Here is a 57,671-nt window from a genome sequence, read left to right on the forward strand (position 1 = left end):
GCCGCCGTCGACCTCGCGGGTGACATTGACCTTGCCATCACCGAGCTCGACCTTGGAGGCGAAGGTGCCCTGGGCCCAGCCGAGCAGCGCCGACAGCATCTGGCCGGTCTGATTGCTGTCATCGTCGATCGCCTGCTTGCCGACGATGATCAGCCCCGGCTGTTCGGCTTCGGCAACGCCCTTGACGATCTTGGCGACAGTGAGCGGCTCGACCTGGTCCTCGGTCTCGACGAGGATTGCCCGGTCGGCACCCATGGCGAGCGCGGTCCGTAGCGTCTCCTCGGCCTTGGCCGGGCCGATCGACACGACGACAACTTCACTCGCCTTGCCGGCTTCCTTCAAGCGCAAAGCTTCTTCGACCGAGATCTCGTCGAACGGGTTCATCGACATCTTCACATTGGCAAGCTCGACGCCCGAACCGTCCGCCTTCACACGGATCTTGACGTTAAAGTCGACGACCCGCTTAACAGTGACCAAGATTTTCATGCTGGTTTTCCTAGTTCATTGAGATGCTCTAGCTGAGGACTTGCTAAGCCGGCCCGTTCGCCAGCAGCACCCAGAAGGCAAAGAGCGGTGTGCCGACCGAGCGCATGGCGTGCCGGATTCCCGGCTCGTTGTAGAAGGAGCCGCCGACGCCCGGCGAGAACCAGGCGCCCTGCCCCTGCCGGAATTCTCCCTCCGACAGGACGAGGTAGACTTCCTCGGGCGCGTGGTCATGGTCGGGATAGCGGACGTCGGGCGCCATGAGGGTGACGCCGAACCACAGGTCCCGCCGCTCCTCTAGCCCCCCGGGACCGATGATCATCGCATTGGCGTGGCCCTCGAAGAAATTCTCGCTCTCGGAGCCGTCATAATTTGTCCGGCGCCGCCAACCGAGCAGCGGTTCGATCGCCTTGAACCGATCGACCAGGCGGCGGAGCGGCTGGTGTTGCGTCTCGATGGCGAGCGCCGCGTCGAGGTGGAAGCACACCGGCAGCCTGCTTCCGGGGCCGGGTCTTTGCGCACCCGGCACTTCAAGCGCAGAAAAGATCTGCGCGATCGACCGGCGCGATGCGGGAGCCTGCGCGAACTGGTCGAATGCCGCGGAGGCGGCGTCGACGAATAACTGAAGGGCTTCGCTCCGAGCTGTCATTGCGGTTCCCTCGTAGGACCAGCAGGCCGCTCCCGGCGACCCCCGGCCCGGTTTCAGATGTCCTTGAGAAGGCGAAGCGCGTCGTAGATCGCGGCGTGCGTGTTGCGCGCCGAGACCGCATCGCCGATTCGGAAGAGCTGGAACTTGCCGTCGGCATTGCGCCAGACGGTTTGCGGTCTGCCGTCGATCAGCTGGTCGTGGGAAATCTCGCCGAGATTGCTCGAGGCGGGCTTCAGCTCAAAATAGAGCTCGTCGAGCGGAATGGTGCCGTGGTTGATGACGACCTGGTCAAATGTCCGCTGCTTATTGACGCCGCCGTAATCGCTGCCGACATGGGCAACAAGCTGATTGCCGTTCTTCTCGACCGATTCCAGACGGTAGGTGACGGTGAAGGTCACATCGAGCTTCTGCAGCGAGCGCATGTAGGGAACGAGGTTCATGGCCATGACTTCCGGTGCGAAGGAGCGGTCGGGCGTCATGATCTCGACCTTGGCGCCGGCATTGGCGAGAAATTCGGCGGCCTGCAGGCCGGAATGGTCGCCGGCGTCGTCGAAGATCAGCACATTGCTGCCCGGCTTGACGTCGCCGGAGATAATGTCCCAGGCGGAAACCACCAGCTCATTGCCCTTTGACAGAATTTCAGTGTGGGGCATGCCGCCGGTCGCGATGATGACAACATCCGGGTTTTCCGCCTGAACGGTTTCCGTTTCCGCCCAGGTGTTGAAGTGGAAGGTGACGCCGAGCTTCTCGCATTGGCTCATGCGCCAGTCGATGATGCTGATCATCTCACGGCGACGTTCGCTTTGGGCCGTCAGCCGGATCTGTCCGCCGGGATCATTCGCCGCCTCGAAGACGACGACGTCATGGCCGCGCTCGCCGGCGACACGCGCTGCCTCCAGGCCGGCCGGCCCGGCACCGACGATAACCACCTTCTTGCGACGGTCCGCCTTGGCGATCGTGTGCGGCATCGTCAGCTCGCGCCCCGTCGCCGCATTGTGGATGCAATAGGCGGCGCCGCCCTGATAGATGCGATCGAGACAGTAGTTCGCGCCGACGCAGGGGCGAATGTCGTCCTCCCGCTTCTCGATGATCTTCCGGACGATATGCGGGTCGGTCATGTGGGCGCGGGTCATCCCCACCATGTCCACCTTGCCGGAGGCGATCGCATGGCGGGCAGTCGCCACATCCGGGATCTTCGCCGCATGGAAGGTCGGAAACTTGGTCGCGGCACGGATCTCGCCGGCGAAATCGAGATGCGGCGAATTGGCCATGCCCTGGATCGGGATCACGTCGGTGAGGCCGGCGTCGGTATCGATATGGCCGCGGATGACATTCAGGTAATCGATGAGGCCGCTTTCCTTGAGGCGCTTCGAGATTTCCAGACCTTCCTCCCTGCCCGTCCCGCCGGGAAGACATTCGTCGGCCGTGTAGCGCACGCCGAGGATGAAATCGTCCCCGACTCGGGTGCGGATCGCCTTCAGGACGTCGAAACAGAAGCGCATGCGGTTGTCGAGCGAGCCGCCGTAAGGACCATCGAGATCGTTCGTCAGCGGCGAATTGAACTGATCGATGAGGTGACCGTAGGCCTCGAGTTCGACGCCGTCCATGCCGCCCGCCTTCATGCGCTCGGCTGCATCGGCGAAATCCTTGATGATCCGCTCGATGTCCCAGTCCTCGATCTTCTTCGGAAAGGCGCGGTGCGAGGCTTCGCGGTGATGCGATGGGGCGACGACCGGCAGCCACTCACCCTTGTCCCACCGTGTACGGCGACCGAGATGGGTGAGCTGGATCATGATCGCCGCGCCTTCCTCGTGCACGGCGTCGGTCATCTCCCTGATCCAAGGGACAATCTCGTCCTTGTAGGCGAGCAGGTTGTTGAACACCGGCGGACTGTCCTTCGAGACGGCCGCGGATCCGGCGGTCATCGTCATCGCCACTCCACCCTTCGCGCGCTCCACGGTGTAGGCGCGATAGCGCTCCTTCGGCATGCCATCTTCCGGATAGGCGGGCTCGTGCGCGGTCACGATGATGCGGTTGCGTAGCGTCAGGTGCTTGAGCTGATAGGGCTGAAGGAGGGGATCGTTCGACATCTGCCGGGCTCCGGTCTAGAAAATTCACCTCGAACGCTACGCGAGAATGTACATAGGTGTCAACATGGAAAACAATCAAGTCATCGATGTTGACATACATGTACATTTTTCTTGTACATCCTCTCACAATTTGCTAGGAGTTACCCATGGAGCAGGTCTCAAACGATAGCGGCTGGCGCGGATCGCAGGAGGGGTGGCTGGAAGCGGCCTACGAATCCCTGCTGGAAGCGGGGGTAGATTCGGTAAAGATCCTGCCATTGGCGAAGAGGCTCAATCTCTCGAGGACAAGCTTCTATTGGTTCTTCAAGGATCGGGAAGAACTGCTGGCCGCGCTCATCGGTCGGTGGCGGGACAGGAACACCGGCAACATCCTCAAGCAATCAGAGGCCTATGCGGAATCTCTCGCCGAAGCGATGCTCAACGTCTTCGATTGCTGGCTGAACAAGGAGCTGTTCGACTCCAAGTTCGAGTTTGCCGTGCGCAGCTGGGCACTCCAGTCGGACGAGATCCTGGCCGAGGTTCAGAAAGCCGACCAGGTCCGGCTGGAAGCCCTCAAACGGATGTTCATGCGTTTCGGTCATTCGGAGATCACCGCCGACGTTCGCGCCCGCACCACCTACCTGGTTCAGATCGGCTACATCTCGATGCAGACGCAAGAAGATGTCGCGCTTCGTATGAAGCGCATCCCCGAGTATATTGCGATCTATACGGGCCAGGTGCCGGAGCAACGGGAGCTCGACCGCTTCTTTTCGCGGCACGGCTACAAGCCAACTTAAGAGGACAACCGGCGATGGGCGACCCGTTGAAGATTGGCATAATCGGCGGAGGCGGTTGGCTCGGCGGCGCCATTGCCGCTTCGATCCTCGATGCTGGTCTGGTGCAGCCGCGCGATCTTTCCCTCTCCTATCGCCGCGAGCAACCGCACCGCTTTGCCGGTTCCTTCTGGACCACCGATAGTCAGCGGCTGGCCGATCGCTCGGACGTTATCATTGTTTCGGTCCGACCCGCTGACTGGCAGCCACTCGCGGTTAATGCCGGGGGCAAGCTTGTGATCTCCGTCATGGCGGGAATTCGTTTGCGCGAGCTGGCCAAACACCACAATACGGACCGAGTTGTCCGCAGCTTGCCCAACGCGGCGGCTGAGGTCGGCAAGTCCTATACACCGTGGATCGGCTCGGAAGGCGTGAACGATCAAGACCGCGCCATCGTCCGCGCAACCTTCGACGCCTGCGGTGCGCAGGACGAGGTCGCGAGCGAAAACGACATCGACTACCTGACGGGCCTTTCCGGGTCCGGGCCGGCCTTCCCGGCTCTTTTGGCCGACGCCATGATGCGCGACGCGGTGTCGCGCGGCATCACACCGGATGTCGCCCGACGGGCGGTAACCGCCGTGCTGGTCGGATCCGGGCGTCTCTTCGAGAAGAGCGGCGAGTGTCCTGCCTATACGGTCGAAGCCTTTGTCGGCTACCGCGGCACGACCGCCGCAGCCATCGAAGCGATGCGCGACGCCGGCTTCGACGCTGCAGTGCGCGACGGACTCGCGGCCGCATTTCAGAAATCGGTCGACATGGGGAATTCCTCCTGAACCGATCGAAGCTGGCGATCGCGGCAGGTCAGCTCCACTAACATATGCCGCCAAAACAAGGGGAACGACAATGAAGTACTTACTTGCATCAACATGCCTCATGCTTGGCGCACTGGGAGGCGCGTCCGTCGCGAGCGCCGCGGAATGCGGATCGCTGACCATCGCGAGCATGAACTGGCAAAGCGCGGAAGTGCTTTCCAACCTCGACAAGATCATTTTGAACGAGGGTTATGGCTGCGAAGCCGAAATCACCATTGGCGACACCGTCCCGACGATCACCTCCATGGCGGAAAAGGGCGAGCCCGATATCGCGCCGGAGGCGTGGATCGATCTGCTGCCGGACGTCGTCAAGAAAGGAACGGAAGAAGGCCGCATCATCAAGGTCGGTTCTCCCCTGCCCGATGGCGGCGTGCAAGGCTGGTGGATCCCCAAATATTTCGCTGATGCCCATCCGGACATCAAGACGATTCCGGACATGTTGAAGCACCCGGAACTGTTTCCCGATCCGGAAGACCCCAGCAAGGGCGCGATCTTCAATGGGCCTCAGGGCTGGGGCGGCACCGTCGTCACCTCGCAGCTCTATAAGGCGTTCGATGCCGAGAAAGCCGGCTTCAAGCTCGTCGACACCGGCTCTGCCGCCGGCCTGGACGGCTCCATCGCCAAGGCATACGAGGGCAAGAAAGCCTGGGTCGGCTATTATTGGGCGCCAACAGCGCTCATCGGCAAATATCCGATGGTCAAGCTCGAATACGGCGTTGCGGAAGACGCGGCGGAGTGGAAGCGGTGCATTACCGTGGCCGATTGCCCGGACCCGAAGCCGAGTGCCTGGCCGGTCGACACCATTGTGACGCTGGTGGCCAAGCCCTTCTCCGAGAAGGCCGGCCCCGAGGTCATGGACTACCTGAACAAGCGCTCCTGGAGCAATGACACCGTCAGCAAGCTTATGGCCTGGATGACGGACAACCAGGCGAGCGGCGAAGAAGGTGCCAAGCACTTCCTCGAAGAAAACGAGGACGTCTGGACGAAGTGGGTGACGCCGGAAGCCGCCGAAAAGATCAAGGCGGCGCTTTAAGTCAACTGACTGGTGGGCGCGCCAAGGCGCGCCCATTCCACAGCCGAAAAATAGAAAAAGACTTAAGCACCGGCTTCTTTGAAAAGGGGAACGGAATGGACTGGTTTTTCAAATTTCCGCACATGAACGACGACTCCCTGCGCAACCTGAAGAAGGTCATCGACGAGGGTTTCCGGGCGTTCACACGCGCCTATGGCGATGCCATCGAGGGTCTCTTCGCGCCCTTGCAGCACTTCCTCATCGCCGCCGAACGCTTCATGACGAAGACGCCCTGGCCCATAATTATGCTGATCATCCTGGCGATTGCCTGGGGTGCGAGCCGGAGCTGGAAGGTGGTCGCCGGCTGTCTCGTCACGCTGCTGGCCATCGGCTATTTCGACATGTGGGACGACACGATGCGGACGGTCTCGATGATCTTCGTCTGCACCGTGCTGTCGATCGCCATCGGCATCCCGACTGGCATCCTGATGTCCCGTTCCGACCGCATGCAGCGGGTCGTGAACCCGGTGCTCGACGTCATGCAGACGATGCCGAGCTTCGTCTATCTGATCCCCGTCGTGATGCTGCTCGGCATCGGCAAGGTGCCCGGCCTGATCGCCGTGGTCATCTACGCCATCCCACCGATGATCCGGCTCACCGATCTCGGCATCCGCCTCGTCGACAAGGACGTCCTCGAGGCGGCCGACGCCTTCGGCTCGTCGAGTTGGCAGAAGCTGAAGAACGTGCAGCTGCCGCTGGCACTGCCGACGATCATGGCCGGCATCAACCAGACGATCATGATGGCGCTGGCGATGGTGGTCATCGCCTCGATGATCGGCGTCCAGGGTCTCGGCCAGCCGGTGCTGAAGGCGATCGCCAACCAGTATTTCACGCTCGGCATCTTCAATGGCCTTGCCATCGTCGGCATCGCCATCATCTTCGATCGAGTCAGCCAGGCCTATGGCAAGCGGCTGCAGAAGCACCGGGAGGTCGTCCATGGCTGATCATCATTTCGACGGCATCAGGATCCGCAATCTCTACAAGATCTTCGGACCGAATGCCGCATCCCATGTCGAGGCCGTCCGCAACGGCCTCTCGAAAACCGAGTTGAACGCGCAGTTCGGCCATGTCCTCGGACTCAAGGACATCAATATCGAGATGCCCTCCGGCTGCATTCAGGTCATCATGGGCCTGTCCGGTTCGGGGAAGTCGACGCTGATCCGGCACATCAACCGGCTGATCGATCCGACCGCCGGCGAGGTGTTGGTAAACGGCGTCGACGTCGTGAAGATGAACGAGATGGAACTGCGCGAGTTTCGCCGGCACCAGACGGCGATGGTGTTCCAGAAGTTCGCGCTGCTGCCGCATCGCAACGTTCTCGACAACACGCTCTACGGGCTCGAGGTCCAGGGTGTCGAACGCGCCAAGGCGGTGGATACCGCCATGCGCTGGATCGAGCGCGTCGGATTGAAGGGCTTCGAGAGCAAGTATCCGAACCAGCTATCGGGCGGCATGCAGCAGCGCGTCGGTCTGGCCCGGGCGCTTTCCAACGACGCGCCGGTGCTCCTGATGGACGAGGCCTATTCGGCCCTCGACCCGCTGATCCGCATGGACATGCAGACGGTGCTTCTCGACCTGCAGAAGGAGATCAAGAAGACCGTCGTGTTCATCACCCACGACCTCGACGAGGCGCTGCGGCTCGGCGACCAGATCGCCATCCTGCGCGACGGCGAGGTCATCCAGCAGGGCACCAGCCAGGACATCGTCCTCAGGCCCGCCGACGCGTACATCGCCAACTTCGTCAAGGAGGTGAACCGCGGTCGCGTCATCCATGTCGAAGCCGTCATGGCGCCGGTTGCGCCAGATCATCCGGTCAATGGCGCGACTCTGCTGGCAGGAAGCTCGATCGAGGACGCTATCAAGGTCCTCGCCCATGGCGATGCCAAGGACCTGATCGTTGTGAACCCTGCTGGCATGCCGCTGGGGGTCGTTGACCTCAAGACATTGGCTTCGGCCGCAGTGACAAACAACTGACCCAGAAGACCACGATGGTCGCGCATGACGCTCGCCGCGTCGAGTTGCATGCGCGGCCTTCGCTTTCCTTCAACGACGGGACCGGTGTGCCGCAGGGACAGCGCGGCACACCGGCAGGCCCCCTCCGCGTTTTTACGACGGAAGAAAACTGGATGGAGATGCAGGATGTCGGATGACGTCACCCTCGGCTTGGCGGAAGCAGAAGAACTCGCGAAACGCGCTTGCCTGGCCGCCGGCGCCACGGAACCCACCGCCCGCTCGCTCGTCGACGCAACCCTGTCGGCGGCGCTCTACGGCCCTCCCGCGCTCGGATTTCCGCACCTGGTGGATTATCTGAACAGCTTCCGCGAGGGGCGTATCAACTGCGATCCTGCACCGACGCTGCAACGCCCGTTTCCGGCATTCTTTGTTTCCGATGCGGACCGCGGTATCGCACAGCTCGGCTTCGATCGCGCTTTCAAGGATCTTGTCCGGGCGGTGCAAGAATTCGGGGTGGCCGTCTTCACGCAGACGAACAGCTACACCGCCGGTGAACTGGGCTACTTCGTGCGAAGACTCGCGGCGGAGGGGATTGTCGGAATCGCCGGGACGAACGCCAATGCAATGGTCGTCGCAAAGCCGGGCGGACCCGCCGTCTACAGCACCAATCCCCTGGCATTCGGCTTTCCGCTTGGAGATGGCTCGTTGCCGTTGATCATCGATCAGGCGTCGAGCGCGACCGCCTATGTCAACATCGTGGCAGCCGCCACCGAAGGCCGCTCCATCCCCGAGGGCTGGGCCGTCGACGAAAATGGGGTGGACACCCAGGATGCCACGAAAGCACTCGCCGGTGCGCTCCTGCCCTTCGGTGGCCGCAAGGGAGCGAATGTCGCCTTGATGGTGGAAATGCTATCGGCGGGGCTCTCCGGCGGGCCGTGGTCACTGGACACGGCCGATTTCATGTCGGGGACGACGTCTCCAGCGGTCGGCTTGACAGTCGTCGCAATGATGCCGGGTCCCGCTGGCGACGATCGTGTCCGACGTGCGCGCGAACAAGCTGCACGGCTCGAAGGGCACGGCGTGTTCGTGCCGGGAGTAAGCGGCATCGAATATCCGCGGCATCCGTCAGAGGGCCTTCGCATGCCGCGCAGCGTCCATGAAAATATCGTGAAGATCGCGGGCGCATGATCCCCCGGTTTAGCAGTCGGCCTTTTCAGTTTCATGCGACAAGGAATCAGGAAATGAAAAACACGACGCGCTCCGGGAGCGGTAGTGAAGAAGGCTCGGATGAGCTGCTGCGGAACTACAGGCCGGTGGCCATAAAGGCCGTCCTGGCCGGGTGCGCCGTAAAGCGGGAGCCCCCGAACCCAGCGCCGCGCATTCCGAAGCCGTTCGGCCCTCTGCCGGACGGCTTCCATATGCCTCAGGAACTCGACGACTAAAACGCGTCGACTCAAACGTTTCTTGCGCTGGCTTTGCGCATGGTGTTGTTCCGGTGCTTAGCACGTCCCGAAATTGCTACTTCGCTATGAAAAGCGTGCGGGGCCCGGGAGCGCCCGCACGCAAACATTTACAGCGCGGCTTTAACCTTCTCGGCCACTTCCGCCGGAACCCACTTGGTCCAGATGTCCTTGCTTTCCTCGAGGAAGTGCTTGGCGCCCTCCTCGCCCGTTGCCTGGTTCTCGGTTTCCCAAGCCATCAGCTTGCCGACCGTCTCGTTGCTCCAGCCGCGCTTGTTGAGGTATTCCATGACCTCCGGGGTGGTACGGTCAGCGAATTCTTTCGTCACGACCGTATAGACCTTGTCGACAGGCCAAGCGTTCACCTTGGGATCGGGGCACGCCAGATTGGTGATGCAGCGCTTCCATTCCGCGGCGTCGTGCGGCACGGATGCACCGAGCATGACCATCTCGTACTTGCCGAGCAGCGACGTGGGAGCCCAGTAATAGGTGATGAAGCCTTCCTTCCGCTCGTATGCCTTGGCGATTGCGCCGTCGAGACCGGCCGCTGACCCCGGGTCGAGAAGCCTGAAGCCCTTTTCCTCAGCCTGATAGGCCTTGTAAAGCTGAGCCGTAACGACCGTCGCACCCCAGCCTGCTGCACCGTTGAAGATGACGCCCTTGCTCGAATCCTCGGGGTCGGGGAAAAGCTCCGGGTGCTTGAGCGCGTCGTCGACCGTCTTGATGTCGGGATGGGCGTCGGCCACGTATTTCGGAATCCACCAGCCCTGCACGCCGCCGTCCGGCAAGGCAGGAGCTGCGAACACGATCTTGCCTTCCTTGATGCCGCGCGGAACGACTTCCGGCAAGAGATCAACCCAGGTTTCCGGAGAGACGTCGGGGTCACCCTTCTCGACCATGGACGTGGTCGTCGGCACGGTGTCGCCAGGTACCGTTTCGACGTTGCAGCCGTATCCTTCCGTCAGAATGAACTTGTCCACATAGGCGAGAACCTCGGCGCTTTGGACGTTATGAATAACGATGCTGACGTCGCCGCATTCAGCGGCGTTGGCAGATACTGCTCCACCGGCCAGACCGACCAGTAGACATGTGGACGCAAGCATTCCTCTCATTTTCGTTCCCTTTATGTGCGGCGTGAAAAAGAGGGACGGGATGCCGCATGAACCCGCCCCGATAGACGTCAGCCCTGCTCCTGCGCCGTGTCGCGGACGCCGGAACATCGTCGCCGACAGCGACAATCCCGTTGACAGGAGTTCGATATCGGATAAGAGATATCGTATACTATATCTGAACGGGCTTGAAAACCCCGATGAAGCTCCCGATCGCAGCGCCTGATTTTGCTCAGGGGCAAATAGCGATCGAGACGCTGGGCACCTGTGCGAGCGAGATGCGCATCGAGCGCAATTGCTTGACGCCAATTCGAAGTGCAACTTTAGGAGGAAGGAAGTCATGGCGTTTAAAAGAACGATCCACGCAGTTGATACCCATGCAGGCACGCCGATGCGCGTGGTTACAGGAGGAATTCCGCACATCCCCGGAAACTCCGTCTACGACAAGATGAAATGGCTGGAGAGCAATGACGATCAGTTGCGCAAGCTTCTGCTTCGCGAGCCGCGTGGATACCCGGCGCACTGCTGCAACATCATCGTGCCGCCCACGCATCCCGAGGCGGATGCCGGCTACATCATCTTGGAGCAAATCGAATATCCGGTGATGTCGGGAGGCAATACAATCTCGGTGGTGACGGTGCTGCTGGAAATGGGCATGCTCCCCATGAAGGAGCCCGTTACCGAGCTTGTCCTCGAGGCACCCGCCGGTTTGATCCGGGTCAAGGCGCAGTGCGAGAACGGCAAGGTCAAGAGCGTCACGTTCAAGAACGTGCCCGCCTTTGCGGCCCATCTGGACGCGGTGATCGACGTGCCGCAGCTTGGCAAGGTGACCGTGGATGTCGGCTGGGGCGGCATGTTCTACGTCATCGCCGATGTGCGGCAGTTCCGCGGCCTCGAACTGATCCCCGAGCACGGCAGGGAAATCGCCCGCATTTCGTCAATGATCCGGCAAGCAGCCATCGAGCAACTGCCTGTCGCCCACCCGGATTATCCAGGCGTTGGTATCACGATCTCCCAGCTGTCGGGGCCAACGGAGGATCCGAACGCCGACTGGAAGAATACGGTGACGATGGCATCGGGTGATTTCTCCTGGGACAATCCCGCCACCTGGACGGGGGCGCTGGATCGCTGCCCTTGCGGCACAGGTACCTGCGCAAAAATGGCCGTCCTGCATGCAAAGGGTGAGCTGCCGCTTCACCAGGATTTCCGGCACCAGGGAATTCTGGGCAACGTGTACACCGGTCGGCTCGTCGACGAAGCAAGGATCGGGAACAAACCAGCTGTTGTGCCGACTCTCACCGGCACCAGCTGGATATACGGCTTGAACACCATCGTACTCGACAACGACGATCCCTTCATCGAGGGTTTCACGGTGGGAGATACCTGGGCCTGATTGGATCCGCCGTTATCGGACGACGACCGAAGGCAAACCGGTAAGGAGGATCACCTACTTACCGGTTGTCACTTCAGTTGAGCGTGGGCGCTGAAAGGCTCGCCGGCGACAAGCCAATCCAAGGGCGATATCTCGGTGAAGATGACCGTCGTAGCGGTCGGCTTGATGCCGGCGACCGCCTCGAGCACTTTGGTGATCTCGAGACCGATCTCGGCTTTCGTCTCAGCACTGCGGCCGGGAAACAATTCGATTCTGACAATCGGCATGGAGGTTCCTCCTCAAGAATCCGTCGGCCAGGTGTCGGAGAGCCGGTACCCTGCCTGGAAGGGATCGGCGGGATCGATCATGAGTTGCTTCGTTCCGACCACCCACGCACGGCCGGAGATGATCGGGCTGATGCCGGCGGTGCCGTTGATGTCGACCGCACTGTCGATGCTGCAGTGGAATTCGGTATCGATCAGCGAGACGCCTACGAAGCGGTCGCCAACCTTCATCTGGCCCTTGGCATGGAGCACGGCCATGCGCGCCGAGCATCCGGTACCGGTCGGCGAGCGGTCGATCTTGCCGGGGCGGATGGCGACCGCATTCTTGCCCGTCAAAACACCGTCCTTTATCTCCACCGGATTGGTGAACTGGCAGAAGGAGATGTGATGCCAGTCGTTTGCCGGGTGCTTGAAGCCAAGCTGCTCGTTGGCGGCCCTGGTGATCTTCATGCCGGTCGTGGCCAGGTCGCGCGCCTGGTCGGGCTCAAGGCTGAGACCGACCGAGGCCGCATCGACGATGACGAAACTGTCGCCGCCATAGGCGGTATCGACGGTGAGCGTGCCTATGCCCTCCACCTCGAGCTTCGCATCCAGCTTGTCTGCAAAGGAGGGAACGTTGCGGACGCGGATGCGCTCGGCCTTGCCGTTGCGGCATTCGGCCTCGACTTCGATCAGGCCTCCCGGCGGCTCAAGCACGATCCGGGTGATCGGCTCCTGCATTGGGATGATCCCCGTATCGAGAAGCACCGTCGCAACGCAGATCGAGTTGGAGCCGGACATCGGCGGCGTGTCGGCGGGCTCCATGATGATCCAGCCCATCTGCGCCCTCGGGTTCTTCGGCGGCACGAGCAGGTTGACATGGCGGAAGACGCCGCCGCGCGGCTCGTTCAGCACGAAGTTGCGGAGCGTTTCGTCCTCGGCGATCCAGCGGGACTGTTCCCATACGGTCTCGCCGGGAGGCGGCGCGACGCCGCCGACGATGACGTCGCCGACCTCGCCCTCGGCGTGGCAACTCACCACATGCACGATCTTCGATGTACGCATATTCGCTCGACCCCCGGTTAAAGCCTCATAATCGTATACGATATACATAAAACCTCAAGCTTTACCTGAAGCGCTATAAGGAATTTTGTTGGAACTGAGGGAAGAAGCCCGGCAATCACCACGGCGGCACAGCCATCTTGTGGCGCGAGATGGTCTACGATATCCCAAGACGACCTTCGTCCTGGACGAAACAAGGAGCTTGGAATGCCCTTCAACACCGCGCAGGCGACTGATCTGGGGAAAGCGCCCACAGCCTCGGATGTGATCTTAAAGTTCATCCGTGATTCGATTGCTGACGGCTCCCTGGATGAGGGTGAGCCGATCCGCCAGGACGACGTCGCTCGCCTGTTCAACGTCAGCAAAATTCCCGTCCGGGAGGCGCTCAAACGGCTCGAGGCGGAGGGTCTGGTGGAGTTCCACCGGAACAAGGGCGCCATCGTCACGAGTGTGTCCGAACCTGAGATCGCCCAGATTTTCGAGGTGCGCGCGATCCTGGAATCGAACGCGATCAAGCTCTCGGTCCCTCATATGACGGTAGAGACCTTTGAAAAGGCCCTCGCCTACTGCGACGCCTTCGCTAAGGAGACCGACGTCGCTCGATGGTCGGAACTGAATTGGCGGTTCCACAGCTGTCTCTACGAGGACGCTCAGCGGCCGTTCCTCGTCAACACGATCCGCTCCGTGAACGATCGGCTGGAACGATACCTGAGAGTTCAACTGACGCTGTCGCAAGGCCAGCAGACAGCCGACCGGGAACATCGGCAAATTCTTGATGCCTGCAGAGACAGGGACGAAGAAAAGGCAGCGGACCTACTGTATGCCCACATCATGAACGCTTGCAAATCCCTCCTGAAGCATCTTCCTGCAAAGAAGGTCGCTGACCGATAGCCGCCCCTTTGTTGTTGTTCTCTTTCGGCGCCGGCCGACCCCTTGGCTACGCTTCCACGGTCACGTGGCCCAGGGGTTTGGAGCAACAGGCGAGGATATAGCCCTCCTCGACATCCTCCTCCGTGATGCCGCCATTGTGCACCATGTGGACCTGGCCTTCCGTCTTGCGCACCTTGCAGGTGCCGCAGATCCCCATCGAACAGCCCGAGGGGATCACCAGTCCCGCCGCCTTTGCTGCCACCAGGATCGTATCCGTCTCGTTGCACCGGGCGCTGATGCCGGAGAGGGAGAAGGCGATCTCGGCCCGATTCTGCTCATCGGGGACCACATCCTCGGGAACATCTTCGGCGTGCTCGGGCTCTGCCGTGAAGCTCTCCTGATGGTAGCGGCTCATGTCGTAGCCGAGACCGGCAAGCGCCTCGCGCACGGCCCGCATGAAAGGCTCGGGGCCGCAGCAGAACACCTCGCGTTCGAGATAGTCCTGGGCCATCAGGCCCAGCATGATCTGGTTGAACATTCCCCGATAGCCGGTCCAGGGCCGGAAGGGATCGGGCTCTTCGACCACCCATTTCAGGTCGATGCCGACGATGCGCGAGGCCATGAGTTCCATCCGGTCGCGCAGGATGATCTCGGAGGGGCGGCGGGCGCAGTTGATGAACACGATATCCGGCTCACGGCCGGAATCGTATAGCCAGGTGGTCATCGCCACCATCGGCGTGATGCCGGAACCGGCGGAAATGAAGAGGTATTTCTCCGCCGGGTGATGCACGATCGAGAACTTTCCCGCAGGGCCGATGGCCCTGATGCGCATGCCCTTATGCAGCTTGTCGAGCATCCAGCGCGTGCCGATGGACCGATCCTGCGCCTTGACCGTGATCGTCAGGGCCGTTGGCCGCGATGGTGAGGACGAGATCGTATAGGTGCGGTAGAGCGGCCCTTCCGGCGTGGGCAGTTCCAGCGTGACGAACTGCCCCGGATCATGGTTGAACAGCGCCCCGGACGGGCTTTGAAAACTGAAGGTCACTACGTTCGGCGCCTCCGGCGTGCGGGTGACGCATTCGAGCGGTTCGGCATCGCTCCAGAAGCTGAGTGTCTTGAACTGGCTCATCGCTCACTCCGCCGCCGCCTGAAGCGGCGCAACGGCGCGCTCGAGCCAGGCCGCATACCAGTCGACGAACTGCGTCACGCCACTTTCCTGGCCCGGCGAATAGGGACCGGGAACATAGGCCGGAGAGAATATCCCCTGCTGGTTGGTCTCGACGATCTCGCGATCTTCGTCATTGGTGGCGATCCAGACCTCCGTCAGGCGCTTGAGGTCATAGTCGACCCCTTCGACGGCATCCTTGTGCACGAGCCAGGTGGTCGTGACCTCGGTTTCCGTCGGGCTGATCGGCACGACCCTGAAGGTAAGCGAATGATCCGGCAGGAAGTGATTCCATGTCGACGGATAATGGAACATCAGGAGGGTACCGGCGTCCGGCGGGGCAACCCGGCCGAGGTTCTTGGCGATGGCGGCCTTGCCGTCCATCGTATAGCTCAGCGCCTTTTCCTGGAGCGGCATGCGTGCCAAGCGGTATTGACCGTCGCGGGCAAGGACGAATTGCGCCGGCGCGCCGGCGGCAGCGCAGCGGTCGAAATGCGCCTGCAGCCTTTGTGATACCCCGCCATCGGCCTGAACGCCGGCAACTTCCGGATCGAGCGGAAAGGAGCGGCAGAGCGCCGGATGGTTGCTGCTGCAGTGGTAGCACTCGCGGTTGTTCTCCCAAACCAGCTTCCAGTTGCCCTTCTCGACGATCGTAGAGGTGAACGCGACCTTGGCATCCGTGAGATCGTGGACCTCCAGATAGGGGCGAGCCAGTTGCGCAAAAGGTTCGAAATCCGGTGGTGTATCGGACAGGCAGATATAGATCAGACCTTCGAGATTGCGCAGGCTGACCGGCTTCAGCCCATATTGCGAGGCGTCGAAACCGGGTCCCATGTCGTTTGCCCAGATCAGTTTGCCGTCGAGTTCATAGGTCCACTGGTGATAGGGACAGACGAGCTTCGCCACCTGACCCTCGCGCGCCTTGCAGACCAAGGACCCGCGATGACGACAGGAATTGTGGAAGGCACGAATCTCGCCGTCGCGGCCACGCACGATGATCACTTCATAGGCGCCGACACGCAACGTGACGTAGCTCCCCGTCTTGGCGAGTTGGCAGGCCGGAACGGCATAGAGCCACTCTTTGTAGAAGATGTGCTGAAGGTCGAGTTCATAGATCTCGGGCGAGGTATAGAAGGGCTGCTCCAGGCTGAAGCCCGCGGCGCGGCGAGCAAGCAGTTCATGAACGGATGGCAAATTGGCTGTCATGGGCTGATTCCATATGCGGTAGCTTCAAACTGAGCTAAATTATTCTCGCCCGTGAACCCGTTTGACAACGGCATAAAATTTCATCTTGATTTAGGTGAGCTAACTTCAACCGTCTGCACACCGACAAGTACGATCCATTAGAGGTCCGGATGCCAAGCCCCTATGACTTCTCTTCGATGACCGCCCTTATCTGCTTCGAAGCGGCGGCGCGAAACGCGAGTTTCAAGAAAGCCGCACAGGAAATGAATGTGACGCCGGCTGCCGTCAGCCACCAGATCAAGGCGCTGGAGATGGACCTCGGATGCAGCCTATTCCTCCGCCACCACCGCGGCGTCGAACTCACGGAGAAAGGAGCGTTTCTGTTCATCGCGATCCAGCGGGGGTTCGAGTCGATTTCCGAAGCCGTCACCCAGATGCGCGAGCGCCCGGAAACGGTCGACGTCACGGTCGGGACCACGACGGCCATCAGTTCGCTGTGGCTCACACCAAAGATCTCGGCCTTCTGGAAGATCCATCCCACCGTTTCCGTTTCGCAGCTCGTCAGCGACGTGCCGGGAATGACCGGCCGCTGCGATCTCAGCATCCATTACGGCAATCCGCTGGAGAACGGCGTCGAATACCGCAAACTCTTTCAGGACCACATCGTGGCTATGGGAACATCCGGTTTCGCCGCCGAGCATGGCATTTCCAGGCTTGAGGATCTGATCAAGGCACCGTTGATTCACTCGAGCAGCAAGGAGACAGGCTGGACAACCTGGGACGACTGGTTTGCCGCGCTTGGACGCCCGGCACCCAAAGGTCGTAGCTTTTATGTGAACAATTACATGATAGCCCTTCAGGCTGCGCAGGACGATGTCGGGGCGGTGCTTGGCTGGGACGGGTTGGTCGGAAGCCTGATCGAGGAAAGACGGCTGGTGAGGCTTGTTCCGGAGAGCATCCCCTCGCCCGTGGCCTTTCACCTGAAGATCCACCCGCGTGCTTCGTCAAAGGCTCGCCTTTTCGCGGATTGGCTCGTTGCAAGCGATTGAGGTCGAACTGCGTCGCCCTTACCGGGATTTCGCAATCACTGATTTTCTAAGGAGAAATGGTACGGTTGGGTGGTCTCGAACCACCGACCTCAGGTTCCGTCGTTGCGACATGGACACTCCAGCAGTGCGCCGATGCCATGACCGATGCAGCAAGAAACCGGCTCAGTCCCTCTTCGCCCGGCGTCTGTCCAGAAAACCGAAACGCGCAAAGGCAGCCTATTCGACATTGGGCCTGGCGTGCATCCTAGGCATGGGCATTCTCTTCACGCCCGTCAACCCGATCCAAGCGCTCTATTGGAGCGCCGTGATAAACGGTGTCGTGGCCGTGCCGGTAATGACCGGTGATGAGAGCGGGAACTTTACCGAAAAGTGCGGTCGTGCTCCGTTGCATCGGACTTCTCGCCCCTGACGATTAACCCAGGCAGTTCTGCTAGAGCGCCCCAGACATGTAGAGACCCACGATCAGGAGATCGAGTGCAAGCACCATGTACAGGGCCATAAGCGGAGATAGTCTCCTTTTTTCTCTGCTTCTCATGTCAAGACTCCCTGCGACAGTCGCCATGGGACTGTTGCCACAGTAAGCCTCGGCCCGCCGAACCTTAACAGCCGTGCCCTTAGGCGGCCCGCTCTGTTCATGTGCAATAGCTTCTGCAGCCAACCCTCCTTGATTATCTCAGGGATGAGAACGGTCACCTTGCGTTCGGGCGAGTCCAGATCGAGCTTCTCGACGAGCCGCAGAAGAGGCTCGTGAAGCTGGCGATAGGGAGCGGGAATCAGCATCAACCTCGGCGGCTGCAAACCTTTGGCGGCAACCGGCTCCTCCACTTCGGCTCGCCATTTTTCTCGAAGAAGCTTCTCGTCGTCGTCCATCTCTGGCCCGCCGAGCCGAATGAGATGGACAGCAACCACGTCCGGCGAGATGGTCAGGGCGTACTTGATCGCCCTTTCGCTCAACCTGTTCCATTCTTCCGTAACGACAAGGACCGTCGGCGGCTCGACATCCTCGATGGTAATCGGGCCAGGTTCGCGCAGTTCCTGTTCCAGCGACGTGTAATAGCTCTTGATCGTCTTCAACAGCACGATGGTCATCGGGACCGCAACGAGGGTTATCCAGGCGCCTTCGGCGAATTTGGCAACCAGGATGACAATGAGAGCCAAACCTGTGGCAACCGTGCCGACTGCATTCATGGCCAGCTTGAACGGAACGTTCCTGGACTGGCGGCGCCAGTGCACGACCATGCCCGCCTGCGAGACGGTAAAAGTCAGAAAGGCTCCAATGGCGAAAAGCGGGATGAGCTTCTCGGTAATGCCGCCGAAAGCGGCCAGGAGCAAACCAGCAGAACCGGAGAGAAAGACTATTCCAGCAGTGAACACCAGTCGGCGGCCCGGCTGGGCAAACGCCTTTGGAAGGTAGCCATCGGCTGCCACCATACGGCAAACCCGAGGAAATCCTACAAAGCTGGTGTTCGCAGAAAGGCACAGGATGCACAGCAGGCTGGTCATCGCCACATAGTAGAACGCGTTGTAGCCGGACACCGCGCCGATCACCTGTGAGAGCACGCTTTGGTAGCCTTCTTTCATCTGATCCATCGCGCCAATGTCGAAAGAGGTGGCGATGGTCGCGATCCCTCCGAGTAGCAGGCCGAGAACAACGACGATGATGGTGAGGGTGGCATAGGCGTTTCGCACGACCGGCTGACGGAAGGATCCAACGCCGTTCGAAACCGCCTCGACTCCCGTCATGGCCGTGCAGCCGCTGGCAAAGGCATGCATGAGAAGCCACAGGCTGACCGCGGCGGTCGGGGGCTCGAGGGGCGGCGGCGAAACGACTGGCAAGGGGTCAGCTTCCATGGCTATCCTTAATACGCCGTAGCCGATCACGCCCAGGAAGCAGGCGATAAACAGATAGGTCGGCAGGGCGAAGAGCCATCCGGCTTCGCCTGTTCCCCTCAGGTTGGCGACCATCACGATCAAGACGATGCCGAGGCACAGCGGCAGAATGTATGGATGAAGGCTCGGGATAGCCGAGACGAGTGCGCCAACGCCGGCTGAAACCCCGACGGCGACATTCAGGACGTAGTCGATCATCAACGCTGCCGCAGCGACAAGGCTTGGATGTTCTCCAAGGTTCTCCTTGGCGACGACATAGGCGCCGCCGCTGGTTGGATAGGCAGCGAGTGTCTGGCGGTATGAGAAATAGAGGATAGCCAACAGTGCGACGATGCAGGCCATGATCGGGCCGAGATAGAACAGGCCGGCGGCACCGAGCGGTATAAGGATGGTGAGCGCGGCCTCGGGTCCGTAAGAGGACGATCCCAGGCCGTCCAATCCCATTGCCGGCACCGCTTCTATCCAACCAATCTTCTTGTCTTCGTGCTCGCGGTTGGCGAGACGGCGGCCGAAGATAAGGCTACTAAAGCTCAAACTCTGTTCCTCCCAGCACGCCCTCGGAAGCACACCGAACCTCTTGCAGGGCTTCCGGTTCCGCGAGCCGAAAAATATCGATAGCGGTCGAAAGCTGAACAAATACGCGGGAGACCGAATGACCTGCGGAAGCAGGCACGAAGCGGCCAGTTTACCGCTGCTGTGCTGCATGCGAGCACCTGAAACGCCGTGGTCAGGGCTTAAGACTATGACGATGCGGCGCCCCCGGCGTCCAAGGGACGCAGCGCAGTGCACTGGCTTGACGGGAACGCCGGCTGGCGCTTTGCTGTCCGTCTGAAGCGGGCGCTCCGCAGCGGCCCCGAACTTCTGCTCTACACCCAAAACGGAAGACTGGGTCGCGTACCAGGCGCCAGTATGTGGTTAAGGATGACATGGCCCCTTCTCACCATCCCGGGAACGTGAGCCAGGGGCCGGAATGCAGGGAAAGGGTTTCGCCCTGTGCAATATAGGCAGGCAACGTTTCTCAACATGCCGGCAATTATTTCCGGCAGTGACGGGAGGTTCGCCATATCTGGTTGATCTCCGTTACTGTATGCAAACGATGTTCCGTCCGCCGGCGGCATGGAACAAGTGCTGCACAGCTCGAGATATTCGAGGGGCAAATCGCAGTCTCGGCATGGCCATTCGGTGTTGGTGAAAGCGGCTATACTGGAGGAGGAAACTACCCGTTGTCGGCGTGCGAACAGCTTCGCGTTCCCGAGTTGCAATGAGAGACCCTGATAGTAACAGCCGTGCCAGTGTCGACGGAACGCCCACTGCAAGCGCGAATGCGCGCAACCAGATCGCCGCGCGCCGCATTTTCCAAGGAGAAATGGTACGGTTGGGTGGTCTCGAACCACCGACCTCAGGTGCCACAAACCTGCGCTCTAACCAACTGAGCTACAACCGCACTCGGGGCGCGCGATCCAAATCGCTTGGGTCGTCGCGTTGGCGGCTCACATACGGTCACTTCAGCCGATTTGCAAGCCTTAACTTCAGATTATCAAGCAAAAAGACCGGATGGCAAGCACCCGGCCCCTTGAGCAAATTTTGAATGGCCGTACAGCGCCGCGCGTCTTACCAGACGCGCAAAGGTCGCTGTAGCACTTTGAATTGCTGCATGTCTTTGTCGTTAAATCGAGGTCGATTGAAGGAGACATGCAGTAGGGACCGATCAGGCCTTGAAGGTGGAGACGACCTTTTCGGCGGCTTCCTTGCCAGGCTTGGCAACGTTCTCGGCGACCTTGCGGGTGGCTTCCTGCATCGACTTGGCCTGCTCGACGGCGACTTCGGCCTGCTTGCGGATGAAGGCGGTCTGCAGTTCGACCAGTTCAGAGAGCGACTTCACGCCGAGCAGCGCTTCCATGTGCGAGAGCGAGTTCTCGGCATTGGTGCGCAGCGCGTTGATCGCCTTGAGACCGAGCTCGACGGAGCCGGACTGGGCGCTTTCGAGCGTCGCTTCGACGGTCTTGGTTGCCTCTTCGGCGGCGGTCTTCATCTTGGCATAGGCGTCCTTCGACTGTGCGGCGCCCTTTTCGGCGAACTCGCGGAAGCTGTCGGCGAATTTCGTCGGGTCGAAGGAAAGGGCAAATGCGTCGTCGGTCTTCTTGGTAGCCATTGGTATGCGCTCCTTGGTGTGGCCCTCTTAAGAGGCGCCTCGGTGGGTGATGGCGATCTTATAATCGATCTCTTTGTGCATTGCAACAAAATTGTGCACCGCACAAAAGCCGCTGCTATTAACCTTGCGGGGCGAAAGGTACGCGGAGAGCGGGGCCTTCGCTGGACCCCCGCAGATGCGGCAGGTATTAATAGAGTGTTAACACGCAAGCGCCCCGTCAATAGGCCTGCCCATGCCCGCGAGACAGTATCCATTCATCGACATTGCCGTGCATGCACGGGTGCGGGAGCATTTTTCCCGCGGCGATGCGTCGGTTCTCTTCTCGAAGGACCTGGCGCGCGTCCTGTGGGCAAACGATCAGGGCGCCAAGCTGTTCGGCGTCGCTTCTGTCTACGACTTCATTGATAGTCCGATCAATCCGAACGACCTGTCGCTGCGCCAGTTGCGCGCCGCCGCGGCGCAGCTTGCCGCCGTCGGCGACCGGCGCCAATTGTTGATCCGGATCGCAGCCGGCTTCCGCAGGCTGCCGCTCAATGCAACCGTGGAGATGATCCGCATCCGGCCCGGCGAGGACGCCGTTCTCTTCACCGCTCCGCACAACGGCAAGGCGCTTTCGCCGGAAGACCGCGCCGCCGCCATGATCGCCGGGTTGGACGGACCGGACACACACATGGCCGTGCTCGACGACGACGGCGGCGTCGTCGCCCGGTCGCCAGGATTCGAGCATTTGGGGTTGTCGGACGACGTCCGGCGGACGCTCGTCTCGGCAGTGGCGCGCGAGAAGGATCGGCTGGTCAAGCGCCTCGTCGCGACCGAGAAGGGGCAATTGCCTGCGGCCATCGGCAGGATTTCCGATCACCCAGCCCTCCATCTTCTCTTCGCCGTTGAGGCCACACTGGAAGCGCCGGATAGCGGAGAGACCACCGCCACGGTCGAGCCAGATGCAATCGCCGCGGCGGCGGAGGTCGAGACCGAGCAAGATGCCGCTTCGCAGGCCGCGCCGGACGAGCCTGCCGAACCTCCGGTGCAGGAAGATGCCTCCGAGACCGTGTCGACGACGGAGCTCGCCAAAACCGAAGAGCAGCCGGCCGATACGGCGCCGATCGAGGAAGAGCAGAGCGAACCGGCACTCCAGTCCAACGAGGCGGCAAAGCCGATAGCGAGCGCAGAGACCCTCGAGTACGCGCCGCAAGCGGCGACATCGAACGCCGCCAGCGGCACGACCGCGGTGTCGGACTTCACCTTCACGCCGGGCAGCCGGGCAGTCCGCTTCGTCTGGAAGATCGACGCGGAGGGCCGCTTCAGCGAGATCTCCGAGGAATTCGCAGCCGCCGTCGGTCCGAAATCGGCCGGTGTGGTAGGCCTGACCTTCGCCGAGCTTGCAGAGCGCTACGATCTCGATCCCGACCACAAGATCAACGCGCTCCTGCATCGCCGCGATACCTGGTCCGGCAAGACTATCCTGTGGCCGGTCGAGGGGACGAGCCTCAAGGTACCGGTCGACCTCGCCGCGCTGCCGACCTATTCCCGTTCGCGTGAGTTCGACGGTTTCCGCGGCTTCGGTATCGTGCGGATTGCCGATGCGGTTGAGGACGAAAAGGCCAGCGGCTTGGCGCTCGCCCGTGTCGACACCCCCCGGGAAGAGGGGATGCCGGCCGAAGCTCCGGCCGAGGACACTCCCGTCTCCGCTGAAGATCAGACGGAAGCAGAGTTCCAGGCATCCGGCGCGGCCAATGCGCCGATGGGCGAACCTGCGACGGGAGACACGCCGACAGAGGACCCCTTCGCCGGCGAACGGCCAGCCCTTCGCATCGTCGATGCTCCGGCGCGCGCGCCCTCCGACAAGATCATCGATCTCGATGAGCATCGGCCGGCGGGCTCCGGGGTGCTGACTCGCGGCGAGCAGGCAGCCTTCCGCGAGATCGCACGGCAGCTCGGCGCGCATTTCGTTGAGCCGGCGCCACCGCCGAGTGCGGTGAGCAGCGATGATGCGCACTCGGCGGGCGTCGTGCCATCGGCAGAAGCCGCCGCCACCGAAAGCACGTCGGCGGATGATGCGACCGCTTCCCGTCAGAAGGAGACGGTTCCGACAGCCGGCGACGAGGCACCCCCTGCCCCGCGCGGCTGCGTCGGCATGAGCAGCGAAATCCTTGACCGCCTGCCGGTCGCGCTCCTCATTCATCACGGCGACGCGCTGCTCTACGCCAATCCGGAATTTCTGCGGCTGACCAGCTACCCGACGCTCGAGGCGTTCGATCAGGAGGGAGGCCTTGAAGCTCTCTTCGCCTATGGCCGCGAATCCGGGCAATCGGAGCCGGACGGGACGATGACCCTGGTGCGCGCCAATGGTCAGCTCGCTCCGGTCAGCGCCCATCTCCACTCGATCCAGTGGGAGGGGAGAAGCGCGCTGATGTTGGCGCTAAGCCCCGCTGCCGCCCGTGCCGTCGAGACGGCCACGCCGGAGGCACAGCGCTCGCCGGGGGCCGAGGCGCGGCTCAGGATGGAAATCGACGAACTCCGCTCGATTCTCGAGACGGCCACCGACGGCGTCGTGGTCCTTGGCCAGGAAGGCGACATTCGCACGATGAACCGCTCGGCAAGCGCGCTCTTCAACTATGATGAAGACGAGATGCGCGGAAAGCCGTTCGCCGCCCTCTTCGCGCATGAGAGCCAGAAGGCGGTGATCGACTACCTGCACGGCCTTTCCGGCCATGGCGTCGCAAGCGTGCTCAACGATGGCCGGGAAGTGATCGGCCGGGAGGCGGGCGGCGGCTTCATTCCGCTGTTCATGACCATCGGCCGGCTTTCCTCCTCCAACGGCTATTGCGCCGTCATCCGCGACATCACCCAATGGAAGCGGACCGAGGAGGAATTGCGCAACGCCAAGCGTGCCGCCGAGACCGCCAACGCTCACAAGACCGAGTTCCTCGCACGGGTCAGCCACGAGATCCGCACGCCGCTCAACGCCATAATCGGTTTTTCCGACATGATGGCGAGCGAGCATTTCGGACCGGTCGGCCATCCACGCTATATCGAATATGCCGGCGACATCGGCCGGTCGGGTCGGCATGTGCTCGACATCGTCAACGACCTGCTCGACATCTCGAAGATCGAGGCCGGCGAGATGGAGCTCGATTTCAGCGCCGTCGACCTCAACGAGGCCGTCTCCGAAGCCGTCTCGCTGGTGCAGCCGCAGGCCAACAGCCAGCGGGTGATCATCCGCACCTCGCTGTCCGGCTCGGTGCCGGAGGTCGTGGCCGACGGCCGCTCGATCAAGCAGATCGCGCTCAACATCCTGGCGAACGCCATCCGGTTTACGCCCTCCGGCGGGCAGATCGTCGTATCGACTTCATACGAGACGAATGGCAGCGTCATCCTCCGGATCCGCGACACCGGCATCGGCATGACCCGCAACGAGCTCGACCAGGCGATGAAGCCGTTCCGGCAGGTGACGACCGGCGGGCGCAAGCGCGGCGAAGGCACCGGCCTCGGCCTGCCGCTGACCAAGGCGATGGCCGAGGCAAACCGCGCCCAGTTCGCCATCAGCTCCGCGCCCAACGAGGGCACGCTGGTTGAGGTATCCTTCCCGTCGCAACGCGTCTTGGCGAACTGAGGGCCGATGCTGTAAGGAAATGTTGACCTGCGGCAGCCAGTTTGGCTGCCGCGCAGCACCTTGCCCCGGAACGCATCGTTTGCACTTCACCGCCAAAAACCTCAAGCGACGCTATGCCAGGTCGGGCACCGGCCTGACGCATCGGCTGCTCGCAAGCTGGTCCGGCCTCGCCTCGGCAATCGTGCTGATGCCGATCGTCGCTATCGCGTGGCTTGCGCTGACCGGCGGCGGCGCGGACTGGCCGCATCTCATCGAGAACGTCATTCCGCGCGCCACCGTCAGAACGCTGATGCTCGTCGGTCTGACGGGTGCTGCGACCGCCGTCGTCGGCATCGTGACGGCGTGGCTGGTGGCAACCTGCGAATTTCCGCTGCGCCGGCTCCTTTCCGCCATGCTCGTGCTGCCGCTTGCAATCCCGGCCTATCTCGCGGCCTACGCCTTCGGCGAGCTCCTGACCTTCACTGGACCGGTCCAGGGGCTCATCCGGGCGATCTTCGGTTTTCAGACGAGCCGGGACTATTGGTTTCCGGACGTGCGCTCGCTCGGCGGCGCGGTGCTGGTGATCAGCTCGGTCCTCTATCCCTATATCTATCTTGCCTGCCGCTCGATGTTTCTGATGCAGGGCCGTGCGGCCGCCGACGTGGCGCGCACGCTCGGCGCCGGGCCGCTCAAGGTCTTCCTGAAAATCCAGATCCCCATGGCCAGGCCGGCGATCGTGATCGGCCTGACGCTCGTCGCCATGGAGACGATGAACGACATCGGCGCGGTCGAGTTTCTCGGGGTCCAGACCCTGACCTTTTCCATCTTCGACACCTGGCTCAACCGTGGCAGCCTTGCCGGTGCGGCGCAGATCGCCTGCATCATGCTTGTCTTCATCGTCGCATTGATGATGGTCGAGCGCGCCGCCCGCCGCAGCCAGCGCTTCTCCAGCCAGAAGACGACGGCCGCCGTTCACGACGCGGTGCGCCTGGAGCTGGCCGGCTGGAAGAAATGGACCGCGACCCTCGTCTGTCTCCTGCCTGTTCTTTCCGGTTTTGCCGTCCCCTTCCTGGTGCTCGGCAACTACGCCTTCAAGCGGCTCGACCAATTTTTGGCGCCGCGCCTCCTCGACGCATTGCTGCACAGCGTCCTGGTCTCCGGTCTGACGGCATTCGTCGCGGTCTTCCTGGGTTTCGTCATGGCCTATGCGGCCCGCACCGGCCGCTCGCCGGTCACGGAAGTCGCCGGGCGGCTCGCCTCGTTCGGTTACGGCGTGCCGGGCACGGTGCTCGCCATTGGCGTGCTCTTTCCGCTCGCTGCACTCGACAATGGCCTGGATGCGTGGATGCGCGACCTTTTCGGCATTTCCACCGGTCTCGTCCTCAGCGGCACCGGCTTTGCGATCGTCTATGCCTGCGCGGTACGGTTTCTCACCATGGCCGAGGGGACGCTGGAGGCCGGCTTCCACAAGCTCTCGCCGCACCTCGACATGGCCGCGCGCGCGCTCGGCCGGACGAGCGCCCAGACCTTGCGCTCGGTGCTTCTGCCGATGATGCGCCCGGCGGTGCTGACATCGGCGCTGCTCGTCTTCATCGAAACGATGAAGGAGCTTTCCGCGACCATCATGCTGCGGCCGTTCAATTTCAATACGCTCGCCACCCTCGTCTACGAGGATGCGTCGCGCGCCAAGGTCGAGGATGCCTCGGTCGCCGCCATGATCATCGTCATCGCCGGCATGATCCCGGTCATTCTGGTGTCGCGGTCGCTTGAAAGCCGCTCATAGGACACATTCCCCGAGCACAAAAAAAGAGGCAGCTCGCGGCCGCCTCTGAAGTCATGCTAACCAACAAATGCTCGAGAACTCGGGACGTCATGTCTGTGACAGCATCGCTGCTGTGGCACCGGCGCCTTGATGGACCGGCCTCCAGTTGGCTCGACCATGCCCCGGCAAACCTTAACAAGACCTTACCGCCAGACCCGACAATCTTAGGAAATGGGCCGCAAGTCGGCTTGCTTGGTTAATTCCGCTGGCGCGTCCAGGTTGACCGACGCCGGCCCGCCCCTCAGGTCTTCAGCGCCTCCAGTCCGGCAAAGAGATCGAGAGCCTCAGGATTGGCGAGCGCCTCCTTGTTCTTGACCGGCCGGCCATGCACCACGTCGCGCACCGCGAGCTCGACGATCTTGCCGGATTTGGTGCGCGGAATGTCGGCGACGGGGATGATCTTCGCCGGCACGTGCCGGGGCGAGGCGCCGGTGCGGATCCGTGCCTTGATCGCTTGCGTCAGCTCCTCGGTCAGCGCAACGTCGGGCGCCAGGCGCACGAACAGGATCACCCGAACGTCGTCCTGCCAGTCCTGGCCGATGCAGAGCGCCTCGGCGACCTCCGGCATCTGCTCGACCTGATTGTAGATTTCGGCCGTGCCGATGCGCACGCCGCCCGGATTGAGCGTCGCGTCGGAGCGGCCGTGAATGACGATGCCGCCATGCGGCGTCCATTCGGCAAAGTCGCCATGGCACCAGACATTGTCGAAGCGCTCGAAATAGGCGGCGCGATACTTGGCGCCCTCGGGATCGTTCCAGAACATCACGGGCATCGACGGAAACGCGCTGGTGCAGACGAGCTCGCCCTTCTCGCCGCGCACCGGCTTGCCCTCGTCGTTCCAGACGTCGACGGCAAGGCCGAGCCCCGGGCCTTGGATTTCGCCGCGCCAGACCGGCTTCAGCGGGTTGCCGAGCACGAAGCAGGAGACGATGTCGGTGCCGCCGGAAATCGAGGCGAGCTGGACGTCGGATTTGATCCCCTCATAGACGAAAGAGAAGCCCTCCGGCGAAAGCGGCGAGCCGGTCGAGGTCATCAGCCTGAGCGCCGAGAGATAGTGCGTCGTCGCCGGCGTCAGCCCGCCTTTGCGTACCGCATCAATGTATTTTGCCGAAGTCCCGAACACGGCGAAGCGCTCCTCGGCCGCGAAGTCGAAGAGGACGTTGCCGTCCGGATGGAAGGGCGAGCCGTCATAGAGGCACAAGGTTGCGCCGACTGCCAGGCCGGAGGCCAGCCAGTTCCACATCATCCAGCCGCAGGTGGTGAAGTAGAAGAGCCTCTCGCCCTCTTTCAGGCCGCAGTGGAAGCGGTGCTCCTTGAGGTGCTGGAGAAGCGTTCCGCCGGCGGAATGCACGATGCATTTCGGCACGCCCGTCGTGCCGGAGGAGAACAGGATGTAGAGCGGATGGCTGAAGGGCAGGCGCTCGAAGGCAAGCGGCTTGGCTTGGAACGCGGCGATGAAATCGGGAAGCGTCACGCCGCCGTCAATTGCCGCTGCAAGTGCGGCGCTGTCGCCGGCATAGGGGACGACGAGGGTCGGCACACGAAGCGTCTTCGCCACGGCGCGCACCTTCGCGTCGACGTCTTGGCGCTTGCCGTTGTACCAGTAGCCATCGCAGGCGACGAAGAGCTTTGGACCTATCTGGCCGAAGCGGTCGAGAACGCCCTGTTCGCCGAAATCCGGAGAACAGGAGGACCAGATGGCGCCGAGCGAGGCGGTGGCGAGCATCAGCGCGATCGTCTCCGGCAGGTTCGGCATCATCGCCGCGACACGGTCGCCGACGCCGATCCCCTGCGCCTTCAGCGCCTGCTGCAGACGTGAGACGAGATTGCGCAACTCGTCCCACGAAAGTCGATAGCGGACCTTGTCTTCGCCACGGAAGATCAAGGCGTCATCGCCACCGCTGCCACGCAACAGATTTTCGGCAAAGTTGAGTTTCGCGTCGGGGAAGAAGCGGGCTTCGAGCATCCGCTCGCCGTCGATCAGCGCTCGACCGCCGCGCTCACCGACGACGCCGCAATGCTCCCAAACGGCAGTCCAGAAATCGCCGCTCTCCGCCACGGACCAGCCGTGAAAGGCATCGTAGTCGGAGAACCTGCGGCCGAAGCACGCTTCGCACCAGGTCATGAATTGCGCCATCGGGCTCCGCGCGAGCGTCTCGGCATCCGGAACCCACAAAGGTCGATCTGTTTGCATGCGTTCCTCCACTCCCTCTGCCCTGTTCTATACCATGCTGCAACGCAAAATAAACAGCGTGCACGGCAGCGCCACCTCCTTGAACACGACATTTCCATGTCAGTTGCATTTGCCCTCTTCAAGGCCTATCCAGACGGTTTCACCAAGGGCGATGCCGACCGACCGAAATGTCCAGACCCATCCGGAAAATATCGCGCGTCTTGAGGCTGCGCCTGCAGCGTCGCCATTTCGTCTGGTCTGCCGCAGTCGGGGTCATTCTCGCCCTCGGTTACAACGCCGCCCTGCCCCTGCTCGTCTCGACCACCGGCGTGCGCGCAGCGATGGAGCGGACGCTCGACAGCTGGTCTGGCGGCAAGAGCAGGATCAACGGTGAACCGACCGTCCGGCTCTGGCCCGAACCGCTATTGACCTTGCCGTCGGCGACGATCGAAACCAGAGGGCCCGAACCCCGTCCGCTCGCCGAAATTGGCCGCATCACCGCATCGTTCAGTCCGCTTTCGACGCTTCTCGGCGATCCGACGCTGGAGGACATAAGCCTTGTCGATCCCGTCGTCACAATCGAGCGCCGGGCCGACGGCACGATCAACTGGCAAAAGCCGCATTGGCTCGCCCCGTCCGAAGCCGCCGCATCGGCTCAGGAAAGCCCCTTCGGCGACATCGCGATCGAGAATGGCCGGCTGATCGTGCTCGACCGGATGGCTGACGGCAGCGACATCGACATTCCCGGAATTTCCGGCACGATCAAGTGGCCCTCCTTTGCCGGACGATTGAGCACGCAACTGTCGGCACGGCTCGCCGGCGAGGAGGTCGCCTGGGCGTTCGTCTGCGACGATCCGCTCTCGCTCTTGGCGAAACGAAACGCGCCGCTGAAGACGTCGATCACATCGGCGCCGCTGACCTTCTCCTTCGAGGGCGTCGGCAAGCTTTCGTCCGTTCCCTTCGCGTCCGGCCATCTGCAGATGTCCGCAGCTTCCCTTCAAACGCTCACTGAGTGGTATCACGGCGGCTCGACAGCGACGCTCCCGCCGGGAGGGCTCAGCATCGACACCAGAGTGACCACCGGCGAGAAGACGCTGAAGCTCGACGAACTGGCATTCACCATGGGCGGCGCCAGCGCGACAGGCGTACTCGATATCTCCCTTACGGACGGCAAGGCGCCGAGCATAGAAGGGACGCTCGCCTTCGATCGCATCGACCTCAACGGCGTTCCCGTCGCCGCGCTTTCACCGCTTGGTCGGGACGACCGCCTTTGGCGTCTGGTGGAGAGCTTTGTCGCTGCCTGGCAAACGGACGTTCGCCTTTCCTCACAGGAGGTCCTCGCCGGTCCCCTGCATCTGACCGACGTCGCCGCCGGGGTGTTGATCGATGGCAAGCGCGCCTCGCTCGACATCGGCGACAGCAACTACGCCAATGGCAGCCTGAGCGGCCGCGTCGTGCTCTCGGATGAAGGGCTGGACCATGGCGGCCGATTGCAGGCGCGCCTCAAGGACGCCGATTTCGGCGCAGTGCTCGGCAGCTTCGGCCTCAACGGTCCTGCGCCGGCCGGCCGGGGCATTCTCAGCATCGACATCGGTACCGATCATCCCGTCTGGGCCACGGGACTTGGCGACATATGGGGCAATCTCACCTTGTCGCTGGCGAATGGCAGCATCGCCGGCTTCGATGCCCACGCCTTCGCCGATCTCGTCCGCAAGGGCGAGTTCTTTTCGCTTTCTCAGGCGAAGGAGGCGAGCTTCGACTTCCAGGTGGCGAACGTGAAGGCCAGCTTTGCCGACGGCACGGCGCGGCTCGACCGGGCCGATTTCACCGGAACGTCGGGCAACCTGTCCGTCGCCGGCGTCGTCCCGTATCGCAACGGCAGCTTGGCGCTTGCCGGAACGCTTCAAGCCGAGGCGCCCAGCAGCAACCAACCGGTTCGCTTCTTCGTCGGCGGCTCCTGGCCGAATGCGGTGATCTCGCCGCTTTCCGTTCTCGTCGCTCCGAAATAAGGCTCAGCCAATGGCCGCAACGGCGGCGCGCTCATCCTTTTCGCGCTGGACTTCCCGGCGCTTGGTGACGATCGATGCGACGACCACGCCCAAGGCGACGATACCGATCAGGATGGTGCAGATCGCATTGATCTCCGGCGTCACGCCGAGTCTCACCTGGCTGTAGATCTTCATCGGCAGCGTCGTGGCGCCCGGTCCGGTGGTGAAGCTCGAGATGACGAGATCGTCGAGCGAGAGGGTGAAGGCCAGGACCCAGCCCGAAAATACCGCCGGCGCGATCACCGGTAGGGTGATGGCGAAGAAGGTCCTGACCGGGGTCGCGCCGAGGTCCAGTGCCGCCTCCTCGATCGACTGGTCGAAACTCAACAGGCGTGACTGCACCACGACCGCGACGAAGCACATGGTGAAGGTGATGTGGGCGAGCGTGATCGTCCAGAAGCCGCGATCAAGCCCGATCGCCACGAACAGCAGCAGCAGCGACAGGCCGGTGATCACCTCCGGCATGACCAGCGGCGCATAGACCATGCCGGAGAAAAGCACGCGTCCGCGAAAGCGCGAATAGCGCACCAGCGCCAGCGCCGCCAATGTGCCGAGCACCGTCGCGCAGGTTGCCGACAGCAGCCCGACGCGAATGGTCACCCAGGCGGCATCGAGGAGCCCCTGATTGTGCCAGAGCTGGCTGTACCACTTGGTGGAAAAGCCGGCCCACACGGTCACGAGTTTCGACTCGTTGAAGGAGAAGATCACCAGAAGCACGATCGGCAGGTAAAGAAAGCCGAAGCCGAGCGCGACGGAGGCGATATTGAAGCGGGACCACTTTTCCATGTCCTATCTGCCCTCGCTATCGGCCTTGGCCTGGACGTTCTGGAAATAGACGATCGGGATCACGAGGATCATCAGCAGGATGATCGCCACCGCCGAGGAGACCGGCCAGTCGCGATTGGCATTGAACTCGTTCCACAGCGTCTTGCCGATCATCAGCGTCTCCGATCCGCCGAGCAGGTCCGGAATGACGAACTCGCCGACGGCCGGAATGAAGACGAGCAGGCAGCCGGCGACCACGCCAGGCAGCGACAACAGGAAGGTGACGCGCCAGAAGGCGCTGATCGGCGTGCAGCCGAGGTCCTGCGCCGCTTCGATCAGCGAGTGATCCATCTTCTCCAGCGCCGAATAGATCGGCAGCACCATGAAGGGAAGATAGGAATAGACGATGCCGATATAGATCGCGGCATTGGTGTTAAGGATGATGAGCGGCTGGTCGATGACGCCGATCGCCATCAGGAACTGGTTGAGCAGCCCTTCGGGTTTCAGGATGGCAATCCAGGCATAGACGCGGATCAGGAAGCTCGTCCAGAAGGGCAGGATCACCAGCATCAACAGCATCGGCCGGATCGCGCGCGGCGCCCGGGCCATGCCGTAGGCGATCGGATAGCCGATCATCAGCGTCAGGAAGGTCGAGATGGCGGCGATGACGACGCTCGACACATAGGCGTTGAAATAGAGCGCGTCCTCGGTCAGCCAGACATAGTTGTCGACGGAGAATTCGCGGGCCTTCTCCAGCATGCCCGCCAGCCCGCCGGCCAGATCGAAGACCGGCGTATAGGGCGGCATGGCGACCGTGGTCTCAGACAAAGAGATGCGGAAGACGATGAAGAAGGGAATGAGGAAGAAGAACAGGAGCCACGCATAGGGGATGATGATCACCAGGCGGCTCATAAGGGCTGAGGCAAGTTTCGCCATGGCTCAATCCTTCAACACTACGCCCGAATCTTCGCCGAATGAGATCCAGACCTGCTGGTCGTAACCAAGCGGATCCTCGACGGCGCGCACTGCATTCAGCGACGACGCCTTGACGACCTTGCCGTCCTTAAGGCGCACGTGGAAGACGGTCATGTCGCCGAGATAGCCGATGTCCCAGATCTCGCCCTCGGCCGCGTTGATCGGTGCGTGGGCGGGCGGCTGGCGGCTGATCCTGATCTTTTCCGGACGAATGGCGACGGCGGCCTTTGCACCACTTGCCGGTTTCTCCGCCGAGGCCATGCGAAGCGCAATGCCGCCGGTTGTCTCGATCCGGACGGAGCCGCCTTCGGCCGCGGTCACTGTGCCGTCGAACAGGTTCACGTCGCCGATGAAGTCGGCGACGAAGCGCGAATTCGGCGCTTCGTAGATCTCGGCCGGCGTCGCCACCTGGACGACCTTGCCGTGGCTCATGACGGCAATGCGGTCGGCCATGGTCATCGCTTCTTCCTGGTCATGGGTGACGATGACGAAGGTAAGGCCGAGTTCCTGCTGCAGATCCATCAGTTCGAACTGGGTTTCCTCGCGCAGCTTCTTGTCGAGCGCGCCGAGCGGTTCATCGAGCAGCAGCACCTTGGGCCGCTTGGCCAGCGAACGGGCAAGCGCCACGCGCTGTCGCTGGCCGCCGGACAGCTGATGCGGCTTGCGCTGGGCGAATTTCTCGAGCTTGACGAGCTTCAGCATCTGTCCCACCCGCTCGGCGATATCGGCCTTCGGCATGCCGTCCTGCTTCAAGCCGAAGGCGATATTGTTCTCGACCGTCATGTGCGGGAACAGCGCGTAGGACTGGAACATCATATTGACCGGCCGCCGATAGGGCGGGATGCCGGCGAGGTTCTGGCCGTCGAGAATGATCTCGCCCGACGTCGGCTGTTCGAAGCCAGCGAGCATGCGCAACAGGGTCGACTTGCCGCAACCGGATGCGCCGAGCAGTGCGAAGAATTCGCGCGTGTAGATGTTCAGCGACAGGTCGTCGACGGCGGTGAAGTCGCCGAACTTCTTGGTCACGTTCTTGACGGAAATGAATGGCTTGGAGGCGGGGTCCGCCCATGGTGCGAAGGAACGCCGGATACTACCGAGAGACTTCATCATATAACCCCGAAGTGCCGCAATCGATGGACGCGGCGCCGCTCCGTTGCCGGCTGAACCGCTTCCGAAATCCCCCTCAAGAAATTGCCCGGATGTGAGGTCCGGGCAATTCGTTTCCGCTCCTACTGACCGGTTACGATCTTCGTCCAGAGCCTTGTCAGTACGCGCTGCTCCTTGGCCTCAAACGGTCTCGTCGTGAACAGCTTCTGCATTACGGCGTCCGACGGGTAGATGGCTGTGTCTTCAAGCACTTCCTTGTCGAGGAACTGTTGCGAGGCCTTGTTGCCGTTGGCGTAGAAGACGTAGTTCGACGCCTTGGCGATGACTTCCGGCTTCATCATGTAGTTGATGAACTCGTGCGCCTCGGCCGCATGCGGCGCATCGGCGGGGATCGCCAGCACGTCGAACCACATCTGCGCGCCTTGCGCCGGGATCGAATAATCGACCGTCACGCCGGCCTTCGCCTCGGCCGCACGGTCGCGCGCCTGGAAAATATCGCCGGAGAACCCGACCGCTAGGCAGATATCGCCATTTGCCAGCGCATTGATATATTCCGACGAATGGAACTTGCGGATATAGGGCCGGACCTTCAGGAGCAGATCGGCGGCCTTTTCAAGATCGGCGGCCTCGTGGCTGTCCGGATTGAGGCCGAGATAGGTCAGCGCCGACGGCATGATATCGGTCGGCGAATCGAGCAGATGAATGCCGCAATCCTTGAACTTCGCCGCGATCTCGGGATTGAAGATGACATCCCAGTTCGGCTTCTCGTCGGTGCCGAGAATTTCCTTCATCTTCTCGACATTGTAGCCGATGCCGGTGGTGCCCCACATGTAGTCGACGGCATATTCGTTGCCCGGATCGTACTTCGCCGTACGCTCCATGATCACGTCCCACATGTTCGCGAGATTCGGCAACTTCGATTTGTCGAGCTTCTGGAACACGCCTGCGGCGATCTGGCGCTGCAGGAAGCTCGCAGTCGGCACGACGACGTCGTAGCCGGAGCCGCCGGCGAGCAGCTTGGTTTCGAGGATTTCATTGGAATCAAAGACGTCATAGACGACCTTGATGTTGGTCTCCTTGGTGAAATCCGCAAGGATGCTGTCGTCGATATAATCCGACCAGTTATAGACGTTGACGACCCGCTCCTGGGCGGAAGCGAGCGTGGCCGCTCCTGCAAGCATGGCGGCCGCCAAGGTTGCGACGATGAGTTTGGACATACAACTCCCCTCATTTTTCGATCGTGAGACAAGTCGCCCATTTTGCCGCGGTCGCGCCCTGTCCGGTGTTCGTTGCCATGCCGAAGTTAGGCATGTTTCGCCATAACCTCAAGCGCTTTCGCACAGGGCAAATCTGCCATCCCCCAGTCGTTTTCAGATTCACAAGCACAAGCAAAATCCGGGGCTTATGCGCCGCTCCGCGCCTCACCGGCGGCACGCCACGCCAGCTCCGTCCATGCCTCGGCGCGAGCGGTCTACGCGACACGGAAAAGACCTGCTGTCGCGGGCGCAAGCAATCGCGAATACGGCTATTGAAAATCGAAGACGCTCAAGCCCGTCGCCATCTCGTCCAGACCCAAGGGGCGGGTGACAGGCGGCTCGGCGCGAGCCAGACAGCCCTGGCGCTCGCACAGGCGGCAGACCGGGCCGACGGTGATCGCCGGCAAGCGCGCGGCCCCGTAAACCGTCTCCTGCGCGAAACCGGCATCGCAGCCGATCAACAGCGCGGTGCGCCTGACCCGCTCCTGAAATGCTGCCTGGGGTCCCTCGACCGTCCGGGCAATTGTCAGGAACCCGCCGCCGTCCGTCATCTCCACCCGATCGACAAGGATCTGCCCCGGCACCGCGAAGGCGGCATGGATGTTGAGCTTCGGGCAGGCACCGCCGAAGCGGGCATGCGGAAAGCCCTGCGCTCCGGCGCGGCGCAGCCGATGGCCGGCATTGTCAATTTCCATCAGGAAGAAGGGAATGCCGGCGGCGCCGGGCCGCTGCAACGTCGTCAGGCGACTGGCCGCCTGCTCGAACGACACCTGAAAGCGTGCCCTCAAGAGGTCGATGTCGTATTTGGCCCGCTGGGCTGCGGCATGGAAGGCCGCGTAGGGCATCATCAGCGCATGGGCGGCATAGCGTGCAAGCTCGAAACGGCCGATGCGGCGCGCCTCCGCGGTCGAGAAGGGAATCTGGCCGAGCTCTGCCACGATCGCCTCGTGACAGGCGATCGATGCGACCTCCATGGCGGTTTCCAGCATCTGATCGAAGGGCGACAGCCGCTCGGAAATGAAAAGGCGCATCGAGTGGCGGTCGAAACGGCGGCGGAGATTCGGCATGACGTGTACCGGCAAGGTCCGCACGACAAGGCCGTGCTCCCTCTTCAGCCAGGCCTTCAGAACCCCTGCGAGGTCTTCGCCCGGCGACAGGCTCGCATGGAACGCCTCCATCGCCTCCTCGATGCGGGCGAAATGGTTCGGCCGCGCCTCGAGGGTCTCCCGGACCTCGTCGATCGGCAGCCGCGTGTCGGCAAGCGTCGCCATGTGCCCCTGACCGGCCAGGAGTTCCGCCAGGTCCTTCAGGCGCGAAGCCTGTTCGCGATAGGCCCGGTAGAGCTTGACGACGCCGCCCGACACGTTGGGGGCGGCTTCGGTGACCTCGATCAGCTCCTGATCTCCCGGCAGCTCGCCGGCAAGCAGCGGATCGGCAAAGACCTCGCGCAACTGCGTGAGGCTGCCGCCGGCCTCGCCCTGCAATTCGTCGAGATCCACCTTGTAGACCGAAGCCAACTTAAGCAGCAGCTGCACCGTCAACGGCCGCTGGTTGCGCTCGATGAGGTTCAGGTAGGACGGCGAGATGCCGAGCGCCTCCGCCATCGCCGTCTGGGTCAATTGAAGCCCGTTGCGGATTCGTCTGACACGCGGCCCGGCGAAGATCTTGTTCTCGGCCATTTGTCACTCCCTTTACAGAATCTCCACCGGAGCGTCTTTGACAATGTTTACAGCTTTACTGCTTCACCTTGTCAAACACAAGACAAGGTAACCCCTTTTGCGGCGGCGGCACAGCAATAGATGTGGCTTGTTTCTGCAGCGCAATGTAAAAACTGTCATATCAGTTCACGGTATTAGCGAGCTAAGACGAAAGTTGCAGAGCTCATGATTTTGACGGGGAGATATGCATGACTGATTTTTACAAACTCGTACCGAGCGCACCGCAGGGCCGCTTCGACGGCATCGAGCGGCCCTACTCCGCCGCGGACGTGCAACGCCTCCGGGGCTCGGTCGAGATCCGTTATTCACTCGCGGAGATGGGCGCGAACCGCCTCTGGAAGCTCATTCACGAGGAGGACTTCGTCAATGCGCTGGGCGCGCTCTCCGGCAACCAGGCCATGCAGATGGTCCGCGCGGGCCTGAAGGCGATCTATCTTTCGGGCTGGCAGGTTGCGGCCGACGCCAACACCGCCTCGGCAATGTATCCGGACCAGTCGCTCTATCCGGCCAACGCTGCGCCGGAGCTCGCCAAGCGCATCAATCGCACCCTGCAGCGGGCCGACCAGATCGAAACCGCGGAAGGAAAAGGCCTTTCGGTCGACACCTGGTTCGCGCCGATCGTCGCCGACGCGGAAGCCGGTTTCGGCGGGCCGCTCAACGCCTTCGAGATCATGAAGGCCTTCATCGAGGCCGGTGCAGCGGGCGTCCACTACGAGGACCAGCTCGCCTCGGAAAAGAAGTGCGGCCATCTCGGCGGCAAGGTGCTGATACCGACCGCGGCGCATATCCGCAACCTGAACGCCGCCCGGCTTGCTGCCGACGTCGTGGGCACGCCGACGCTGGTCATCGCCCGCACCGACGCGGAAGCGGCCAAGCTGCTCACCTCGGACATCGACGAGCGCGACCGGCCCTTCGTCGACTACGATGCCGGCCGTACCGTGGAAGGCTTCTACCAGGTGAAAAACGGGATCGATCCCTGCATTGCCCGCGCCATCGCCTATGCGCCGCATTGCGACCTCATCTGGTGCGAGACCTCGAAGCCGGATCTCGAACAGGCGCGCAAATTCGCCGAAGGCGTGCACAAGGCGCATCCGGGCAAGCTGCTCGCCTATAATTGCTCGCCGTCGTTCAACTGGAAGAAGAACCTCGACGACGCGACGATCGCCAAGTTCCAGCGGGAGCTCGGCGCCATGGGCTACAAGTTCCAGTTCATCACGCTCGCCGGCTTCCATCAACTGAACTTCGGCATGTTCGAGCTGGCGCGCGGCTACAAGGACCGGCAGATGGCCGCCTATTCGGAGCTGCAGGAAGCGGAGTTCGCGGCCGAGGTGAACGGTTATACGGCGACCAAGCACCAGCGCGAAGTCGGCACCGGCTATTTCGACGCCGTGTCGCTGGCGATCACCGGCGGCCAGTCGTCGACGACGGCGATGAAGGAATCGACCGAACACGACCAGTTCCGCCCGGCGGCGGAATGAGGGAAGGCGTGAAATGAAGACTGGGGCGCGGACATCCCTGCCCGTTGCGCGCCCCGGAACACCGAAAATTCTCGAACCGCAAGCGGACAGGAAAATGGTTTCCGCCGCATCCGGCTCTAAGCTTTGAAGGAGCACTCCCATGACAGTACAGACACGCGTCAAGGAACGGGCCGAGGAACAGTCGTCGGCCATGACCGCGGACCAGCAGGCGGCGATCCGCATGGTCGCCAACGACCTACACCGCCTCAACCAGTCGGTCATGAAGGCCGTCGAGGCCGGCGTCTCGGTCGAACTGGTGCGCTCGGCACGCCATCACGGCGGCGACGGCAACTGGGGCGACCTGCTGATCCCGGTCATCGTCACCCAGGGCCGGCCGTGATGGTGGCACTCGCCGCGGCGGCCGCGCTCATGCTCGGCGCGGTGCTCTGGCAGGAGATCCAGTACCGCAGCACGCAAGCGCTCCAGGTCCGGGTTTTCCTCAAAGATCTCGTCGATTGATCGACTGAACGGATAGCGTAGCGGCCGGTGCAATGCCGGCCGCAACGCATTCTGCGGTCAGGCGGCAGTCCGCCGGGGCCGCTTGCCGGCAAAGAGATCCGCATGGCTGCGGAGCAACCGTGTCAGCCGGTCGACGACGGTGCGGATGTCCCGGCGGTGGCGGTCCTCGTTGTTCATGACGATCCATTGGCGATGCCGGAGCAGCCCGATCTCGTCGCCCGCCCGCTCCAGTTGCGGGTCGAGATCGCCGACGAAACAGGGAAGCACCGCCTTGCCGGCCCCGGCGCGGGCGAGGTCCAGGAGGGACCGGGGACGACTGACCGTTGCGACGATCCGGCCGGATGCGTTTTCGTGCGGCCAGCGCAGATAGGCCGAAAGCGCGTCGTCCTCGGCGACGGCGACCCAGCGATCTGATCCGCCGGGGGCGTTCTTCTGGCGATAGGCGGCATAGGCGACCTCGCCGACCGGCCGCGAGGCGAGATAGGTCTCCTCCGGCTCGAAGGCGCGAATGCCGATGTCGCTCTCCCGATAGGCAAGACTTGCCCGCGCCTCGCCGATCGACAGCGAAATGGCGAACGTGTCCCTTTCCGTGCAGATCGCCGGGAAGTTTTCGGCGATCAGCCAAGATCCCCAGGTGCCCGCCGCAATGCGGACGAGCGTGGCTCCCTCGCCCTCCTTCTGCCAGCTTTCGACCTTGCGGGCCGCCGCTTCCATCTCCTGCAACTGCTCGAACAGGAAGCGGCCGTCGGCCGTCAGTGCATAGCCGGTCTGGCTGCGCACGAACAAGGCGCGGCCCGTGCGCTCCTCGAGTTCCAGCATCCGCCGTCCGATCGTCGCAGGGCTCAGCCCCGTCGCCTGCGCCGCACCGGTCAACCCGCCGCCACGCGCCACGGTCATGAAACAGCGATAGACATCCCAGTCCATGTTTTTCATGATTGAAAAACGTATGAGGAAATCGGCTGTATGTAAAACAGTTTCAGGTGCATAAAAGAGGAGATGCCCAAGAATTGAGGAGCATCACGATGGATATGATGGCAATGGCCGTACTGTTCGACATGGCCTCGAGAAACCGCCGCTCGGACGAAGAATTCGAGCGCCGATCAAGAGGCCGCACGGAAACCCTGGCGGAAAACCTGCTCGCCGCGCTCTTCCGCACATCGCGACCGGCCGAAAGACGCGACGATTGCGGCGGCATTCCGTGCATGGCCCCCTAGGAATCATGCGATCAAATGAAGACGCCGCGCATCGAGGATGCGCGGCGTTCGGTTTATCGTGCGTTGTAGAGGAAGGACGGCCCTATGCGGCGCGATAGGCCTGGCCGGCTCCGCTCTCCGGCTCCAGGCGGAACTGCTCGACCAGCATCATCAACGTATCGGCCTGGGTGGCCAGCGCGCGGCTGGTAGCCGTCGCCTCCTCGACCATGGTGGCGTTCTGCTGGGTCATCTGGTCCATCTGATTGACGGAGCCGTTGACCTCGTGCAGAGCCGTCGCCTGATCGCGGCTCGCGGTGGCGATCATCTCGACATGCTGGCTTACGGTGACGATCTGCGCGCTGATCGAGGCGAGCACCGCACCCGTTTCCTTGACGAGCAGCGAGCCGGAACTGACCTCGTCCGTCGATTTGTTGATCAGGCCCTTGATTTCCCGCGCTGCCTCGGCCGAGCGCTGCGCCAGTTCGCGTACCTCCTGCGCCACGACCGCGAAGCCCTTGCCCGCCTCGCCGGCGCGCGCCGCCTCGATGCCGGCGTTCAAGGCAAGCAGGTTGGTCTGGAAGGCGATGTCGTCGATCACTTCGATGATCTGTTCGATCTGGCGCGAAGCATCCTCGATGCGGCCCATGGCGGCGATGGCATTGGCGACAACGGTCGCCGAGCTGTCAGCGCTCCGCTTGGTTTCGGTAACCGACTGGTTCGCCTCGTGGGCGCGCTCCGCCGAGGAACGCACAGTGGCGGTGATCTGGTCGACGGCGGCGGCCGTCTGCTCGAGCGAAGCGGCCTGTGCCTCGGTTCGCCGCGACAGCGCATCGGCGGAATGGTGCATGTTGGCCCCGCTCTGTTGGATCGCCTGGGCATTGCCGCGGATCTGCGCCAGCGTGTCCTGAAGGCGGATGAGCGATCCGTTGAAGTCCTGCCGCAGTTGCTCGAGGCGGCCGTGGAACGGCACCTCGATCTGCTGGGAGAGGTCGCCCTGGGCGAGCCGACCGAGGCCGGCGGCAAGTTCGCTGACGGCGACATCGATCTGCCGGTCGAGCTCGCGCTTATCCGCATCGTTGCGGCTGCGTTCGGCTTCGGCCCGGGCACGCTCTTCCGCGCTCTCGGCCTCGATTCGCACCTTCGAGAGGGCGTTCTCCTTGAAGACGCCGAGCGCGCGCGCCATGTCGCCGATCTCGTCACGTCGCGCATCGCCGTCGATCGCCGTATCCAGCCTGCCGTCGGCGAGCCGGCGCATGGCGGCGGTGATCTGTCCAATCGGCCGTTTCAACGTCAGCGTCAGCGCGATTCCCGCGAGCAGGGCGATCACGACGCCGGCCACGGTGGCAGCGACAGAGATCTGATTGGCTTCTTCGCGCTCGGTGCCGGCGGCGACCTTCTGCTGCTCGGCAAATCCGGTAAGATCATTCCAGATTTCATTAATCGAGGCTCCGGCCGCGTTGAATTCCACCGTTCGCTTGTCGGTGATCTCGACCAGTGAAGCGCCGTCCTTCTTCATCACGTTTATGATCGGCAAGACCGTTTCGGCCATCGCATCGAAGAAGCTCAGGTCCTTCGCGATGCCGCGCAAGGTCGTGAGGTTGGACTGAACGGCCAGGAACTTATCCAGAAGCTTCTGGCGGTTCTCCTCGGTCGTGTTGCCGAGGAAGGCGGCCGTGGCGATCTGAATATCGGTGATCGAGGCAGACAGCCGGCGCGTGGCGGTCAGGACCGACTCCGTCGCGGCGATCTTGCCGTCGAGCTCAGCGAATATCTGCGTCGCCTCGCGCATCTTTCCGACGGAGGCGGCCTCCAGGCGGAAGCTGGCATTGCGGAAACGATCAACAAATTTCGCCAGGGTGGCCAGCGTTTCGGGACCCGCCGGCGCCTTGATCAGCGCACCAATCGCCCCGGCTGCCGAATTAACCGTTTCGGCGAGCGACTTCTCGCCCTTGGGCAACAGGGTGAAGATGTCGCGCTGCGTGCGGCTGATCTGCGGGAAAAGCTCCTTTGCGACCTTCAGTTTTTCCTCGACCGTTATCGCTTTGCTGACCTCGGTGGCGAACTCGGTATAGAACCGGCTCGCGCGCATGAGCTTCTCGGCGTTGCGCAGCATCGTCTTTGCCGCATTCTCATCCTTGCGCACCTCGTATTGCAGCCGTTTCGTTTCTTCGTTGATCTTCACCTGCTCGGCGGCCAACAGCTCGAGATTGGCCTTGGTCGCCGTGCGTAGTTTCTTTTCCCCCTCGTGCAGGGTCCAGAGTTCGTCGATGCGGGCTTCGATATCGTTCGTAGCGCCGATCGCGGCGCCCAGTTCCGTCTCGCCGCTTGCACCTGCGACCTGCGCCGCCGTGTCGGCCAGGACCTCCTTCTGCGCGGCGATCGTGTCCTTGACCGCCTTGCGGCTCTCCTCGGTGGTCTCGTGCAGGAACTGGTTCATTCCGGCATAAACATCCTTGAAGCCGCTCAGCGTCTGCAGGACGCTGTTCGAGATCTCCATGCGGCCCTGCAGCAGGCCCGAGGCATAGAGGCCGGTGATACCGACCGCAGTGATGCTGACGACGAACGGCAGGATGAAGAACAGAACCTTCGTCTGGATCTTGAAGCGGGCAAGAATCCTGTCAATGAACATGGAAAACACCTTGGCTCCCAGCGCGCGTTTGGCCTCCCCCATGGCAGCTGGCGTCCAAACAGGACACCGAAGCGCCACCCGATGCGCAAACAGGCTGATGTTTTTCGGAAATCATGCGGCGCACGCCGCCAGTCCGTCGGCAATCATTGCGGGACCGCACCGCTTCTGCGGCGAGGACCTGACGGACTCACGTCATCCGCATATTCGTTTTGAACGATTAAGATTCCTATAAGCGCGGCGTACGCCCGAGGCCCGGTCGAAACCGGCGCCGGTTACTTGCGCTCGCGTCCGCGGCAAACCGCCCGCGGAATGCGTTCGATGGAGGCGAAGGAGAAATCAGAGGGAGGAAAAGATTGCCAAAGCGACGATCGCGAAAAGTGCAAGAGTGGCGGCGAAAGCGATCAGTTCGCCTTGCGCGCGGCTTTCATCGGCGCGGGCGATGGCAATAGCACGGGGACGGCGACGTTGCTGGCTCATGGCATCCTGTCCTTCCTGTTTGGCAGGACCGTTCGGGTCTTGCCATGCGCTTCATGGTGCAACCATCCCGCGGCTGAGGAAAGGCCATGAATTGGAAACAGTCTGGTCTGCGTTCTGAGACCGTACCGCCAGTCCTCGGCGGGCTGTGGAAGCCATTTGCAAAGCAGGTTCGACTATTTCCCTTAACAATGGCTGAAGAGGCAAATCACCATTTTGCCTCGCGGTTATACGTCTTGACCGGCAGCAAAGCCGGATGCCCAGGCCCATTGGAAATTGTAGCCGCCCAGCCATCCGGTGATGTCAACGCATTCGCCGATGAAATAGAGGCCGGGGATGTTCGTCGCTTGCATGGTCCGCGAGTCGAGCGCGCGCGTGTCGACGCCGCCGAGGGTCACTTCGGCGGTCCGGTAGCCCTCGGTTCCGGCCGGCTTCAATGTCCAGGCCTGGATGGAAGCCGCGAGCGCGTCGATCGCCTTGTCCGAGAGATCGGCAAGCAGGCGCCCGGCGAGCTTTGCCTCCTCGGCAAAGAACTGCGCGAGCCTCCGCGGCAGTATGTCGGCCATTGCCGTCTGCGCCGACTGGCGTCCGCTGGTGCGGCGCATGCCCTTCAGGATCGAGGCGATATCGATGTCCGGCATCAGGCGCAGGACGATCTCCGCGCCCTCGCGCCAATAGGAGGAGATCTGCAGGATCGCTGGTCCGCTCAAGCCGCGATGGGTGATGAGCACCGCCTCGCGGAAAGCCACCTTGCCGAAGCGCACCTCGGCATCGGCCGCGACACCGGCAAGCGCGCCGAGCTTCTCAAGCTGGGCCAGATCGAGCGTGAAGGGGACGAGTGCCGGCCGCGTCTCGACGACCGGCAGGCCGAACTGCTCGGCAGCTTTATAGGCAAACCCTGTCGCTCCCATCTTCGGGATCGATTTGCCGCCGCTCGCAATCACCAGCGAGGCGGCATCGATCGTCCCGGCGCTGGTGGTGACGCGAAAACCCGAAGCGGTCCGTTCCATGGCCGAAATCGCGGTCTCGAGCCGCAGCATCGCGCCTGCTTCCTTCATCTCGGCAAGGAGCATGCGGATGATGTCCTTGGCCGAGTGGTCGCAGAAGAGTTGCCCGAGCGTCTTCTCATGCCAGGCGATGCCGTGCCGCTCGACGAGGGATACGAAATCCTGCGGGCGATAGCGGGCAAGCGCCGACTTGCAGAAATGCGGATTGTCGGAAAGGAAATTCCTGGGGCCGGTGTGACTATTGGTGAAGTTGCAGCGGCCGCCGCCCGAAATACGGATCTTCTCGCCCGGCGCCTTGGCATGATCGACGACGACGACACGGCGGCCGCGCTTCCCCGCCTCGATCGCGCACATCATGCCGGCGGCGCCCGCGCCGATGATCACCACATCCTGCTTTTCGATCACGGAGAGCCCTCTTCGCGTTTCTCGCCTTCCTTTCCGGCGAGAGGCGAAAAGTCAATCGCGAAGCACTGCAGCGCCGGGCGTCTTGCAAAAGCATGAAGGATCGCTGCGGCAATTTGGGAGGCTGAATGCTTTGTCCGTAAATCGCATCCGATTTACGGACATGCAGTAGCCAATTGGCAAAGGGCGGCTATGATGCGGGCTATCCGAAGCAGAATCCGGTGAATTATGTCTTCCAAGAGAAGCGTTGCCCAACAGACAGCAAAGGTCAGCAAGAGTACAGGAGTTCCCCTCGCCCTGCATTCCCCCCGAGGTGTCAAGACGTGGAAGGAGGCGGTCGACTGGTTGAAGATCCGCGGCATCGAGGACATCGAGTGCATCACTCCCGACCTTGCCGGCGTGCCGCGCGGCAAGATGATGCCGACGTCGAAATTCACGTCCAACACATCGCTGGCACTGCCTTCGGCGATCTACCGCCACACGATTTCCGGTGAGTATCCCGAAGAGACCGGCCAGTTTCGCTACGACTCGCGCGACAGCGACATCAAGCTGGTGCCGGACCTCTCGACAATCTCCATCGTTCCCTGGGAGAGCGATCCGACGGCGCAGGTAATCTGCGATATCGTCGGCTCGCAGGGCGAGCAGATCAGCTATACGCCGCGCAACGTCCTGAAGCGAGTCGTCGACCTCTACCGGCAGAAGGGCTGGAAACCGGTCGTCGCGCCCGAGATCGAGTTCTACCTCGTCGCCCAGAACGATGACCCGGACTATCCGCTGCGTCCGCCGAAGGGCCGTTCCGGCCGCTCCATTCTCGGCGGCCAGGGCTATTCGATCGCCGGCATCAACGAATTCGACGAGCTGATCGACGACATCTACCACTTCTCGGAAAAGCAAGGCCTGGAGATCGATACGCTGATCCACGAAGAGGGGCCGGCGCAACTCGAGATCAACCTCAGGCACGGCGATCCGATCGAGCTTGCCGACCAGGTGTTCCTGTTCAAGCGCACCATTCGCGAAGCGGCGTTGAAGCACGGCATCTACGCCACCTTCATGGCAAAGCCGATGCAGGGGCAGCCGGGCTCGGCAATGCACATCCATCAATCGGTCCTCGACATCGAGACCGGCCGGAACATCTTCTCCAATCCGGATGGCGCACCCTCCAAGGAGTTCTTCTCCTTCATCGGCGGCATGCAGCACTATGTGCCGAAGACGTTGTCGATGATGGCGCCCTACGTCAACTCCTACCGACGCCTGACGCCGGACATGTCGGCGCCGGTCAACACGGCCTGGGGCTACGACAACCGCACGACGGCGTTCCGCATTCCCGTTTCGGACCCGGTCGCGCGGCGCATCGAGAACCGTCTGCCGAGCTCCGATGCGAACCCTTACCTGGCGCTTGCCGCCTCGCTCGGCTGCGGCTATCTCGGCATCATGGAGGGCCTGCAGCCGACACCACCCTCGGAAGACACTGCGAATGAGGGTGAGATCGATCTGCCACGCGGCCTGCTCGAAGCCATCTCTCTGCTCGAATCGGCGCCGTCGCTGGCCGAGGTCTTCAGTGCCGAGTTCATCGCCATCTATGCCGGCGTGAAGCGCGGCGAGTTCGAGACTTTCATGCAGGTCATCAGCCCGTGGGAACGCGAATTCCTGCTCCTCAACGTCTGATTCGAGGAGCATGTGAATGGAATGGCAAAGCCCGATCTCGCCCGGACTCTCCTGGTATGAGGCGACCGTCCCGGACAGGCCCAGCTATCCGGCGATGCCGGGATCACAGAGGGCCGACGTCGCCATCATTGGCGGCGGCTATACCGGGCTGCAGGCCGCCTTCAACCTGGCGAAAGGCGGTGCCGACGTCACGCTGATCGACGCCTGCCGCCTCGGCGACGGCGCCTCCGGGCGCAACGGCGGCCAATTTGGCACCGGTCAGCGCGCCTGGGCCGACGAGGCGGAAGAGGTGCTCGGACACGAACGGGCGCAACTGCTCTTCGACATGGCCGAGAACGCCAAGCGCTATGTGCTCGATTTCGCGGGCGCGCACGGGATCGATATCGAGTTCATGCCCGGCCAGCTCTCCGTCGGCCATAAGAGGAGCTTCGAGACCGACTATCGCCGCCATGTCGAGGCAATGGCGGAACGGTTCGGCTACCCGCATCTCTCCTTCATGAACCGGGAGGAGACCGCGCACCGGCTCGGTTCGCGCCACTACCACTTCGGCATCCGCGACACCGGCACCGGCCATATTCATCCGATGAAGCTGCTCGTCGGTCTCGCAAGGCAGGCAGCCTTTGCCGGTGCCAAGCTCTACGAACAGACGAAGGCGCTAAAGGTCGAGAAAAAGGGCGGCGCGGTCGTCATCGAGACGAACCGCGGCACGATCACTGCGGACCGGGCGCTGATCGCCTGCAACGCCTATATCGGCGATCTCGAGCCGGTGACCGCCAGCCACGTGATGCCGATCCGCTCCTTCATCGGCGCGACGCCGGTGCTGACGAACCACCCGGAGATTCTTCCGGGCGGCGAGTCGGTAGACGATTCCCGTTTCGTCGTGCGTTATTTCCGCAAATCGAAGGATGGCCGCCTGCTGTTCGGCGGGCGTGAAGCCTATACCGCCGACAATCCGCGCGACATTTCCAGCCACATCCGCCGCCAGATCCGCGAGATCTATCCGGCCCTTGCCGACATCGACATCACCCATGCCTGGGGCGGTTCGGTCGGCATCACCATGCCTCGCCAGCCCTTCTGCCGCGAGGTCATGCCGGGGGTGACGAGCATCGGCGGCTATTCCGGCCATGGCGTGATGCTGTCCAACTATTGCGGCAAGCTCTATGCCGATCTCGCACTCGGCAGAGCAACGGAACTGGACCTTCTCACGGATTTGAAGATACCGGCTTTCCCCGGAGGAACGCGCTTCCGGTCCGCCCTCCTCTTCCTCGCGCTGAGCTGGTATGCCTTGCGCGATCGGCTTTAGAGCCGCATGGTTCTGGAGCGGGTATTTGCCCAGGACCCACTCCCTGAAATGCTTCATCCACAGAGCGTCATGCTTTGGAAAAATTGGGCAGATACGATTTTGTTGCGTTGCACCCTAGCGCTTTTAAATCGATTAGATTATATCTGCCCCTGACCTGAAACAGATCGAGACATGCCATGAGTAGCCAGATCATTCCTGTCGAACCGTTTGACTATGTCGTGTTCGGCGGCACCGGCGATCTTGCGGAGCGCAAGCTGTTGCCGGCCCTCTACCACCGGCAGATCGAAGGCCAGTTCACCGAGCCGACGCGAATCATCGGCGCCTCGCGTGCTGCCCTTAGCCATGAGGAATATCGCAGCTTCGCATCCGACGCGCTGAAGGAGCACTTGAAGCCCGGCGAGTTCGACGAGGCCGAGGTGGCGAAATTCACGGCGCGGCTCTATTACATATCTGTCGACGCCAAGTCCGAGCAGGGCTGGGACGATCTCAAGAAATTGCTGGAGGACGGAAAGGATCGCACGCGGGCCTTCTATCTCGCCGTCGGGCCGGCAATCTTCGGCGATATCTCGGAAAAGATCCGAGACCACAAGCTCATCACCAAGAACACCCGCATCGTCGTCGAAAAGCCGATCGGTCGCGATCTCGCTTCGGCGACGGAGCTGAACGATACGATCGGCAAGGTGTTCCGCGAGGAGCAGATCTTCCGCATCGACCACTATCTCGGCAAGGAGACGGTGCAGAACCTGATGGCGCTGCGCTTCGCCAACGCGCTCTACGAGCCGCTGTGGAATTCGGCCCATATCGATCACGTGCAGATCACCGTCGCCGAATCGGTCGGCCTGGAAAATCGCGCCGGCTATTACGACAAGGCCGGCGCTCTGCGCGATATGGTGCAGAACCATATCCTCCAACTCGTCTGCTTCGTCGCGATGGAAGCGCCGACCTCGATGGATGCGGAAGCAGTGCGCGACGAAAAGCTCAAGGTCCTAAGAGCCCTGAAGCCGATCACCGCCGCCAATGTCGAGCAGGTTACGGTTCGCGGCCAGTACCGCGCCGGCGCATCGGCCGGCGGCCCGGTCAAAGGCTATCTCGAAGAACTCGAAGGCGGCGTCTCCAACACCGAGACCTTCGTCGCGATCAAGGCCGAGATCAGCAATTGGCGCTGGGCCGGCGTGCCGTTCTACATCCGCACCGGCAAGCGCATGGCCGGCCGCATGTCGGAGATCGTCATCACCTTCAAGCAAATCCCGCATTCGATCTTCGACCACAGCGCCGGGCGCATCTCCGCCAACCAGTTGATGATCCGGCTGCAGCCGAACGAAGGCGTCAAGCAGTCGCTGATGATCAAGGACCCCGGACCGGGCGGCATGCGGCTCAGAAACGTGCCGCTCGACATGAGCTTCGCGGAAGCCTTCGGCGTGCGCAATGCCGATGCCTATGAGCGGCTGCTGCTCGACGTCATCCGCAACAACCAGACACTCTTCGTGCGCCGCGACGAAGTGGAGGCCGCCTGGCAATGGATCGACCCGATCCTCAAGGCCTGGGAAACGGCGGGGCAGCAGGTGCAGGGCTACACCGCCGGCACCTGGGGGCCGAGCCAGGCGATCGCGCTCATCGAACGCGACGGCCGCACCTGGAACGACACGATCTAGGACCGGCCCATGAGCGAGACCCTGCATACATACGAAAACGGAGCGGCCCTGGCGGCGGGGCTTGCCGATGCCGTCAGCGCCAGGCTGGCCGCCGCGCTCGACGCTCGCGGCACGGCGAGCATCGCGGTGTCCGGCGGCGCGACGCCGAAGGCCTTTTTCCGCGCGCTGGCCGGGCGCGACCTCGATTGGAGGAAGGTGACGATCACCCTCGTCGACGAGCGGTTCGTGCCGCCCGAAAGCGACCGCTCCAATCACGCGCTCGTCGCTTCGAACCTGCTTCAGGACGAGGCGGCTGCGGCGCAGTTCGTGCCGCTCTATCATGCCGCGGCGACCGCCGAGGCTGCCGCTGCGATCGCAAGCAAGGTAACGGCTGCAATCGCTGCGCCCTTCGACGTGGTGGTGCTCGGCATGGGAACCGACGGGCATACGGCCTCGTTCTTCCCCGGCGGGACGCGCCTTGAAGAGGCCCTTGATCCGGCAACTCCCCGCGGCGTGATCACGATGGAGGCTGACGGGGCCGGTGAACCCCGCCTCACCTTTACTTTCTCAAGCCTTCAGGATGCCGGATATCTCGTCCTGCATATCGAGGGCGAGGGAAAGAGGGAGGTCCTCGCCCGGGCGCAAGCCTCGGGAGAGGAGGCCGAAATGCCGATCCGCGCCGTGCTGAGGCGGGCGGCATCGCCGCTGCAGATCTACTGGGCGCCGTAAGGCGACCGGACAAGAGACAGCAATTCAGAAGCGTTACAGCGACGCGCCGCCTTGGAACATTGCCGCTGTAAGCCGATGACAGGATAAAGACCAAGGGGTCCGAAGACTCCGGAACAGGATGTGCCATGTCCGCCGATTCCCGCATTGCCGCCATTACCGCCCGTATCGTCGAGCGTTCAAAGCCCTATCGCGAACCTTATCTGGAACGCATCCGCAGCGCCGCGGCGACCGGACCGCACCGCAGCGTCCTCGGCTGCGGCAACCTGGCGCACGGATTTGCCGTCTGTTCCCCCGCCGAGAAGGTGGCGCTCGCCGGCGACCGCGTCCCGAACCTCGGCATCATCACCTCCTATAACGACATGCTCTCGGCGCATCAGCCGTTCGAGACCTATCCGGCGCTGATCCGCGAGGCGGCTCGGGAGGCGGGTGGCGTGGCGCAGGTTGCAGGCGGCGTGCCGGCCATGTGCGACGGCGTCACGCAAGGGCAGCCGGGCATGGAGCTGTCGCTCTTCTCGCGCGACTTGATCGCCATGGCAGCCGGGATCGGCCTGTCGCACAACATGTTCGATGCGGCCGTCTATCTCGGCGTCTGCGACAAGATCGTGCCCGGCCTGGTGATCGCCGCGCTGACCTTCGGTCACCTGCCCGCCATCTTCGTTCCCGCCGGACCGATGACCTCGGGCCTGCCGAACGACGAGAAGGCCAAGGTCCGGCAGCTTTTCGCCGAGGGCAAGGTCGGCCGCGACGAATTGCTCGAGGCGGAATCGAAGTCCTATCACGGCCCCGGCACCTGCACCTTCTACGGCACCGCCAACTCCAACCAGATGCTGATGGAGATCATGGGCTTCCACCTGCCGGGCGCCTCCTTCATCAATCCCGGCACGCCGCTGCGCGACGCGCTGACCAAGGAGGCAGCGAAGCGGGCGCTGGCGATCACGGCCATGGGTAACGAATTCACGCCGGCCGGCGAGATGATCGACGAGCGGTCAATCGTCAACGGCGTCGTCGGTCTGCATGCGACCGGCGGCTCGACCAACCACACCATGCACCTCGTTGCCATGGCGCGCGCCGCCGGGATCGCGCTCACCTGGCAGGACATTTCGGAACTCTCCGACGTCGTGCCGCTGCTCGCCCGCGTCTATCCGAACGGCCTTGCCGACGTGAACCACTTTCACGCGGCCGGCGGCATGGGCTTCCTGATCAGCCAGTTGCTCAAGAAGGGGCTGCTGCACGACGATGTCCGCACCGTCTTCGGCCAGGGCCTCGAGGCCTATGCGATCGACGTGAGGCTCGGCGACAACGGCACCGTTCAGCGCGAGCCGGCGCCTGAGCAAAGCGCCGATCCAAAGGTGCTCGCGACCATCGACCAGCCCTTCCAGCATACCGGCGGGTTGAAGATGCTGACCGGCAATATCGGCAAGGCGGTGATCAAGATCTCGGCCGTCAAGCCGGAACGCCATATCATCGAGGCCCCCGCCAAGATCTTCAACGACCAGGCCGAGCTCAACGCCGCCTTCAAGGCTGGCACGCTCGAAGGCGATTTCGTCGCCGTCGTCCGCTTCCAGGGGCCCAAGGCGAACGGCATGCCGGAGCTGCACAAGCTGACGACGGTGCTCGGCATCCTGCAGGACAGGGGCCAGAAGGTGGCGATCGTCACCGATGGGCGCATGTCCGGCGCATCGGGCAAGGTCCCGGCCGCCATCCATGTCACCCCGGAAGCAAAGGAGGGCGGGCCGATCGCCCGCATCCAGGAAGGCGACATCATCCGCATCGACGCGATCAAGGGAACGATCGAGGTCAAGGTCGACGACATTGCGCTGAAGACGCGCGTGCCGGCGCATATCGACCTTTCCGAAAACGAGTTCGGCATGGGCCGCGAACTGTTCGCGCCGTTCCGCCAGATCGCCGGTGCGGCCGATCGCGGCGGCAGCGTTCTGTTTCACTGAGGCACCTGCGCCGTCGGAAAGTCCCTGACGGCTCTTGCGGTCAGCGATAGATGTCCAGCGTCCGGTTGCGGTGGTTGGGATGGGTGCTGTAGACGAAGATCCGATTTAGGTCGCGATCGCTCAACAGCCGCAGGAAGCGGGCCTCGATGAGGTTGTTGGCGTGCACCCGCTTCAACAGACAGCCGATCAGCGGAAGGCGGGCGCTCGGGATGTCGAGGTAGAAGTTCTGCGGCAGCTGGAACTTCGTCACAATGCCGATCACGGCGCTACTCTTCGACAGCTTGATGATCTCGCAGCGCCGCGATGAGAGGTTCTGCATCCCCTTCTCGGTAAATTCGATCCGCGCGTCGTTCCGCGTGTCCTCCATCGGGAAATTCGCTTCCCGATCATACATGAACGACTCTTCCTTGTTGAGAAAGTGCCGGGAGATAACGGGGGCCGCACCACTCATAGAACTCACCTTTCGCATGCCAGTTGCAGCCACGCTAACCCGTGAAATTTAACAGAGAGTTTGGGTCCAGGCCCGGTGCACAAAAAACCCGTCCGACAGCGCCGGACGGGTTGGAAGGACAGAACGAGGCCTACAGCGTCGCGCGTCTTTTCAGACGCGCAAAGGACGCTGTAACACTTTGAACCTACGCATCGTGCTTTCCGAAAATCGATCCGATTTTCGGGCCGATCCGCTAGGCGCGATAACTGCGCCCGTCGGCGTCGAAGAGATGAAGCTTCGCCTTGTCGGCGGTAAAGCGCACCTTGTCGCCGCGTCCGACCTTGAGGATGCCGGGGATCTTGGCGATGATCGGCTCGTTCTCGACGAGGCCTTCGATATAGAGCAGGGTCACCTCGCCGAGGGCTTCGACGATTGCAATCGTTCCCTCGAACAGGAAGTCCTGGCCGTCCGTCACCTCAAGGTCTTCCGGCCGCACGCCGAAGCTCGCCTTCTTGCCGTTTTCAGACGCGTTCGTCGGGATGTCGAGCGTCACGGATTTTCCGCCCGTAAGGTTCACCGTCGTCTGCGCGCCGGCTGCCGTGATCGTCGAAGGGATGACATTCATGGCCGGCGAGCCGATGAAGCGGGCGACGAAGAGGTTCGCCGGACGCTCGTAGAGCTCGAGCGGCGCACCGACCTGCTCGATATGCCCGAGGGACAGCACCACGATACGGTCGGCGAGCGTCATCGCCTCCACCTGGTCGTGGGTGACATAGATCATCGTCGTGTCGGCCATCCGCTCGCTGAGCTTGGCTATCTCGATGCGGGTCGCCACACGCAAGGCAGCATCCAGGTTGGACAGCGGCTCGTCGAAGAGGAAGACCTTGGGGTTGCGGCAGATCGCGCGGCCGATCGCGACGCGCTGGCGCTGGCCGCCGGAAAGCGCCTTCGGAAGGCGGTCGAGGAATTTCGTGAGCTGGAGGATGTCGGCTGCCGAACGGACCCGACGGTCGATCTCCTCCTTCGATTCCTTGGCGATCCGCATGCCGAAGGCCATGTTGTCGTAGACGGTCATATGCGGGTAGAGCGCATAGGACTGGAAGACCATGGCGATGCCGCGCTTCGACGGCGGCACCTCGTTGACCCGCTCGCCGTCGATATACATGTCGCCGCCGGTGATCTCCTCGAGCCCGGCGATCATCCGGAGCAGCGTCGACTTCCCGCAGCCGGACGGCCCGACGAAGACGACGAACTCGCCCTGTTTGATGTCGAGATTGATGCCGTGAATGACATCGACCGCCCCGTAGGACTTGCGGATATCTTTAAGCAGCAGGCCTGTCATTGCACCCTCCCCTCGGTTTTCTACGCCAGGCGCGCGAAGAACGCGCCCCAGGCCGGAAGACTGATCTTGTTGTCCCTTAAATCAGAGATGAAACCGTGACCGTCGAGCGGCTCGATCTCGTCGCTTGGCGATTCCGCGGCCGCAGGCTCGTCGCCCATGTTGAAGAGGCAGAAGAGCCTTTCATTGCCGTGAGTCCTGATGAAACCGAGAAGCGGTGCCCGCGTCTCGACGAATTCGATATCTCCCTTGGCGAAGGCCGGATATGCCTTCCTGAAATGGAGAAAACGGCGATAGTGCTCGAGCACCGAAGCCGGGTCGCCCTCCTGGATTGCGACTGCCTGCGGAAGGTGAGCCTCGGGAATCGGCAGCCACGGTTTCGTGCTGCTGAAGCCGCCGTCCGGCAGGCTCTCCCAGACCATCGGCGTCCGGCAGCCATCGCGGCCCTTGAAATCGGGCCAGAACTGGATGCCATAAGGGTCCTGAAGGTCCTCATAGGCGAGTTCCGCTTCCGGCAGCGCCAGTTCCTCGCCCTGATAGATGCACACCGAACCGCGCAGCGACATCAGCAGGCTGGCCAGCAGCTTGGCGTGGCCGGCGTGGTCGGCAACGTCGGAACCCCAGCGGCTGACATGGCGCACAACATCGTGGTTGGCGAAGGCCCAGCAGGCCCAGCCTTCCGGTGCGACCTTCTGGAAATCGCGCAGCACCTCGGCAACACGTTCCGGCGTCAGCGGATCCGGCGCCAGGAACTCGAAGGCATAGCACATCTGAACCTTGTCGCCGCCCGAGGTGTATTCGCCGGCGATTTCGAGACCGCGCTGGCTGTCGCCGACCTCGCCGACGGCGGCGATTGCCGGAAATTCCTCCATCACCGCACGGAAGCGCTTGAGGAAGTCCAGGTTCTCCGGCCGGTTCTTGTCGTAGATATGTTCCTGATAGTTGTACGGATTGACGGCAGGCGCGGTCGAGGCGTTGCGGCGCTCCGGCGCCAGCGCCGGGTTGTCCCGCAGCTCTCTGTCATGGAAATAGAAATTGATGGTGTCGAGGCGGAAGCCGTCGACGCCGCGCTCCAGCCAGAAGCGCTCGACGGCAAGCAGCGCCTCCTGCACTTGCGGGTTGTGCAGGTTGAGGTCGGGCTGCGACGTCAGGAAATTGTGCAGGTAATATTGCAGGCGCGTCGGATCCCAGGCCCAGGCGGAGCCGCCGAAGATCGACAGCCAGTTGTTCGGCGGCGTGCCGTCCGGCCTGGAATCGGCCCAGACATACCAGTCGGCCTTGGCGTTGCTGCGGCTGGAGCGGCTCTCGACGAACCAGCGGTGCTGGTCGGACGTATGCGACAGGACGAGATCGATCATCACGCGGAGGCCCAGCCTATGGGCTTCCGCGATCAGTGCATCGAAATCCTTGAGGGTGCCGAAGATCGGGTCGACATCCGTGTAGTTCGAGACGTCGTAGCCGAAATCCCTCATCGGCGAGGTGAAGAAGGGCGAGATCCAGATGGCGTCGGCGCCGAGCGCCGCCACATGCGGCAGGCGGGCGGTGATTCCCTTCAGATCGCCGATTCCGTCGCCGTTGGTGTCCTGGAAGGAGCGCGGGTAGATCTGGTAGATCACCGCGCCGCGCCACCAGTCCTTGTCGGCCGTCAGGATTGCGCCGGTCGTTTCAGTCTTGCTCATGCGAATTTGAAGTCCCTGTCTAGAATTGTCAGCCGCCCTTGACCGAACCCGACAACAGACCACGCACGAGGTACCGTTGCAGGGCGAAGAAGACGATCAGCGGTACGACGATGGTGATGAAGGCGGAAGCCGTGAGGATTTCCCAATTGCCGCCGCGTGAACCGAGGAGATTGACCAGACGCCCGGTCAGCACCAGCGAATCCTCCCCCGCGCCGAGGAAGACAATGGCGACGAGCAGGTCGTTCCAGGTCCAGAGGAACTGGAAGATGGCGAAGGAGGCGAGCGCCGGGAACGACAAGGGCAGGATGATCTTGACGAAGATATCGAAATCGCTGGCGCCGTCGACGCGCGCCGATTCCATGATCTCGCGCGGCAGGCCGGCCATGTAGTTGCGCAGCAGATAGATCGCCAGCGGCAGGCCGAAGCCGGTATGGGCGAGCCAGATGCCCATATAGGTCTTGGCCGGCACGCCGAAGAAAGCGCCGACGCCGTTATAGAGCTGCAGAAGTGGAATGAGCGACATTTGCAGCGGCACGACGAGCAGACCGACGACGACCGCGAGCAGGATGGCGCGCCCCGGAAAGGGCATCCAGGCCAGCGCATAGGCCGCAAAGGCGGCGATCAGGATCGGGATCACCGTCGACGGTATCGCGACCGTCAGCGAGTTGAGGAACGACGTGCCGATGCCGGCCGCACTCAGCACCTCGATATAGTTGTCGATCGTGAAGCGCGGCGGCGTGGAGGCGGTATAGAATATGCGCTGGCCGCGCGATCCTTCCATCTTCGTGTCCGAGACGATCTCGAAGCCGCCGTCCGCCTGTACGGTCAGCCGCTCGCCGTCGTTGAGCTCCGCCGTCTCGCCGGGTTTGAACTTCGCCGGCTCGCGGCTAGAAAAGCCGAAGGCGGAAATCTGGCCGCCACCTTGCCCTTCGAGCAGATTGCCGGAGATCACGAACTTGCCGTCCCGTTCGACCTGGCTATCGGCCGAAGGCGCACGCGCCACGGCGTTGCGCGACGAGGTGGCGAGCGCCGTCCACCAGCCGGAGACGGCGAGCTGGTCCTTGTCGCGGAGCGACGAGATCAGCAGGCCGGCAGTCGGCATGGTCCAGAGGAGGACGAGGAGCAGGACCGAAAGATGGACGGCCCAGGTGAGCGGAGAACGCGTCGATGGGTTCATCTCAGTGGCCTCCCGATTCCTTGGTCGCGTTGCGGATGTTCCAGATCATGATCGGAATGACGAGGATCATGATGACCACCGCGATCGACGCGCCGCGGCCGAAGTCGCCGCCGCCGCGGAACATCCAGTCGAACATCAGGTTGGCGAGCACCTGGCTCTGCCATTGGCCGTTGGTCATCGCCAACACGATATCGAAGACCTTCAGCACAAGGATGGTGATGGTCGTCCAGACGACGGCGATCGTCCCCCAGATCTGCGGCACCATGATCTTGAAGAAGATCTGCCAGCCATTGGCGCCGTCGATAACCGCCGCCTCGATGGTCTCTTCCGGAATGCCGCGCAACGCCGCCGAGAGGATGACCATGGCGAAACCGGTCTGGATCCAGATGAGGATGACCATCAAAAAGAAATTGTTCCAGAAAGGCAGGGTGATCCAGGCCTGCGGCGCGCCGCCGAAAGCGACGACGATGGCGTTCAGCAGGCCGATCTGTTCGGAGCCCTCGGCGCGGTAGTCGTAGATGAATTTCCAGATGACGGCGGCGCCAACGAAGGAGATCGCCATCGGCATGAAGATCAGCGTCTTGGCGATATTGCCCCACCAGATACGATCGGTCAGCGCGGCGATGATCAGGCCGAAGAAGGTCGAGAGCGCCGGCACGACCAAGAGCCAGAGGAAATTGTTGAAGATCGACTGGCGGAATTCACCGTCGCTGAGCATCCAGTCGTAGTTGCGCGCCCCGACGAAATTCTGCCCGCCCCTGTCATGGAAGCTCAACCAAACGGACTGGACCACCGGATAGATGAGATAGATCGTCAGCGCGAACAGGGCCGGCGCCAGGAACAGCCACGGCCGGATCGCGTTGGTGATCCTGAGATTGCGGGAGGCGGCAGCTCCTGACAGCCCCTTCGAGGGAAAGATCCAATCGAGAATGAAATTGGTGGCCCAGAAATAGACCGCGCAGGCCAGGACACCGGCTATCATCGTCACAATGGCAGCGATAAGCTGCATGACACATCCCTCCCCTCAAACGCTTCCGGAACCGGACGTTCCAGGCGCATTGCACGACGGCGGCTTCCACATTTTGTTGGGATGCCCGCCTACGGCGCCGTGCGTCTTATCGGACGCGCAAAGGTCGCTGTAACCCTTTGAGCTGCCGCATGCTTTACGGAAACATGCAGCAGGCAGG

Annotated in this window: 46 protein-coding genes, 1 tRNA gene and 1 pseudogene; 22 read left to right on the forward strand and 26 right to left on the reverse strand. The window is 62.5% G+C overall.

All coding sequences use genetic code 11. The features are described 5' to 3' along the window. From ATC00_RS17955 to ATC00_RS17965, 3 genes are all read right to left on the reverse strand, one after another. Positions 1-486 (reverse strand): electron transfer flavoprotein subunit beta/FixA family protein (locus tag ATC00_RS17955; protein ID WP_064253816.1); only part of this gene is annotated, 486 nt, incomplete at its 3' end. Positions 487-529: 43 nt separating this feature from the next. Continuing rightward, entirely contained in the window at positions 530-1,132 is a 603-nt protein-coding gene (locus ATC00_RS17960; protein WP_064253838.1) for a dimethylsulfoniopropionate lyase, read from the reverse strand. A gap of 53 nt (positions 1,133-1,185) precedes the next feature. Beyond that, positions 1,186-3,222, reverse strand: a complete 2,037-nt coding sequence (locus tag ATC00_RS17965) for an NADH:flavin oxidoreductase (protein ID WP_064253839.1) — start codon at positions 3,220-3,222, stop codon at positions 1,186-1,188. A 146-nt stretch (positions 3,223-3,368) separates the two neighbouring features. On the opposite strand from ATC00_RS17965, the gene ATC00_RS17970 reads away from it, so the two are divergent. From ATC00_RS17970 to ATC00_RS18000, 7 genes are all read left to right on the forward strand, one after another. Continuing rightward, positions 3,369-3,998: a TetR/AcrR family transcriptional regulator gene (locus ATC00_RS17970; RefSeq protein ID WP_037378773.1), complete on the forward strand. Its 630-nt coding sequence runs from the start codon at positions 3,369-3,371 to the stop codon at positions 3,996-3,998. A gap of 14 nt (positions 3,999-4,012) precedes the next feature. Then, a complete protein-coding gene (locus ATC00_RS17975) occupies positions 4,013-4,807 on the forward strand; it encodes a pyrroline-5-carboxylate reductase family protein (protein ID WP_037378770.1) in 795 nt (264 codons plus the stop codon). A gap of 70 nt (positions 4,808-4,877) precedes the next feature. Then, complete coding sequence (locus ATC00_RS17980; RefSeq protein WP_037378767.1) at positions 4,878-5,879, forward strand: ABC transporter substrate-binding protein; 1,002 nt, start codon at positions 4,878-4,880, stop codon at positions 5,877-5,879. A 95-nt stretch (positions 5,880-5,974) separates the two neighbouring features. After that, entirely contained in the window at positions 5,975-6,862 is an 888-nt protein-coding gene (locus ATC00_RS17985; RefSeq protein ID WP_037378766.1) for an ABC transporter permease, read from the forward strand. Then, positions 6,855-7,892, forward strand: a complete 1,038-nt coding sequence (locus tag ATC00_RS17990) for a quaternary amine ABC transporter ATP-binding protein (protein WP_037378764.1) — start codon at positions 6,855-6,857, stop codon at positions 7,890-7,892. The genes ATC00_RS17985 and ATC00_RS17990 overlap by 8 nt, the downstream gene beginning before the upstream one ends. Before the next feature lie 165 nt (positions 7,893-8,057). Continuing rightward, positions 8,058-9,059: an Ldh family oxidoreductase gene (locus ATC00_RS17995; protein WP_064253840.1), complete on the forward strand. Its 1,002-nt coding sequence runs from the start codon at positions 8,058-8,060 to the stop codon at positions 9,057-9,059. Positions 9,060-9,112: 53 nt separating this feature from the next. Continuing rightward, complete coding sequence (locus ATC00_RS18000; RefSeq protein ID WP_153045240.1) at positions 9,113-9,313, forward strand: hypothetical protein; 201 nt, start codon at positions 9,113-9,115, stop codon at positions 9,311-9,313. A gap of 128 nt (positions 9,314-9,441) precedes the next feature. On the opposite strand, the gene ATC00_RS18005 is transcribed toward ATC00_RS18000, so the two are convergent. After that, a complete protein-coding gene (locus tag ATC00_RS18005) occupies positions 9,442-10,443 on the reverse strand; it encodes a glycine betaine ABC transporter substrate-binding protein (RefSeq protein WP_037378755.1) in 1,002 nt (333 codons plus the stop codon). A gap of 337 nt (positions 10,444-10,780) precedes the next feature. Between ATC00_RS18005 and ATC00_RS18010 the strand changes: the two genes are divergently transcribed. Beyond that, positions 10,781-11,833 carry a proline racemase family protein gene (locus ATC00_RS18010; RefSeq protein ID WP_064253841.1) on the forward strand — a complete coding sequence of 351 codons (1,053 nt, stop codon included), beginning with the start codon at positions 10,781-10,783 and terminating at the stop codon, positions 11,831-11,833. 68 nt (positions 11,834-11,901) lie between these two features. On the opposite strand, the gene ATC00_RS18015 is transcribed toward ATC00_RS18010, so the two are convergent. Both ATC00_RS18015 and ATC00_RS18020 read right to left on the reverse strand, forming a co-directional pair. Continuing rightward, the gene (locus ATC00_RS18015; RefSeq protein WP_064253842.1) at positions 11,902-12,099 is read right to left on the reverse strand and encodes a tautomerase family protein; all 198 of its coding nucleotides are present in this window, start codon (positions 12,097-12,099) and stop codon (positions 11,902-11,904) included. A gap of 12 nt (positions 12,100-12,111) precedes the next feature. Then, positions 12,112-13,140, reverse strand: coding sequence for a trans-3-hydroxy-L-proline dehydratase (locus ATC00_RS18020; RefSeq protein ID WP_064253843.1), 1,029 nt, complete (start codon positions 13,138-13,140; stop codon positions 12,112-12,114). Positions 13,141-13,344: 204 nt separating this feature from the next. Here ATC00_RS18020 and ATC00_RS18025 point away from each other — a divergent pair, with 204 nt between their 5' ends. After that, complete coding sequence (locus ATC00_RS18025; RefSeq protein ID WP_037378746.1) at positions 13,345-14,028, forward strand: GntR family transcriptional regulator; 684 nt, start codon at positions 13,345-13,347, stop codon at positions 14,026-14,028. 46 nt (positions 14,029-14,074) lie between these two features. Here ATC00_RS18025 and ATC00_RS18030 read toward each other — a convergent pair whose 3' ends face one another. Both ATC00_RS18030 and ATC00_RS18035 read right to left on the reverse strand, forming a co-directional pair. Next, positions 14,075-15,136 (reverse strand): FAD-binding oxidoreductase, encoded by a 1,062-nt coding sequence (locus tag ATC00_RS18030; RefSeq protein ID WP_037378745.1) that lies wholly within the window; start codon positions 15,134-15,136, stop codon positions 14,075-14,077. A gap of 3 nt (positions 15,137-15,139) precedes the next feature. Further along, positions 15,140-16,378: an aromatic ring-hydroxylating oxygenase subunit alpha gene (locus ATC00_RS18035; protein ID WP_064253844.1), complete on the reverse strand. Its 1,239-nt coding sequence runs from the start codon at positions 16,376-16,378 to the stop codon at positions 15,140-15,142. A 149-nt stretch (positions 16,379-16,527) separates the two neighbouring features. On the opposite strand from ATC00_RS18035, the gene ATC00_RS18040 reads away from it, so the two are divergent. Both ATC00_RS18040 and ATC00_RS33585 read left to right on the forward strand, forming a co-directional pair. Continuing rightward, positions 16,528-17,406 (forward strand): LysR substrate-binding domain-containing protein, encoded by an 879-nt coding sequence (locus ATC00_RS18040; RefSeq protein WP_064253845.1) that lies wholly within the window; start codon positions 16,528-16,530, stop codon positions 17,404-17,406. Between the two features lie 184 nt (positions 17,407-17,590). Beyond that, positions 17,591-17,743: pseudogene (locus tag ATC00_RS33585) on the forward strand (divalent metal cation transporter); the annotation flags it as partial. Between the two features lie 194 nt (positions 17,744-17,937). On the opposite strand, the gene ATC00_RS18045 reads toward ATC00_RS33585, so the two are convergent. The 3 genes from ATC00_RS18045 to ATC00_RS18055 form a co-directional block, all read right to left on the reverse strand. After that, positions 17,938-20,001, reverse strand: coding sequence for an APC family permease (locus ATC00_RS18045; protein ID WP_327290536.1), 2,064 nt, complete (start codon positions 19,999-20,001; stop codon positions 17,938-17,940). 662 nt (positions 20,002-20,663) lie between these two features. Further along, positions 20,664-20,740, reverse strand: a tRNA-His gene (locus tag ATC00_RS18050). Positions 20,741-21,004: 264 nt separating this feature from the next. Then, the gene (locus ATC00_RS18055) at positions 21,005-21,448 is read right to left on the reverse strand and encodes a phasin (protein ID WP_037378737.1); all 444 of its coding nucleotides are present in this window, start codon (positions 21,446-21,448) and stop codon (positions 21,005-21,007) included. A 232-nt stretch (positions 21,449-21,680) separates the two neighbouring features. On the opposite strand from ATC00_RS18055, the gene ATC00_RS18060 reads away from it, so the two are divergent. Next, positions 21,681-25,061 (forward strand): ATP-binding protein, encoded by a 3,381-nt coding sequence (locus ATC00_RS18060; RefSeq protein WP_064253847.1) that lies wholly within the window; start codon positions 21,681-21,683, stop codon positions 25,059-25,061. 79 nt (positions 25,062-25,140) lie between these two features. Beyond that, positions 25,141-26,823 carry an ABC transporter permease gene (locus ATC00_RS18065; RefSeq protein ID WP_064253848.1) on the forward strand — a complete coding sequence of 561 codons (1,683 nt, stop codon included), beginning with the start codon at positions 25,141-25,143 and terminating at the stop codon, positions 26,821-26,823. A 280-nt stretch (positions 26,824-27,103) separates the two neighbouring features. Here ATC00_RS18065 and ATC00_RS18070 read toward each other — a convergent pair whose 3' ends face one another. After that, positions 27,104-29,056 (reverse strand): acetoacetate--CoA ligase, encoded by a 1,953-nt coding sequence (locus ATC00_RS18070; RefSeq protein WP_064253849.1) that lies wholly within the window; start codon positions 29,054-29,056, stop codon positions 27,104-27,106. A 167-nt stretch (positions 29,057-29,223) separates the two neighbouring features. Between ATC00_RS18070 and ATC00_RS18075 the strand changes: the two genes are divergently transcribed. Further along, positions 29,224-31,044, forward strand: a complete 1,821-nt coding sequence (locus tag ATC00_RS18075; RefSeq protein ID WP_064253850.1) for an AsmA family protein — start codon at positions 29,224-29,226, stop codon at positions 31,042-31,044. Between the two features lie 3 nt (positions 31,045-31,047). Here the strand turns inward: ATC00_RS18075 and ATC00_RS18080 are convergent, their stop codons facing one another. The 5 genes from ATC00_RS18080 to ATC00_RS18100 form a co-directional block, all read right to left on the reverse strand. Next, positions 31,048-31,869, reverse strand: a complete 822-nt coding sequence (locus ATC00_RS18080; RefSeq protein WP_064253851.1) for an ABC transporter permease — start codon at positions 31,867-31,869, stop codon at positions 31,048-31,050. A 3-nt stretch (positions 31,870-31,872) separates the two neighbouring features. Beyond that, entirely contained in the window at positions 31,873-32,784 is a 912-nt protein-coding gene (locus ATC00_RS18085; protein ID WP_064253852.1) for an ABC transporter permease subunit, read from the reverse strand. 3 nt (positions 32,785-32,787) lie between these two features. Further along, positions 32,788-33,930, reverse strand: a complete 1,143-nt coding sequence (locus tag ATC00_RS18090; protein ID WP_037378875.1) for an ABC transporter ATP-binding protein — start codon at positions 33,928-33,930, stop codon at positions 32,788-32,790. A gap of 122 nt (positions 33,931-34,052) precedes the next feature. Next, on the reverse strand, positions 34,053-35,147 hold the full coding sequence (locus ATC00_RS18095) for a polyamine ABC transporter substrate-binding protein (RefSeq protein WP_064253853.1): 1,095 nt from the start codon (positions 35,145-35,147) through the stop codon (positions 34,053-34,055). A 308-nt stretch (positions 35,148-35,455) separates the two neighbouring features. After that, positions 35,456-36,865, reverse strand: a complete 1,410-nt coding sequence (locus ATC00_RS18100; RefSeq protein ID WP_064253854.1) for a helix-turn-helix domain-containing protein — start codon at positions 36,863-36,865, stop codon at positions 35,456-35,458. Between the two features lie 227 nt (positions 36,866-37,092). Between ATC00_RS18100 and aceA the strand changes: the two genes are divergently transcribed. Together aceA and ATC00_RS18110 are read left to right on the forward strand one after the other, a co-directional pair. Continuing rightward, a complete protein-coding gene (gene aceA, locus ATC00_RS18105) occupies positions 37,093-38,382 on the forward strand; it encodes an isocitrate lyase (RefSeq protein ID WP_064253855.1) in 1,290 nt (429 codons plus the stop codon). Between the two features lie 139 nt (positions 38,383-38,521). Then, complete coding sequence (locus ATC00_RS18110) at positions 38,522-38,761, forward strand: SMc00767 family acetate metabolism repressor (RefSeq protein ID WP_037378705.1); 240 nt, start codon at positions 38,522-38,524, stop codon at positions 38,759-38,761. Between the two features lie 176 nt (positions 38,762-38,937). Here ATC00_RS18110 and ATC00_RS18115 read toward each other — a convergent pair whose 3' ends face one another. After that, complete coding sequence (locus ATC00_RS18115; protein ID WP_064253856.1) at positions 38,938-39,813, reverse strand: LysR family transcriptional regulator; 876 nt, start codon at positions 39,811-39,813, stop codon at positions 38,938-38,940. An 89-nt stretch (positions 39,814-39,902) separates the two neighbouring features. On the opposite strand from ATC00_RS18115, the gene ATC00_RS18120 reads away from it, so the two are divergent. After that, the gene (locus tag ATC00_RS18120; protein ID WP_037378699.1) at positions 39,903-40,094 is read left to right on the forward strand and encodes a hypothetical protein; all 192 of its coding nucleotides are present in this window, start codon (positions 39,903-39,905) and stop codon (positions 40,092-40,094) included. A gap of 82 nt (positions 40,095-40,176) precedes the next feature. On the opposite strand, the gene ATC00_RS18125 is transcribed toward ATC00_RS18120, so the two are convergent. From ATC00_RS18125 to ATC00_RS18130, 3 genes are all read right to left on the reverse strand, one after another. Then, a complete protein-coding gene (locus ATC00_RS18125; protein ID WP_064253857.1) occupies positions 40,177-42,702 on the reverse strand; it encodes a methyl-accepting chemotaxis protein in 2,526 nt (841 codons plus the stop codon). Between the two features lie 336 nt (positions 42,703-43,038). Then, on the reverse strand, positions 43,039-43,179 hold the full coding sequence (locus ATC00_RS32980; RefSeq protein WP_086022794.1) for a hypothetical protein: 141 nt from the start codon (positions 43,177-43,179) through the stop codon (positions 43,039-43,041). A gap of 224 nt (positions 43,180-43,403) precedes the next feature. Next, the gene (locus ATC00_RS18130) at positions 43,404-44,588 is read right to left on the reverse strand and encodes a BaiN/RdsA family NAD(P)/FAD-dependent oxidoreductase (protein WP_064253858.1); all 1,185 of its coding nucleotides are present in this window, start codon (positions 44,586-44,588) and stop codon (positions 43,404-43,406) included. Between the two features lie 225 nt (positions 44,589-44,813). Here ATC00_RS18130 and ATC00_RS18135 point away from each other — a divergent pair, with 225 nt between their 5' ends. The 5 genes from ATC00_RS18135 (at position 44,814) to edd (ending at position 51,859) form a co-directional block, all read left to right on the forward strand. Then, entirely contained in the window at positions 44,814-46,250 is a 1,437-nt protein-coding gene (locus tag ATC00_RS18135) for a glutamine synthetase family protein (RefSeq protein ID WP_037378694.1), read from the forward strand. Positions 46,251-46,266: 16 nt separating this feature from the next. Next, positions 46,267-47,553, forward strand: coding sequence for an NAD(P)/FAD-dependent oxidoreductase (locus ATC00_RS18140; RefSeq protein WP_064253859.1), 1,287 nt, complete (start codon positions 46,267-46,269; stop codon positions 47,551-47,553). 176 nt (positions 47,554-47,729) lie between these two features. Then, the gene (gene zwf / locus ATC00_RS18145) at positions 47,730-49,205 is read left to right on the forward strand and encodes a glucose-6-phosphate dehydrogenase (RefSeq protein ID WP_037378690.1); all 1,476 of its coding nucleotides are present in this window, start codon (positions 47,730-47,732) and stop codon (positions 49,203-49,205) included. A gap of 9 nt (positions 49,206-49,214) precedes the next feature. Beyond that, complete coding sequence (gene pgl / locus ATC00_RS18150) at positions 49,215-49,913, forward strand: 6-phosphogluconolactonase (RefSeq protein ID WP_037378688.1); 699 nt, start codon at positions 49,215-49,217, stop codon at positions 49,911-49,913. A gap of 125 nt (positions 49,914-50,038) precedes the next feature. Further along, a complete protein-coding gene (gene edd, locus ATC00_RS18155) occupies positions 50,039-51,859 on the forward strand; it encodes a phosphogluconate dehydratase (protein WP_064253860.1) in 1,821 nt (606 codons plus the stop codon). A gap of 40 nt (positions 51,860-51,899) precedes the next feature. Here edd and ATC00_RS18160 read toward each other — a convergent pair whose 3' ends face one another. From ATC00_RS18160 to ATC00_RS18180, 5 genes are all read right to left on the reverse strand, one after another. Next, positions 51,900-52,310 (reverse strand): hypothetical protein, encoded by a 411-nt coding sequence (locus ATC00_RS18160; RefSeq protein ID WP_072596937.1) that lies wholly within the window; start codon positions 52,308-52,310, stop codon positions 51,900-51,902. A gap of 232 nt (positions 52,311-52,542) precedes the next feature. Continuing rightward, positions 52,543-53,631 carry an ABC transporter ATP-binding protein gene (locus ATC00_RS18165; RefSeq protein WP_037378681.1) on the reverse strand — a complete coding sequence of 363 codons (1,089 nt, stop codon included), beginning with the start codon at positions 53,629-53,631 and terminating at the stop codon, positions 52,543-52,545. A 20-nt stretch (positions 53,632-53,651) separates the two neighbouring features. Next, complete coding sequence (bglA, locus tag ATC00_RS18170; protein ID WP_037378679.1) at positions 53,652-55,307, reverse strand: beta-galactosidase BglA; 1,656 nt, start codon at positions 55,305-55,307, stop codon at positions 53,652-53,654. Positions 55,308-55,335: 28 nt separating this feature from the next. After that, complete coding sequence (locus ATC00_RS18175) at positions 55,336-56,484, reverse strand: carbohydrate ABC transporter permease (protein WP_064253861.1); 1,149 nt, start codon at positions 56,482-56,484, stop codon at positions 55,336-55,338. Position 56,485: 1 nt separating this feature from the next. Then, the gene (locus ATC00_RS18180; RefSeq protein WP_064253862.1) at positions 56,486-57,493 is read right to left on the reverse strand and encodes a carbohydrate ABC transporter permease; all 1,008 of its coding nucleotides are present in this window, start codon (positions 57,491-57,493) and stop codon (positions 56,486-56,488) included. Positions 57,494-57,671 lie beyond the last annotated feature (178 nt).

It is taken from the genome of Sinorhizobium americanum, assembly GCF_001651855.1.
Lineage (GTDB): Bacteria > Pseudomonadota > Alphaproteobacteria > Rhizobiales > Rhizobiaceae > Sinorhizobium > Sinorhizobium americanum.

What these genes read in the sequence shown, in the direction of transcription:
- ATC00_RS18120 (WP_037378699.1), top strand. Translation starts at nt 39,903, where the DNA reads ATGGATATGATGGCAATGGCCGTACTGTTCGACATGGCCTCGAGAAAC.
- pgl (WP_037378688.1), top strand. Translation starts at nt 49,215, where the DNA reads ATGAGCGAGACCCTGCATACATACGAAAACGGAGCGGCCCTGGCGGCG.
- ATC00_RS17970 (WP_037378773.1), top strand. Translation starts at nt 3,369, where the DNA reads ATGGAGCAGGTCTCAAACGATAGCGGCTGGCGCGGATCGCAGGAGGGG.
- ATC00_RS18165 (WP_037378681.1), bottom strand. Translation starts at nt 53,631, where the DNA reads ATGACAGGCCTGCTGCTTAAAGATATCCGCAAGTCCTACGGGGCGGTC.
- ATC00_RS18085 (WP_064253852.1), bottom strand. Translation starts at nt 32,784, where the DNA reads ATGGCGAAACTTGCCTCAGCCCTTATGAGCCGCCTGGTGATCATCATC.
- ATC00_RS18025 (WP_037378746.1), top strand. Translation starts at nt 13,345, where the DNA reads ATGCCCTTCAACACCGCGCAGGCGACTGATCTGGGGAAAGCGCCCACA.
- ATC00_RS18110 (WP_037378705.1), top strand. Translation starts at nt 38,522, where the DNA reads ATGACAGTACAGACACGCGTCAAGGAACGGGCCGAGGAACAGTCGTCG.
- ATC00_RS18070 (WP_064253849.1), bottom strand. Translation starts at nt 29,056, where the DNA reads ATGCAAACAGATCGACCTTTGTGGGTTCCGGATGCCGAGACGCTCGCG.
- ATC00_RS18000 (WP_153045240.1), top strand. Translation starts at nt 9,113, where the DNA reads ATGAAAAACACGACGCGCTCCGGGAGCGGTAGTGAAGAAGGCTCGGAT.
- ATC00_RS18090 (WP_037378875.1), bottom strand. Translation starts at nt 33,930, where the DNA reads ATGAAGTCTCTCGGTAGTATCCGGCGTTCCTTCGCACCATGGGCGGAC.
- ATC00_RS18095 (WP_064253853.1), bottom strand. Translation starts at nt 35,147, where the DNA reads ATGTCCAAACTCATCGTCGCAACCTTGGCGGCCGCCATGCTTGCAGGA.
- ATC00_RS18115 (WP_064253856.1), bottom strand. Translation starts at nt 39,813, where the DNA reads ATGAAAAACATGGACTGGGATGTCTATCGCTGTTTCATGACCGTGGCG.
- ATC00_RS18140 (WP_064253859.1), top strand. Translation starts at nt 46,267, where the DNA reads ATGGAATGGCAAAGCCCGATCTCGCCCGGACTCTCCTGGTATGAGGCG.
- ATC00_RS18075 (WP_064253850.1), top strand. Translation starts at nt 29,224, where the DNA reads ATGTCCAGACCCATCCGGAAAATATCGCGCGTCTTGAGGCTGCGCCTG.
- ATC00_RS18135 (WP_037378694.1), top strand. Translation starts at nt 44,814, where the DNA reads ATGTCTTCCAAGAGAAGCGTTGCCCAACAGACAGCAAAGGTCAGCAAG.
- aceA (WP_064253855.1), top strand. Translation starts at nt 37,093, where the DNA reads ATGACTGATTTTTACAAACTCGTACCGAGCGCACCGCAGGGCCGCTTC.
- bglA (WP_037378679.1), bottom strand. Translation starts at nt 55,307, where the DNA reads ATGAGCAAGACTGAAACGACCGGCGCAATCCTGACGGCCGACAAGGAC.
- ATC00_RS18035 (WP_064253844.1), bottom strand. Translation starts at nt 16,378, where the DNA reads ATGACAGCCAATTTGCCATCCGTTCATGAACTGCTTGCTCGCCGCGCC.
- ATC00_RS17975 (WP_037378770.1), top strand. Translation starts at nt 4,013, where the DNA reads ATGGGCGACCCGTTGAAGATTGGCATAATCGGCGGAGGCGGTTGGCTC.
- ATC00_RS32980 (WP_086022794.1), bottom strand. Translation starts at nt 43,179, where the DNA reads ATGAGCCAGCAACGTCGCCGTCCCCGTGCTATTGCCATCGCCCGCGCC.
- ATC00_RS18055 (WP_037378737.1), bottom strand. Translation starts at nt 21,448, where the DNA reads ATGGCTACCAAGAAGACCGACGACGCATTTGCCCTTTCCTTCGACCCG.
- ATC00_RS17980 (WP_037378767.1), top strand. Translation starts at nt 4,878, where the DNA reads ATGAAGTACTTACTTGCATCAACATGCCTCATGCTTGGCGCACTGGGA.
- ATC00_RS18125 (WP_064253857.1), bottom strand. Translation starts at nt 42,702, where the DNA reads ATGTTCATTGACAGGATTCTTGCCCGCTTCAAGATCCAGACGAAGGTT.
- ATC00_RS18005 (WP_037378755.1), bottom strand. Translation starts at nt 10,443, where the DNA reads ATGAGAGGAATGCTTGCGTCCACATGTCTACTGGTCGGTCTGGCCGGT.
- ATC00_RS18045 (WP_327290536.1), bottom strand. Translation starts at nt 20,001, where the DNA reads ATGCAGCACAGCAGCGGTAAACTGGCCGCTTCGTGCCTGCTTCCGCAG.
- ATC00_RS17990 (WP_037378764.1), top strand. Translation starts at nt 6,855, where the DNA reads ATGGCTGATCATCATTTCGACGGCATCAGGATCCGCAATCTCTACAAG.
- ATC00_RS18015 (WP_064253842.1), bottom strand. Translation starts at nt 12,099, where the DNA reads ATGCCGATTGTCAGAATCGAATTGTTTCCCGGCCGCAGTGCTGAGACG.
- ATC00_RS18060 (WP_064253847.1), top strand. Translation starts at nt 21,681, where the DNA reads ATGCCCGCGAGACAGTATCCATTCATCGACATTGCCGTGCATGCACGG.
- zwf (WP_037378690.1), top strand. Translation starts at nt 47,730, where the DNA reads ATGAGTAGCCAGATCATTCCTGTCGAACCGTTTGACTATGTCGTGTTC.
- ATC00_RS18160 (WP_072596937.1), bottom strand. Translation starts at nt 52,310, where the DNA reads ATGAGTGGTGCGGCCCCCGTTATCTCCCGGCACTTTCTCAACAAGGAA.
- ATC00_RS17985 (WP_037378766.1), top strand. Translation starts at nt 5,975, where the DNA reads ATGGACTGGTTTTTCAAATTTCCGCACATGAACGACGACTCCCTGCGC.
- edd (WP_064253860.1), top strand. Translation starts at nt 50,039, where the DNA reads ATGTCCGCCGATTCCCGCATTGCCGCCATTACCGCCCGTATCGTCGAG.
- ATC00_RS18080 (WP_064253851.1), bottom strand. Translation starts at nt 31,869, where the DNA reads ATGGAAAAGTGGTCCCGCTTCAATATCGCCTCCGTCGCGCTCGGCTTC.
- ATC00_RS17995 (WP_064253840.1), top strand. Translation starts at nt 8,058, where the DNA reads ATGTCGGATGACGTCACCCTCGGCTTGGCGGAAGCAGAAGAACTCGCG.
- ATC00_RS18020 (WP_064253843.1), bottom strand. Translation starts at nt 13,140, where the DNA reads ATGCGTACATCGAAGATCGTGCATGTGGTGAGTTGCCACGCCGAGGGC.
- ATC00_RS18010 (WP_064253841.1), top strand. Translation starts at nt 10,781, where the DNA reads ATGGCGTTTAAAAGAACGATCCACGCAGTTGATACCCATGCAGGCACG.
- ATC00_RS17965 (WP_064253839.1), bottom strand. Translation starts at nt 3,222, where the DNA reads ATGTCGAACGATCCCCTCCTTCAGCCCTATCAGCTCAAGCACCTGACG.
- ATC00_RS18030 (WP_037378745.1), bottom strand. Translation starts at nt 15,136, where the DNA reads ATGAGCCAGTTCAAGACACTCAGCTTCTGGAGCGATGCCGAACCGCTC.
- ATC00_RS18180 (WP_064253862.1), bottom strand. Translation starts at nt 57,493, where the DNA reads ATGCAGCTTATCGCTGCCATTGTGACGATGATAGCCGGTGTCCTGGCC.
- ATC00_RS18040 (WP_064253845.1), top strand. Translation starts at nt 16,528, where the DNA reads ATGCCAAGCCCCTATGACTTCTCTTCGATGACCGCCCTTATCTGCTTC.
- ATC00_RS18175 (WP_064253861.1), bottom strand. Translation starts at nt 56,484, where the DNA reads ATGAACCCATCGACGCGTTCTCCGCTCACCTGGGCCGTCCATCTTTCG.
- ATC00_RS17960 (WP_064253838.1), bottom strand. Translation starts at nt 1,132, where the DNA reads ATGACAGCTCGGAGCGAAGCCCTTCAGTTATTCGTCGACGCCGCCTCC.
- ATC00_RS18100 (WP_064253854.1), bottom strand. Translation starts at nt 36,865, where the DNA reads ATGGCCGAGAACAAGATCTTCGCCGGGCCGCGTGTCAGACGAATCCGC.